This is a genomic window from Nitrospirota bacterium, from assembly GCA_016195565.1.
In the GTDB taxonomy this organism is placed as follows: domain Bacteria; phylum Nitrospirota; class Thermodesulfovibrionia; order Thermodesulfovibrionales; family UBA1546; genus UBA1546.
Window position 1 is genome coordinate 1 of the sequence record JACPZK010000016.1, and the last position, 41,739, is coordinate 41,739.

Consider the following 41,739-nt stretch of genomic DNA (forward strand, 5'->3'; position numbering starts at 1 on the left):
CATTCTATCAGTATGGCAAAGAAAATTTTAATTGTTGATGATGAAAAAGATATTGTTGAGCTTATAGCATATAATCTCAAAAAAGAAGGTTTTGTCACAGATTCAGCTCCGGATGGCGAAACAGCCCTCGCAAAGATAAAGAAAGGCAATTATGACCTTGTAATCCTTGACCTCATGCTTCCCGGACTTCAGGGCGTTGAACTATGCAGGATAATAAGAAATGATATTCAAATGGCGTCACTGCCTGTTATTATGCTTACAGCCAAAGGAGAAGAGGTGGATAGAGTCCTGGGGCTTGAGATGGGAGCGGATGATTATATTACAAAGCCGTTCAGTCCGAGAGAGCTTGTTGCAAGGGTTAATGCTGTCCTCAGGAGGGCAAAAGAAAGGCCTGCATCAGGTCGCATAATAAAGGAAGGAGGCCTTGTTATAGACAAAGATGCGTATGCTGTAACCCGCAAAGGCATCCCCATTAAGCTGAGCGCTACAGAATTCAGGCTTCTTCTTTATCTCGTTGAGAGAAAGGGAAGGGTTTTTAACCGCGAACAACTTCTAAATGCAGTATGGAGTGATGAGGCATTCGTTGAGCCGAGAACAGTAGATGTGCATATAAGAAGGCTGCGCGCTCAGATAGAGGAAAATCCTTCAAGTCCCAGCTACATCAAGACCATGCGCGGCGCTGGTTATTTTTTTGACGGCAAGTAATGAAACGTGTCCTTTTTAGAAGAATTCTTTTTTCATACATTATTATAGTCCCTCTGCTTTTTATCCCTCTTGAAATATACCTCTCGCAAGTTATTAAGGATAATCATATTTCAAAGCTGAAAGAAACTCTGGGAATTCAGGCAGGTTTAATTGCCGATGAGATACCACGGCATTCCAAGGGCAGTCTGGATGATTTCTGCAGGCGGTATAAGGAAAAAACAGGCGCAAGGATAACGGTTATTGAAAGCAGCGGCAGAGTAATCGGCGATTCTGATGAGTTGTCCGAAAAGATGGATAACCATCTTGAGAGGCCTGAGATTAAAGAGGCTTCAATTAATATTACCGGCAGTTCCATGCGGTTCAGCACGACAGTGCAGAAAGATTCTTTCTATTTTGCCGTTTTATTGGATGAAAAAATATTTTTAAGGCTTGCGGTTCCGCTGCATGACATGGAAAAAGCAATCTCTTCCCTGCGGATGCGCATAGCTATAGCATCTGTTATTGCGCTGCTTGCAGCTATTCTGACAGGTCTTTTGCAAACTAATAAAATTACCAAGTCAATTGAAGAGATTGCAGCTTTCTCAAGGGAAGTTACAGCAGGAAATTTCAAGACAAGATTGTTTCTTAAGGAAAAGGGAGGAATCGGAGAGCTTGCAAAAAATATAAATACCATGGCGCATGAGTTCAAGATGCGGCTTGAGCGGAGCAATGAGGACAGGCACAGGATGGAGGAACTTTTAAAGAATATGCATGACGGCTTTGTGCTTTTGGACGTCAAGGGCAAGGTCTTGATCTGCAATCCTGCTGCAAAAAAAGTTTTCGGGGTTGAGCGCGATATAGAGGGCAGGCCGCTGCTGGAGGTAATAAGAAATGTCGGGTTAACCGATATCATGAAAGAGGTTACGGATAAAGAAGAATCTGTTGTACAGGAGATTGAGATTGAATATCCAAAAGAACTTTATCTCATGGCAACAGCAGCGCCGTTTTATTATCCTCCCCAGAGCGAGAATGTGTCAGGGGTCATGCTGTCATTTCATGATATTACAAGGCTCAGGCAGCTTGAGGATATGAGAAAGGATTTTGTGGCAAATGTATCCCATGAAATAAAAACTCCCATTACGGCAATAAAGGGATTTGCCGAGACATTGCTTGGAGGCGCAATTGATGATAAGGAGAACGCCTTGAGGTTTTTACAGACAATTAAAAATCACAGCGAACGCCTGAATTCACTTGTTGAAGACCTGCTTACGCTTTCAAGGATAGAACTCGGTGATATAAAGATAGAAAAAACAGCAGTCAGTCTTGACGATGTTATTGATACAGTCTTTACTACATTGCGGAACAAGGCCCGGATAAATGGCATTTATCTGAGAAAGGAGATACCTGAAAATCTTGGCGAGATAAAAGCGGACAGAAATCGTCTGGTCCAGATACTCCTTAATCTTGTGGATAACGGGATAAAGTTTACGGAAACAGGGGGCATAACTGTGAAAATTAGGAGTTCAAAGTTGAAAGTTAAAAGTGGGGAAAAAGACGCTGAACTCTTAACTCGAAACTCAAAACTCGCTGATTTCTTAGAAATCAGCGTGGAGGATACCGGCATAGGCATTCCGCAGAAGCATCTGCCGCGTCTTGGTGAAAGGTTTTATAGAGTTGACAGCTCCCGCTCAAGAGAACTCGGCGGAACCGGATTGGGACTTGCGATCGTGAAGCATCTTGTAAAGGCGCACGGCTGGGAAATGAAAATAGAAAGCGCTCAGGGCAAGGGGACGATAGTGAGCATTTTATGCCGTAATTAACACTTCTTTTAACCTGTTCGCATACAAGTAAAATACTTTTCGCATTGACCTGCAAAAGAATCAAAAGAATCAGGGATGGTCTCTCGAAGGCGGCCATTTCTTGAAAATGTCATTCCTCTGTCATATCCATGTAACATCAATCCCTTAGAATTACTGTAAAACGTTCCGAAGGAGGGTAACATGATATGCAAACACCTGCAGCAGTTCAGCATGCCTGAGACAGTATGGCGCATTGAGTCATGCGCAGTAAACGACAGGCCTTATAATCCCAACATCACTGAGCTAAACAATTTCTGCAAAGGCGAACAGAATAAGGGATGCCCTGTACTATTAAGGAGAGAATCAGCATTTGAAGGCAGCGGCCTTTTATTAGCAAGCTGCACAGCGGTATAGCCTTACCGGCGGTATAGTATGACTGTAAGATCAAAATGGGAAATAACCATAGACGATGAAAACTGTGTCTCTGAAAAGAAAAACAGTCTGAACGAAATAGGCGGGGATGCAATACTCGAACTCCTTGACGGCAATTTGCTCACCACCCACTTCCAGCCTGTCTTCTCCGCAAAGGACGGAGCTGTTTACGGTTATGAAGCATTGACGCGGATAAAGGGCGATAAAGGCGCTATCAACATTGGAGATTTGTTCAAAAAAGCGATATTGACGAACACTATCTCCTCCCTCGATGTCTGGTGCAGGGAAAATGGAATAAGGCTGTCGTCCTCTCTCGGCATAAATCATAACAATGCATACCTGTTCATAAACGTATGTCCCGAGTCATTAATGGACCCTGCCCACAGCGTCGGGATAACCGACGAGCTCGCAGAGAAATGGGGTATATCAAAGGAGAAAATTATCCTTGAAATAACCGAAGAGAGCGCTATACACAACTACAATTTATTCAAGGAGGCCGTTGCATATTACAAGAAGAGGGGCTATAAAATAGCCATAGACGATTTTGGCGCAGGATACGGAGGACTGAAAATGCTCTCTATGATAGAGCCTGATTTTGTCAAGATAGACCGCTATTTTATATCAAACATAGACAAAGCCACTGTAAAGTTCAATCTTGTGGATTCCATGGCTTCAGCATGCCACAGGCTCGGCATAAAGGTCATAGCCGAAGGCATAGAACAGGAAGAAGAACTCAAGACCGTAATGAACATGGGGATTGCTCTGCTCCAGGGGTACTACCTTCACAAACCCTCCCCTGTTCTCAATGGTGATAGGGCGCAAATTTCCATGCTGCACAATAAAAGCGCAAGCTGCTGTATGCAAAACGACGAGTTGTGTTTCATCGGAGACATTGCACATAACATAACGCCCATCCATCCATCGGGAGATATCTGGTCTGCATTCAACAGGTTTGTTGAAGACCCTGCAATCAGGGTAATACCTGTTGTTGACGATTCGAGAATAGTCGGTATACTTCACAGAAACAGGTTTTTGGAGAACAGTATCCTCGGCAACTACGGTTTTGCCATGCATCTGAATGCCACAAAACGCATACACGACCTCATGGAACAGCCTTCCATGATAGTAGACGCGAATACTACACTGGAAGACGTGGCACAGAGAATACAATCAAGAAAGTCAGAATTCCTTTATGATGATATATGCATAACAAAAAACGGCAAATACCACGGCATGGTGGCAGTCCATATCCTCCTCAATGCAATAACAGAAAGAAGCCTTATCCTTGCAAGGAATGCAAACCCCCTCTCCGGCCTCCCCGGGAATGAATCGATACAGCGAGAAATAAACAAAAGGATTTCCCAGAATATGCACTTTGATGTCTGCTACATAGACATCAACAATTTCAAGCCGTATAACGACCACTACGGTTTTGAAAAGGGAGATACGGTCATAAAAACGCTATCATGTATAATTGAAGACTCGCTAAAACCCGAGGACTTCGACTCCAGCTTCGCAGGGCATATAGGAGGAGATGACTTTATAGTTATCATGCCTCCTCAGATATCCCTCCCTGTATGCGAAAAGATAATCTCCAGCTTTGAGTCCACGCTTCCTGTACTGCATGATACAGAGGATCACGGCAAAGGTTATTATATCTCAAAGAACAGAAGAGATGAGAAAGAGACATTCAACCTGCTTTCTATCTCCATAGGAATCGTCAGCGCAGAAGTCCATAAAATCAAATCTTTTGCCCAGCTTGCATCAATAGCAACAGAGGTAAAGAAGGCTGCAAAGGTGCAGTCTGCCTCAGGTAAGGGTTCATCCATCGTGAGGGACAGAAGGCTTATGGAATGAGTTTTCTATGGGGTGTTGCAACGTCGGCCTTCCAGCTTGAAGGCTCTCCGTACGCAGACTGGGCATCGTGGGATGAAATACTTAGTGAAAAGCCTGATGTCACAGACCATTACAACCTCTATAAAAAGGACCTGGCCTTATTAAAAGATATTGGCGTGAATGCCTATAGGTTTTCTGTTGAATGGAGCAGGATACAGCCGAAGGAAAATATCTGGGATGATGAGGCTATTGCGCATTATCAGGAGGTCATCGACATACTCAGGAGCGATAATATCGAGCCGATGGTTACCCTTCACCACTTTACCCATCCGCTCTGGTTCATAAAAAAATATCCGTGGCATGAGGATGTATCCATTGAGAAGTTTCTGGCCTTCTCAGAAAAGATAGTCTCAAGGTTAAAGGGAGTGCGGTATTGGATAACCTTTAATGAACCATATGTGCTTATTCTCGCCGGTTACTTTGAGGGATGTACGCCGCCAGGGCTCAGGAATGTCCCGTTAGGGGTGAAGGCATTAAAAAATATTCTGGCCTGCCATGGGAAGGTATATGACCTTATTCATTCCAAAATACCTGATTCAATGGTAAGCATCGCACATAATATGGCTGCACTTGCGCCGTGGAACAGGTGGAATCCTCTGGACAAGCTTCTCTCCATGATTGCAAAGCACTTTTATAATCACTCCCTTTTAGATGCATTTATCACCGGCACTCTCAGTGTAAAACTTCCATTTAAGAAAGCAGTGGAAATTCCTGTTCCCATAAAGGGCAAGCTGGATTTCTTCGGTGTGAATTATTACACAAGGATTCACATGAGGTTCAATCCTTTCAAAAAGATGGGGGTCGAAATGAGGCACAGGGATATTGACGGCTATGGACTTACGGATATGGGATGGGAGGTACATCCCCGCGGTCTTGAAAAGGTTTTGAGGTATGCGTCAAAACTCAATGTTCCCTTAATAATAACAGAGAACGGCATTGCGACCAGGGACTGCCAGAGGAAGATAAAATTCATGAAACGCCATGTAGACGTGCTCGAAAAGTGCATTAAGGACGGTATCGACGTGAGGGGATACTTCTACTGGTCGCTTATAGACAATTACGAATGGCTTCAGGGCCTTGATGCACGTTTTGGACTTTACAAAGTTGATTTTAATACTCTGGAACGTAAACCGACCAATGCAGCTGCTTATTATTCATATCTGATAAAAAGCAGAAGTTTTTAACCTGATTTTAACCTTCCCTTAATACTCCTGTAACTACAAAAACCTATACTTAATAGTAATGTTACTGTGTGATTTCCATATCCACACAAAATACTCTGACGGATCGGTGGAGTTGGGAAGGGTTGTCGACCTCTATGGGCAGGCCGGGTTCGATGTCATCTCCATAACAGACCATGTGGTTAACGGGGACAATCCCATCGGAAAGCTCGCCCATCGTTTTAGATTATCTGTTACAGCAGAAAATTTTGACGAATACATAGCCAATGTAAAATACGAGGCAGAAAGGGCATGGAGCAAGTATGAAATGCTTGTAGTCCCTGGCGTGGAAATCAGCAAAAACTACATTACTCCTGAAAAATCAGCCCATATCCTTATCATCGACATAAAAGAGTTTATCCCTGCCTGCCTGAACTATGAAAAGATATTCCTTGAGGCAAAACAGCAGGACACACTGATAGTAGCCTGCCATCCACATTACCTTTCGGAATTCGGCAGGGACACCCTTTTTCTCTGGAACAACAGGGACAAATACGCCAAATACATAGATGCGTGGGAAATAGCCAACAGGGATGACGTGTTCAACGTCATAAGCCTCAAGAAATATCCCTATATTGCCAGCAGTGATTTTCATAGGACGCGACACCTGTATTCGTGGAAGACTCTCCTGAACTGCGAAAAAAATACGGGGTCGGTAAAACAATGCATAAGGCATAACAAAGGAGTAGCTATAACATTATTCAGGAATTAGAAAGATGAGAAATACCTTTATAAGTCATTCCTGCAAAAGCAGGAATCCAGAGAAAAACTACTGGATTCCCGTTTTCACGGGAATGACAGAAAGATTGCGTAAAAGGAGGAATTCGTAATGGAAATATTCTATGTTTTTGCCGGCATAACAATTTTTGGACTTATATGTTATGGATTGCAAATATGGGCAGTGCGCTCAACGCTAAAAGAAGATAAGAAGGTAAGAGGTTCAGAAGATGGGAATGCTTCAACCTCTCAACTTTTTAACTTCTCATCTTCTCAATTTCAGTTTCCTCCTGTCTCGATCCTCAAGCCCCTAAAGGGCCTTGATGACAATCTGTTCGATAATCTTGCAAGCTTCTGCGCACAGGATTATCCAGAATACGAAATTATATTTTCGCTTCAAGACCACAATGACCCTGCTTTTAAAGTAGTAAGAAAAATAAGGGATAAATATCCTGAAAAAGATATTTCCGTCATAGTAGAAAGATGCGATCTGGGATTAAACCCGAAGGTCAATAATCTCATCCCGGCATATAAGGCATCAAAATACGAATTAATCCTCATAAGCGACAGCAATGTGATGGTTGGTAATAATTACCTGAAGGCTATCACTAAACACATGCAAGACCCGGATGTAGGCCTTGTAAGCAACATGATAAGAGGAATAGGAGGCCGCACCATCGGATCAATACTGGAAAATCTGCATCTAAACTCCTTCATAGCAGGAAGCGTATGCTTCCTCGACAAATTTCTGAAGATGCCGTGCGTAATTGGAAAATCCATGCTTATGAGGAAAAGAGACCTTGAAGTCATCAGTGGATTTAAGGCTGTAAAAGATGTCCTTGCAGAGGATTATGTCATAGGCAAAAGGATGCATGGAATCGGGAAGAAAGTTGTGCTTTCGAATTATGCAGTTAATAATGTCAATGAATACTGGGGGATCAGAAGATTCATTAACAGGCATACAAGATGGGGGAAACTCAGATGGAGGCTTGGAGGAATAAAATATCTCTCCGAACTCATCGGAAATCCGGTATTCATGGCCTCTTTACCGGTATTGCTGTGGGAGCCATCAAAAATAACCATATCATTTGCTCTCCTTGTGAGTTTCCTCAAAGTCCTTGGTGATTCTTATCTTGGCACCCTGATATATGACACAGAAAATCGGAGAAGCGGAGAATCACCCATTCACCCATTCACCCACTCACCCATTCACTACTTACTATCGCCCATTAAAGACATTATAATCGGGTTTATATGGTTTGTCCCGATTCTGAGCAATACAGTTGTCTGGAGGGGAAGCAGATACATAATCGGCAGGAATTCCGTCCTATCTCCCATGCCTGAAAGCAATATATGGGCTTGGAGATACAGGGTTGCAGACGCTATTAAGGCAAGGCTCGCATGATTTGGGGAAACCCGAGCCTGATTTTTTTATAAACCTGCGGCATTTCATTAAGCATAAGGGGGGAATATGAAATGTATAGCCTGCGGAAGAGAGATGTTAAACAAAGGGACCCATCTTGAGTGCCCTAACATCCTTTGTGATTACGAAGAAGAAATCGCAATTAAGGAAGTGGAGATATTGGCAAGGCCTCAAAAGCAGGCCTCGTATGACACAACTTTATATACATCTTCATCAGTAACCTGATCACGACACTGATGGAGCATTGTAAAATTGTGCATGACGGACCTTACAGAGGCGGGATATGGAGTCGCAAACTGAGGAATCTCTTCCAAAAATGGTTACGACGCCCGGCAATAAATCTTCTCAGCAGCGCCGCTTTACCCGAGTATCCCTCTTTTTATCTTGAATTCCTGCGTGGTTGTGATTCCGGAAATACACAATGCAGGGGATGGGATGAAATATACAGAAAATGCGGGAAAGAGAAACCTCAAACAGTAGTGCGAAAGTAAACTGAAAATTTCATGCAATTGAAATAATGCTGTAACCTTCATTCATTATCATAATCATAACATCAGCATAACGCCGGGGGAGTTGCTTATGAATAAGATTCAAAAAGAGAAACGAGTTATTTTAACTTCTGTTTAATAAACCAATAACATCCGGAGCTTATAATCACACATGCGATTGTTCAAAAAGATTGTGGACATAATCATCAAGCTGATGATACCCCTTGTAATACTTGCCCTTATGATTGGTATTGCAAGGATATTTCTCGATTTGAGAGTGGTTTTTAAAAGCCCGACAATAGCGGCAGGGTTCGACATCATGATAACGAATATACTGTCCATGTTTATCGTTGTAGAGCTTCTAAGGAGCATCATCGAATATTTCGAGATACATAGACTGCGGATAACATTTATCACAGATGCCGCTTTGGTCTTCATTTTGAGGGAGGTCATGGTCGGTATTTATCAGCACAAAATGAATGCTGTTGAAATAGGTTCCCTTGCCATACTGCTTCTTGTAATCGGTGTCGTAAGAACACTGGCTATCGTGTATTCACCAAGTAAAACAAAGGAGGTAACAAACCATGAATAAAGAAGTTTCAGAAAAGATTGAGGACATTATGCTTACCATTGCCCTGCTAATCGGGATTTTGGTAATCGGTATGTACTGGAAATGACATTTTTCACTTAGATTTAACAATTCGGTCATACTGCTGTAACATCTCTGCGGTACGCTATAACAAACAACAGAATTGAAGAAGATAAACGAAGAACTTTAACCTGAAAGGAGGGGATAAGCATGGAGACTTCCGAAGTAGAATACAGAACTGTGGGAGCCCTGATCGCATCAAATGAATCTATTCAGCCGCAAATCCCTGTAAGCCGCGTTGCAGAAAAATTCTTCAGCATAACTTCTCTCGATGCGATAGCTATAGTTGATGGCAGGGAGACTATCGGGCTTGTTACGAGGCCGAAACTCCTTTTTACTCTCTTCAAGAGATTCGGTTTCGAACTTTATGGAAGAAAACCAATCATAACGATAGCCGATACAAGACCGCTCATAATGCATAAAGATGAGAGACTTGATGTTGCATTAGATAAAGCTCTGGACAGGCCTGTTGAGGATATATACGATGAGATCATTGTGATAGACGACACAGATTGTTATAAAGGGCTTTTATCCGTTAAACAGATGGTAATACAGCAAAGTAATGCACTTGCGAACAGTATTGTACAGAGAGAGATTGCGGGTGCCAAGGTGAAAGAGATTGAGAAGATCGAACGTATAAAATCACAGTTCATCGCAAATGTAACGCATGAGCTTCGCTCTCCGGTAAACGCCATAATAGGGCTTGCAGAACTCATGAAGATATCCTCAGAAAAGGGCTATGTTGACCAGCTTAAGGACAGGCTTTCCCTGCTTATGTCAAGTGCGACAAACCTCAGAGCAATTATCACAAACATCCTCGATCTTTCGAAAATCAAGGCCGGAAAGATGGAGGTCATCAAGGAGCGCTGTGACATACCGGCTATCCTGAGGGAATCCGCGGAAACAACCCGCATCTTGCTCGCCAACAAACCTGTTGATGTGGATGTGATCACTCACGTGGACCCTTTGTATATCGTATCCGATCCGCTCAAGATCAGACAGATATTGACCAACCTTCTGAGCAATGCATCGAAATTTACGGAGAAAGGGAGGATAGCTCTCACACTGCAGATGGAGGCTGACGGAATAAAGATAACTGTGAGTGATACAGGAATCGGTATAAAGGAAGAGGATATGGACAAGCTCTTTTCGGCATTCAGTCAATTGGAGGATGCGAAGACCAAGAGGCATGAGGGGACAGGACTTGGATTGACCATAACTAAGAACCTATTGAATATGTTAGGGGGCGGTATCTCGGTTGCAAGCGTATATGGAAAGGGGACTACATTTGAGGTTTATTTACCTTTAAACAATCTTGAGAAGGAGGAATCATAAATGAAAAAGAAGATATTGATTATCGATGATGACGTAAAACATCTCATTACAACAAGGGAAATTCTTGAGGAAGAAGGATACGAGGTGATAACCCACCAAAATGCCTTTGGAGCTACTAATCTCATTGGATCTATCCAGCCAGACATGGTCTTACTTGATATCAATATGCCTGCCCTCTCTGGCGACAGGCTTTCTGGATTGCTCCTTTCGAAGCACAAGACCAAGGATGTGCCCATTGTTTTTTATTCATCCAATGATGAGGACAGCATTAGGAAGGCTGTATCAGAGCATGGAGTTAAAGGTTATATCTGTAAGGGTGATATCTTTGAGCTGAAGAAAAAGGTTGCGTATTACCTGAGCCAAAACGGACAAAAAGAAAAATTAACGGCGGTTTAATAACCCTGTAACATTTTTCTACTATGCTATAAATATAAATTTGATAAACCTTAAAAGAAAGAGAGGTGAGAATCATGTGTCCTAAATTTAAAAACGGCGAGTGCGAGGTAGTAAATCTCGAGCCCGACCATGTTATTAAATGTGGTGCAGACAGAAACTCCTGCTATAAGAGCGATGAGTATGAGATATGCAAGCTCTACATGGTTGAACGAATACTGGACTTAGAGAATTCATTGAAGGCCGCAGCATGAAAGAAGATAAAAGAAGAACTTAACTTGAAAGGAGGCTTTATGAATGCATTTGCCGACATATCCGGAATCCACGAGGAAAAAGAGATGACCTGCCCGCATTGCAACAGCGAAAGGGCTGTATGCATGGCATCCATCTCATCAATGAGATTAGGGATTGTGGAGAGGCTCGTTTACTGCAACAATGAGAATCATGATAACTGTCCAATCTTTCTGGCGAAGGTTTTAAGGGGGAGGTAATACATGTGCCCCAAGATAAGAAACTGTATATGTGAGATTGTTGGGTTAAACCCCGAGCATATCGAGTGTGCGGAGAAAGGTAAGTGTTTTGGGAGAACTTACGAATACTGCAAGCTTTATATTGCAGAGTACTTCGCAAACTATCAGGGTCCGACAATAGAGTATAGAAAAATTGCATGGACATAATGGAAGGCTAAATGATGCAACCCAAAAGCAAACTAATTTGTCCACATTTACAGAAATGGGTTATCCCGACATGCAGGGCATTAGATAAACCATATGTCCCGAGTCTGTTTGAGCTTGAAGAATACTGCAATACCAAAGGCCATAGGAAGTGCCCATTCTGTTTACCGGGGGATAATCAAAATAAAGAGTACAACAGCCTGTTTCAGCTTAGGCAATAACCTTCTTGAAAAAGTAACATCCCCGTAATATTGCTGTAACATTGAATTGTTAGACTTTATTAATGTTGATTGTTTTATTAAGTCTAATACTTGCTGTAGGAGTTGTAATTTTGCTTATGGAGAGTAGACCTAACCTTTTTGTATTTCAACTTATAGAGAAGATCTTTGGCAGCAAAGGGAAGGCAGGTGATAAACCGGATAATAAGAGGTAAAATCAGTGAAAGAGTGAGCTAAGGATTTGCAAGAAGAAAGTATTCTGAAAATAAAAGGAGGATGAAAGATGTTTAAAAAGTTTGTTCTGAGTATGATTGCCATAATAATTATGGCAACGGTTAATGTAGTTGTCGCAGGCGCAGATGACAAAATTATCAAGATCGACGGTTCAAGCACGGTCTATCCGATAACAGAGGCGGTTGCAGAAGAGTTCCAGAAAGCAAAGAAAGGCGCTGTTAAGGTTACAGTCGGCATTTCAGGAACAGGAGGCGGTTTTAAGAAGTTCTGCAGGGGAGAAACAGATATATCAGACGCATCAAGGCCGATACTCAAGAAGGAAATAGATGTATGCAAGCAGCAGGGAATCGAATATGTTGAGCTTCCTGTTGCCTATGATGGGCTTGCAGTGATAGTTAATCCTAAAAACACATGGGTAAAATCTTTCACAGTTGCGGACCTCAAGAAGATGTGGGAACCTGCTGCACAGAGTAAAATCAAAAAATGGAATCAGGTAAGCGCTGAATGGCCTGATGCACAGTTAAATTTATTTGGCCCAGGCGCTGACTCAGGCACATTCGATTATTTCACAGAGGCGATTGTCGGGAAATCCAAGTCATCCCGCGGGGACTTCACGGCGAGCGAAGACGATAACGTGCTCGTGCAGGGAATAGCTGGCGACAAGAATGCCCTCGGATATTTTGGTCTTGCCTACTACGAGGAAAACAAGAACAAGCTTAAGGTCGTGCCGATTATCAACCCCGCGACCAGCAAGGCAGTCCTTCCATCGCTTCAGACCGTCATGGACGGCACCTACGCGCCCCTCTCGAGGCCTCTCTTCATCTATGTAAACAAAAAATCGGTCGATAAACCGGAGGTGAAGGAGTTCGTCGATTACTACATCAAGAACGCACCGAAGCTCACGAAGCAGGTAGGGTACGTGCCTCTTCCGGCCAATGCCTACAAGCTTGCCACAGAGCGCTTTACCAAACTGAAGACAGGGAGCATGTTCGGCGGCGAGGAGAAGGTAGGGATGAAGATCGAGGAATTACTTAAGCTGGAAGAGACAAAGAAATAGAATACTTTAAGAGGAAAAGGCGTGGCAAACAAACCACGCCTTTTTTATGCCATAAATTAGGCTTTTTAACATTTCTGTAACATTTCTGTAACACAGTTGTAACATTAAATATGGAAAATATCTATGTATTGCTTTTAACTGCTCGAATTGATATATAGGTAATAGGGACTATGAAGAAAGCTTTAGGGAAAAGAATAAAAGAAGGAATAATAGAAACAACTCTGTTTCTAAGCGCCCTCTCGTCTGTATTCATCACTATCAGCATTGTAGCTGTTCTGTCTTACGAGTCATTCGGATTTTTTAAAGAAGTTCCATTGATAGAATTTCTTACCGGAAAAGAGTGGACTCCATTGTTTGCAGAGCCGAAGTTCGGCATCCTTCCGTTGATTTCAGGAACGCTTTTAACTACATCCATAGCGCTCATAGTTGCGCTGCCATTAGGATTGACTGTTGCTGTCTATTTGAGCGAATATGCGCCGCACAGGTTAAAAGAGGTCATAAAACCGATTCTTGAGCTTCTGGCCGCAGTGCCTACAGTAGTGTACGGCTATTTTGCCTTGCTGTTTTTAACCCCGATACTTCAGAAATTTATCCCTGACCTTTCAGGATTCAATGCGTTGAGTCCAGGAATAATCATGGGGATAATGATAATCCCGTACGTAAGTTCTGTCAGCGAAGACGCAATGAGGGCAGTCCCGATGCACATCAGAGAAGGTTCTTATGCGATGGGCGCAACGAAACTTCAGACCGCATTTAAGGTTGTAATACCGTCAGCATTCTCAGGTATAGCTGCTGCATTTATCATCGGAATCTCAAGGGCTATCGGTGAAACAATGGTTGTTGCAATAGCAGCCGGAGGTATGCCTAACCTCACAGCAAACCCTCTGGAGCCTGTCCAGACCCTGACTGCTTACATTGTTGCGGTAAGCCTTGGGGATGTTCCGCATGGCACTATCGAATATAAAACCATATTCGCTGTCGGCATAACGCTTTTTTTGATAACACTTGTCTTTAACATAATAGGCTTCTGGTTCAGGAAAAGGATACGGGAAGTTTACTAAAAATGAAAAATTCAAATTTTATTTATAAATTTACTTATGGAAGATATTAAAAAACGGATAGCATTTATAAAATTCTGGAATGGGATGTTTATGATAGTGGGGCTTCTGTCCACCTTTGTAGGACTCGTCCTTCTTTTTACGCTCATGGCAGACTTGATGATAGACGGATTCCCCCGTCTGAGCTATAGATTTTTCACCTCATTTCCTTCAAGGTTCCCAGCTGAGGCAGGGATACTCTCTGCATGGGTGGGAAGCTTTCTGCTGCTGCTTGTTACAGCATCCGCTGCAATCCCCCTTGGGGTAGCTGCAGGAATTTATCTCGAGGAGTATGCAGGGAAAAACTGGCTTACGGATATTATCGAAATCAATATCGCAAATCTCGCAGGGGTGCCTTCAATAGTTTATGGACTTCTCGCGCTGGGGTTGTTTGTTTATTTCTTTAAATTCGGCGAAAGCACTCTTACAGGAGGGCTTGCGCTTGCTCTTTTGATTCTTCCAATGGTAATAATGGCGACAAGGGAAGCCATAAGGGCAATCCCTAACTCAATAAGAGAGGCATCTTACGCACTCGGCGCCACTAAATGGCAGACCGTTCAGTCCCATATAATTCCATATTCAACAGGCGGAATCCTGACCGGTATTATAATTGGGCTTTCCAGGGCGATAGGCGAAACTGCTCCGATAATAACAGTAGGCGCTCTCACATTCATTGCCTTTCTTCCTACGTCGCCGTTTTCTTCGGAATTTCCTTTCATATCATTCAAATGGCTGTTGGACCCCTTCACCGTCATGCCGATACAGATGTTTAACTGGGTATCAAGGCCGCAGCATGATTTCCAGTTAAATGCAGCGGCTGCAGGAATAGTATTGATGATAATGACATTGCTCATGAACGGGCTTGCAATTTATATAAGATACAGGTTCAGAAGGAAGATAAAATGGTAAAAGAACTAAAAGCAGAGGTCAAAAAACTTAATTTCTACTACGGCAGTGTCCAAGCCCTGAAGGATATTAACCTGCCGATAGAGCGCAGAAAAGTAAGCGCACTTATCGGGCCTTCAGGCTGCGGAAAGACCACGTTCCTCAGATGTTTTAACCGCATGCACGACCTCTATCCGCATAACAGGTATGAGGGCGAGATTACGCTCTATCCTGACAATATCAATATCATTTCTCCTGAGATAGACCCTATTGAGATAAGGATGCAGATAAGCATGGTCTTTCAGAAACCTAACCCGTTCCCCAAATCAATATATGAAAATGTCGCCTATGGGCTGAGAGTAAGAGGAGCCAGCAAGAGAGCGGTGCTGGATGAGAAAGTGGAAAAGTCACTGAGAGGCGCTGCGCTCTGGGACGAGGTAAAGGACAGGCTCAATAACCTTGCGTTTGACCTTTCGGGCGGGCAGCAGCAGAGGCTCTGCATAGCAAGGGCGCTTGCAACTGATCCGAGGATTCTTCTTTTTGACGAGCCTACATCCGCGCTTGACCCCACTGCCACTTCAAAGATAGAAGAGCTTATAATACAGCTTAAGGATGAGGTGACCATAATAATAGTAACTCATAATATGCAGCAGGCGGCAAGGGTCTCAGATTATACGGCGTTCATGTATCTTGGAGAGATAATAGAGTTTGACAGGACAGACAAGATATTTACTGCTCCTTCAAATAAGCTTACAGAGGAATATATTACAGGAAGGTTCGGATAATGAACTGTTCCTGGCAGTTTGTCATTGCGAGGAACGATAGTGACGAAGCAATCTCAATCGAGATTCCGTCGCTACGCTCGGAATGACAAAAGTGTAATTTATTAGTCCTGTAAGGAGGTTTCATGGCAACTGTATTTGAAAAAGAACTGACGGATTTAAAGGGAAGAGTATTAAAACTCGGCTCTCTTGTAGAAAAGGCGATAAGCGACTCAATAAAATCGCTTGTCGAGAGGGATTCAAAACTTGCGGCTGATGTCATAGACAAAGACCTGCAGGTAAATGCGCTTGATGTTGAAATAGATGAGGAATGCATAAGGTTGATTGCTCTCAGGCAGCCCCGCGCAGGCGACCTGCGGCTTATAACTACTGCGATGAAGATTACGACCGACCTTGAGAGAATCGGAGACCTCGCTGTTGATACCTCGGAACGCGCATTGGAGTTAAATGAAGAGCCTCAGTTAAAACCCTATATTGATATCCCGCGCATGGCTGAGATAGCTCAGGGCATGGTAAGAGATGCCCTTGATGCATTCGTAAAAAGGGATTCTGCGCTGGCAAGGGATGTGCTGACAAGAGATGATATGGTTGATAATCTCAACTGGCAGGTATTTAATGAACTTTTATTTTTTATGATACAGGATCCCAAGACCGTTTCCAGGGCCGTGAAGATAACGTATGTATCAAAGTACATAGAAAGGATTGCTGATCACGCAACAAACATAGCGGAGATGGTTGTTTATCTTGTTGAGGGTAAGATTATAAGACACATGACAGTATTTGACGATAAAAAGAAGGACTAACGCCGCCTCAATTTAATCTGTTATCATAGGGCTATGAAAATTCCCGGTGAAAACAGACATCTCGAAGAATCAGACAAGAAATATCTCTGGCATCCCTTTACGCAGATGAAGGACTGGCTTGATGAAAAACCTGTCATTATTTCTGAGGGAAGGGATTGTTTTATAAAAGACATCTACGGCAGGTGGTATCTAGACGCTGTATCATCAATGTGGGTAAATATCCACGGACACAGGAAAAAAGAAATTGATGATGCAATCAAAGAGCAAATAGATAAAATCTCTCACTCAACTCTTCTCGGCTCAAGCAATGTGCCGGCGATTAAATTAGCAGAAAAGCTTGTGCAACTTGTGAACTCGTCCCTTGTCCCTTGTCCCTCGTCCCTAACCAAGGTTTTCTATTCTGACAACGGCTCAACTTCTGTTGAGGTTGCGCTCAAGATGGCATTTCAGTATTGGCTGCACAAAGGACTGGCTGGAAAGCATGGTTTTCTCTCACTGAAAAATGCATATCACGGGGATACGCTCGGAGCTGTTAGCGTTGGAGGCATTGATATTTTTCATAAAACATTTAAGCCGCTTTTATTCAAAACGTATAATGCGCCTTCGCCATATTGTTACAGGTGCGGATCAGGACTCACGTATCCTGACTGCAAAACAGCCTGTCTTGAAAAAATGGAGGAGATTCTCAAAGCGCATTCTCCCGAGATTGCGGCAGTTATCATCGAGCCCTCGGTTCAGGCGGCAGGGGGGATGATTGTGTCTCCGCAGGGTTATCTTAAAGGCGTACGCGATTTATGCACGAGATATAATGTGCTGATGATTGCTGATGAGGTTGCAACTGGATTTGGAAGAACAGGCAGAATGTTTGCATGTGAGCACGAAGATGTGATGCCGGATATAATGTGCCTGTCAAAAGGAATTACAGGAGGTTATCTGCCGTTGGCAGTGACAATCGCAACTGATGAGATCTACAATGCATTTCTTGGTGAATTCAAAGAATTGAAAACCTTCTTTCACGGGCATTCGTACACAGGCAATCCATTGGCGTGCGCAGCAGCTCTTGCCTGCCTTGATATATTTGAAAAGGAAGAAACACTTAAGAATCTCAAGCCAAAGATAGAAATACTTGAAAGATGGCTTAAGGAAATATCGGAACTCTCCCAGGTAGGAGACGCAAGGAACAAAGGGCTTATGGCAGGAGTTGAACTCGTAAGAGATAAAAATACAAAAGAGCCTTACGCATGGGGAGAGAAGATGGGATGGAAGGCTGCATATCATGCAAGGGACAACGGCGTTTTCCTAAGGCCTCTCGGGAATGTTGTTGTGATAATGCCGCCTTTGAGCATCAGCATGGAAAATCTGAAGCAGATGCTTAAAGTAATCAGGGATGCAATAATCGCTGTGACATAAAATTTATGGAGGAATAGATGGGAGAGGAAAAAGAGGCGATAGACCTATCAGGATATAAGGAGAAGATACCGCCTGTAAACAAGGGCGCTTTAACATGGGAAAAGGAATTAATCTTTCATGGCAGAACACAGCGGGGTGAAGAAGTTGATTACGATGCTGAATTCCAGTGGGGATGCTCACCCACAGAAACCCTGTTAATGAGCGTTGCAGGATGTCTTGCAATAGATGTAGTTTCGTTCCTCAGAAAGATGAAGGCAGAGATAACAAAGTTCAGGATAGATTATTCCGGCGAGAGAAATCTTACGCCTCCCCAGTATTATAAGACAATGGAGATGAACATAAATATTTCCGGTAAAAACATTACGCCTAAGAAAATAGAGAGGGCAATTGCCCTCTCGCAGGAGAAATACTGCTCTGTTTATCATTCGCTGAGGAAAGATATTAAAGTGGATGTGAAATATAATATAACCAATGAGGGTTAGTATGAAATTCCTTATGGACTTGCTGCAGGGCTATCTTTTTTCTGTCATTCCGCACTTGATGCGGAATCCAGTCTTTTTTCTGGATTCCCCGATTAAATCGGGGAATGACAAACAGGGAAAACCATGAGCAAAAAGTCTGTCTTAGTCCTTTTTATCCTAATCATTTCTCCGGCGCTTATCTATTTCCTCTGGCCGTCTGACGAAAGCCGGATTAAGAAACTCATCAAAGAAGGCGCAGCAGCAGTTGAGAAAGAAGAGATTGACAATGTCATGGCAAAGGTCTCGTTCAATTATCAGGACAATCACGGTTTCACATATATTCTTTTAAAGAGGGTGTTTGATGAGCAGTTCAAGAGAATGTCAGGGATAAAGGTTGAATATGAAAATCTCAAGATAGAGGTGAAGGATAAGTCAGCATCAGCTTTTTTTGACCTGCGGGTGATTGCAACAATCGGAAATGATACGGGTTATTATATTGGTGACATCAAAAATCCGGTGCGAATGAAACTCTACCTTGAAAAAGAACGGCTCAACTGGCTCGTGACAAAGACAGAAGGGTTAAATCTCTGAGCCTAATTCTCAATCTCATGCCCTCTGCCCACAGATAATGTCCCGGCTCCTTTTTGTCCTTTCTTTTTGGCAAAGGTTTGTTCATTGAGTTCCCAGAAGCCGCTGCTGTAAAAGGTCTTCGCCGTTGCGCCGCCCGTCAAGAACAGACTGAATTAAAACGGTCTTATCTCTGATTCCATATATGGTGCGGTAGGGCTTAAAAAATACTTCTCTGAAATCAGATATTCCCCAAAAAATCGAAGCTATTACTATAAAGAAAATTATAAGCAGGGCGAATTGTGTTAATGTGCAAAGTAAACCGCGTCAACAATCCTAAAATGGAATATCCCAAATCAGGATATAGAATTTAAGGTATATTTAGCTATAATAATGACATGTAAGGGGGAAGATACCCTTTTGGTAAATCATTTTGCCCTTATCCTCTCTTTTCCCTGAGAACCCTAATAAGGCTGTCATAACCCAGCGTATTCAGAACATCTTTTTTCTCAAGCCACCCCCTTCGTGCTATTGATACGCCGTAGTGCATGTAGTCAAACTGGCTTGTGAGGTGTGCGTCTGTGTTTATGACAAGTTTAATCCCGAGTTCCTTTGCCTTTTTTGCATAGATATCATTGAGGTCAAGCCTTAAGGGATACGCATTTATCTCAAGAGCGGTTCCTGTCTCTTTTGCAATTTTAAGAATATAGTCCATATCTACCTCATAGGGGTCTCTTTCTCCAATAAGCCTTCCTGTCGGATGCGCAATCACAGATACATAGGGGTTCTTCATTGCTGAGACAAGCCTTTTTGTAAGCTGTTCCTTGCTCTGCCTGAATCCCGAATGTATTGATGCAATGACGATATCCATTTTTGCAAGGACTTCATCAGAAAAATCCATCCTGCCGTCGCTTCTTATATCAAACTCAATCCCTATCAGGAGTTTAAAACCGCTGAGTTTTTTATTCAAAGCGTCTATTGTTTTTTTCTCTTCCATCAGCCTTTCCTCATTCAGCCCCCTTGCAATGCCGAGCCCTTTTGAATGGTCTGTAATCGCTATATACTCATATCCCCTTTCTTTTGCCGCACCGGCAAGTTCTTCAAATGTGTGACTTCCGTCACTCCATTCGCTGTGCACATGAAGATCCCCTCTTATGTCTTTCAGTTCAATTAGTCTTGGAAGGGCATTGTTCATGGCAGCCTCAATCTCTCCCCTGTCTTCCCTCAGTTCAGGCGGGACGTATTGAAGCCCGAGCATGTTGTAGATGTCTTCTTCGTTTTTGCCTCCGAGTTTTTTGTTGTCCTTTTCCCTGAATATGCCGTATTCATTTATCTTAAGCCCTTTCTTTACAGCCATCTCCCTTAAACGTATGTTATGCTCTTTGCTGCCGGTAAAATAGGCGAGCGCTGCTCCGAAAGATTCGTCTTCAACCACTCTCAGGTCAACCTGAATTCCCTCTCCCGTCATAATGCTTGACTTTGTCGGGCCATGCATCAGCACTTCTTTTACGTCAGGAAGGTGTAGAAATGTTTTCATGACATCATGCGGATTGGATGAGGTTATCAAAATATCAATATCCCTTACAGTGTCTTTCATTCTCCGCAGGCTTCCTGCAACGCTTATTTTTTTAACGGGCGCATTTTTTTTAAGGTATTCCACAATAACAGAGGCAATTGGTAGCACCCTGCCCAGCGGCTGTCTTTCTTTGCTTCTCCTGAGCATCTCAATTCCTCTGATTATATTTTCCTCTGTCTTTTCTTTTATTCCCGGAAGACCGGCAAGTTTATGCTCTCCGGCGAGTTTCTCAAGCTCGTCAATGTTTTTTATTTTCAGTTTTTCGTGAAGGAGCTTTGCTGTTTTTGGGCCGAGGCTTGGCACAGAAAGGAGCTCAGAAAGGCCTTCAGGAACCTCTTTTTTCAGGTCTTCGTAACTTGCGACTTTTCCTGTTTTTAAGTATTCCTCAATCTTGTCAGCGAGGTCTTTTCCTATGCCCGGTATTTCAAGGAGTTCTTCCCTGCTCAGGCCTGCGATGTTTTTTGCATGGCCTTCAATGTTCAGCGCAGCCCTCTGGTATGCCCTGATGCGGAACGGGTTTTCGCCTTTTATCTCAAGCAGGCCGGCAATCTCATTGAAGATATCGGCTATTTCCTGATTCTTCATGAATAAAGTATAGCAGAAGGAAAATCCTGTGTATTCAAGCAAAGCAGGATATAATATCTTCGCTCATTCTCGGGCTATCGCCCTCCGAGGTATTTTGCCTCATGATTATTCAGCAATTTACTGTAGGAATATCGGCAAAATAAAACCGCTCAAATACTATATCCTGTTTTGCTTGTGAGAAGTGTAGAATGAATGGTGCCGAAGGCGGGATTTGAACCCGCACAGCCTTTCGACCACTAGACCCTGAACCTAGCGCGTCTGCCAGTTCCGCCACTTCGGCTGTTAATATTATATAATATTCCGTAGAAGTGATGCAGTAGATGTCAGTTATTGAATTATGGCAATAAAGACAAGAAGAATGATTTACACAATTTTCATCGGGCTGGCTCTTGGCTATCTGCTCCTTGCCGGGTTTGTTTATCTGCGACAGGACAGTATGGTCTATTACCCCACAAAAGATATAGAGGGAACGCCTGCGGACATAGGTTTGAAATATGAAGAGATTACTCTGAGGACAAAAGACAGCGTTAATCTCTCGGCATGGTATGTGCCTGCAAGGGATGAGCGCGGGGTTGTGCTTTTCTGCCACGGGAATGCGGGCAATATCTCTCACCGCCTGGATTCTATCCGCATATTCCATGATTTAGGACTCAGCGTTCTTATATTTGATTACAGGGGCTACGGAAGAAGTGAAGGCTCACCGACAGAAGAGGGGACATATCTTGACGCAGAATCAGCATGGGAATATCTTGTTAATGTGAAAGGTGAGCGCTCTGAAAAGGTTATATTGTTCGGACGCTCTTTGGGAAGCGCTGTTGCAGCAGAGCTTGCGCTCAGGCACCCAGCAGCAGGCATTATCATTGAATCAGGATTTAAGTCTATTCCTGAACTCGGAGCAAAATTTTTTCCGTATCTTCCCATAAGATTAATCAGCCGCTTCCAATATTCAACCATTGATAAAGTGAGCATGATTAACATGCCTAAACTTTTTGTCCACAGCCCGCAGGATGAGATGATTCCTTATGAGCACGGCGCTGCGCTTTTCAAAAAGGCAGCAGAGTCCAAAGAGTTTCTTCAGATAACAGGCGGGCACAATGAAGGCTTTCTGACATCCGGGAAAGTTTACACTGACGGGCTGGACAGGTTTATCTCAAAATATCTTTAGACGGGTCATAGTATTTCCATTCATTAATTACCTATTTGTCATTCTGGCTTGTCCGGAATCATTCTGAAAGATTCCCGACGTGGCGGGAATGACAGAAGTAACAAATCAAGCATTGGCGAAGTTTAATGGCGGGAGCGTGTGGGAATCGAACCCACCCTTCCGGTTTGTGGCCGGAAACACCGGCTTTGAAGGCCGGGAGGGACACCAGAACCCTATGCGCTCCCAGTGTTGATTATTTTATCAGAACGGCAGGTTAATTTGTAGTTAAGACATTTACAGGGATGTTTAATTGAAAGTATAGTTTAGTTCTTTGCGGCCTGATATGAATTTTGAGGTTTAATCGCGTAAAGTTTTTTTACTGGCCGGTATGGGGCCTAAAAAAACTTTTGAACCAAAGACCAAAATAAACATTGACTTTATTCTATTCATAACTTATTATTTTTTACAATTCCACTAAAAGGAACATAAGCCTATGGATGACATTAGGAAAAAAGAAGTCCCCTACTATGAAAGACCAGAATTTAAATTAGTAGTGGACAAATTATTTGAAGACCTGTGGATATACTACAAAATCGATAAGGATATATTAAAAGAGTTATTTTACGATAGGGACATTGAATACAAGCTTTTTTTGCAATTTTTAAGTAGCGAAATTCATCTCGGAAATAACTCAATTATAAGTGGGAATGCAGGTGTAGGAAAATCAAACTTTCTCTACAAACTTTTAACTGAGGAATACCTACAAAAAGAATATAAGTTTTATCCGATTTTTATCGATCTACATTTGCAGACATTAAAGTTTGAAGAACTATTAATTCCTTTTATAGACAACATAGTGAACTACTTTAATACAATTATAAAAAATCCCTTGCACGGTATAGTAAACAATATTGCAAATGTAAATACAAATCTAACAAAAGTTAAACAGCATTTAGAGAAAATTAATTTCCACGAATTGAAAATAAAATTAATAATATTTATAGATGATATGGATTATTATGAAAAAAATTGGTATGAATTATTGAATACCTTATTAGATTTTATAGTTACCCCTAAAGCATCTGTTGTAATCGCTGTAAGACCTTTTCTTAAGAATCAAATTCTATCATCGTTCGATACCAGAATTAAAAAAATCTTTAAAAGAGCCTTTTTTATTGAATTGGGCACATTGAATATTGAGAATATAATTACTGTAAGACTCGCGTGCTTGATGAAGGAAGACAAAGAAAAATCTTTGTTTAAAAAATTATTTACACCTAAAAATCCAATCTTGAAATTAATAAATACTTATGATTTATCTGCCTTTGAAAAATTTGATTATATGCTCTCGTATCGACTAGAAAATTTCATGAGACAAATTTCAAACGGGAATATAAGGGAAATCTATGATATTTCCGCTGAAGTTTTGCCATTTATTTTAAAAAATCAAGGGACTCCCGATCTGCTCAGAACAGAAAGAGATGGCAAAAAAAAGGTCATCGTTGACCACAAAAAAATTATGGAAATTTTTACTGGGCCGACCTCCAAATATAAATTGATAAACCTTCATGAATACAAATCTGCAGGTCCGACCAAAAGTGAAAAAGATAATTCACTACTGCAAAATATTTTAGAAACTATTGATACATTTGCAATTACGAATGACATCTTTTATAAAATTCTCAATGATTTGGGGTATTCCAAGGATAATATACGTAATGGGATAGAACAGTTATTAAATTATCATTTAATAGATGAAGAATTTGGTGACATAGGTGATATTCTAAATAATAGTTTGATAAAAAAATATTATTTAACAGAAAAAGGAAGATTATATCTATACCATATCAGCTTATGGGATGAATATATCAAAAAATTTGGTAAAAGTAATTTGTCAGTTTTTTCAAAGTTCATAAACATAAAAAATGATCCAATAATCTTTGACATCATTGAATTTTTACAACATTTACTATATGTTATGCCTACAGAATATCATAACAAGTTTTCTATCAGGACAAGTAGATTCTATACCTTTTTTATTGATAAATATGGCCTAAAATATAACAAATGTGCAGAGACAGATAATTGCTATATCATGGATAGCGATAAGCTAACTAATTATATTACTAGGTATGCGCTTGTTCACAATAAAGATTCGATTGTAAGCTCTTGGAAAGTTAATAGAAAAAACTACTCTAGATTTGCTTTTTTGGGGAGCAAAATCGAAGAATTAATTAAAGAATTAAAATTGGATAATGTTAATCTTGAGCATATCGTTGATAAAGAATTCTTTCTCAAAATCTTTAACGAGGAAATAAAAGGTGAAGACAAAGATATTCGATAGAGACTGTTACTTCTATAGAAATGAGGAATGTTTATACACTAATAAATATAGCTGTTGGTTCTGTGATGATAAAATGCTAGAAATTAGAGGGTTGGACGAGTATCAACACATATCGATAAATGAAATAAGGAAAAATAGATTTCAAAAATTTGCATTAACATTGCTCAGCTTTATTTTTTCAATTATTGCAGTGGTTCTTTCTTCGATTAAACATTGCTAATAAATGGTATATTCACTATATGCTTCTTATTTTCTAAACAGCATACCATGCCCCCCAGCTCATTTTTAATTTCAACGACTATAATCGATTATTTTTTAGTTCTTTTGCTTCCTGTCATGAATTTTGATATTTAAGTCCATATTATCGCCCACGCGGCGTACTAAGATGGGCTGTTTCTTTTCAAGAGAATCTGCTTGCTCCAAAGATGCTTTTATTCTCTGCTTAGCTAATCTCACATACTCCCGCTCATTATCATATCCGATATAATGCCTACCGTCCTTCAATGCAGCAAGACAGGTTGTGCCACTGCCACAAAACGGGTCTAAAATAACATCACCCGCAAATGTATATAACTGAATCAATCTATGTGGTAATTCTTCTGGAAATGGTGCAGGATGTCCAACACTTCGAGCTGAAACAGCCGGAAAAGTCCAAACACTCTTTGTCCATTCAAGAAAATTTTCCTTTGCAATAGTGTCTTTTTTATGCCCTTTTTTTCGTGAAAATGATTCTTTTGAAAAAATTAGAATATACTCGTGAATATCTCTCAATACCGGATTGCCTGCCGACAACCAACTACCCCATGCAGTTGAAGGGCTCGCACTTGATGCCTTGTTCCAAATTATTTCACCCCTCATTAGAAAACCAATATCAGCCATATCTTCAATAATATAGCTGTGCAAGGGGATATATGGTTTTCTTCCGAGATTGGCAACATTAATACATGCCCTACCACCTGTTATCAGTTTTTTGTATGTTTCCTTGAATGTTTTTTTTAATAATGCTCTGTATTCCTCAAGAGATAGGTCTTCGTCATATTCTTTTTTCACATTATATGGCGGTGAGGTAACCATCAAATGGACACTGCAATCAGGGATTTCATCCATTACCTCGCTGGATTTGCAATATATTTTGTCGAGATTATCTGGTGAAATTGGATTTTCAATAAATTTAACGTATTCAGGAACTTTTTTATCCCCATATAATTTACTGTTGTAAAATTCTGAAGAATCATGATTTATCCTGCCCGGAGTTCCAAAGGAACTCGTTTTAGTACCATTACGCTTGTATTTTTTGAAAGTTTCGCTTTGATTACTCATTGATTAATTTTAAAAAGACCTCTGCTTTCTTCTCATAAGTTTGTTCTTTATTTGCTTTCTCGATGATTTGCCCTAATTCTTTTTTGCTTTTCATACTCGAAAAGTAATTTCTTTCTTCAGACAATAGATCTGCAAAAGCATTTTTTAACTCGATGAAACTGTCAAACCTGTAGAAACCTTGCTTGTCAGTTTTTTTGATATTCTCTCCATCATTATCTAACGGTTTGGGATTAACAGACCAAAAGCCTTGTATAATTCCAGCACTTTTTAGATGATCAACCTTGGAGTAATAGCTATTTGTGATTGGGGTATTCCCCATGATGATAATTGGAACTTTTGAAGCCTTGAAACTTGAAACCCTTATGTTGATGCTTTTGCCAATTGCTTTGAGCATTGAATCAGAGCGTAAAAGGCCGGGATTGCCTTGATGAGTTTTATAGTCGCCGATACAGACTAATGATTTGTTTTTTTGAAGTTCCCAATTCCAAACGACGGACATCTTGACTTCTATTATTGCAAGAATGTCCTCTGGAGCCTGATTAATATTCTTGCTTCTTGAAATAACTACATCGGCAGGAGACATATTTGATAAGGCAATCTCGTTACAGATAGCACCTTGAACTGCAAATAATCCCTTATCTTTAACAATCCCCTGAATTAAGTCAGTTGTCCATTTTTCTGTGAAATTTCCAATAAGTGCATTTCTGCTCTGTAGGGTGCTTTTCTTGCCATCGTAACTTTTTGGCCAATAAGCTAAATATTTACCAGCATCGGAAACATAAAATAACTGTTCAGGCGTTGCAAATTTCTGTGCTTCATTGAAAAACCTCTGTTCTACTTCTTTGTTCCATAGTTTTTCCATATGGCTATTTTACCTTATTAGGCAGGGGTATTGCATATAATTCTATTCTTTTTATTTATATGTATCAATCAATATGCCCGATGGGTATTTACTGGTTTCATAGAGGGAATATAGCACATTTTAGCGTAAAGAATAAAGAGAAAAAATCATTTAAATCAATAGGAATAAATATGCGCTGCATGGTATTTTGTGGTAATAAAGACTAAAAACCAAGTCGGTATTTTATGGGAAGATTATCCTTGCTGTTTTAGGAGCACACTTCACAGGACATTGGATTGAGTTACAGGAAGCGCATGGGATGTGAGGAATGCAGCAAAATTGCAGCAGAAGGCATCCGATTTTAATCAGCGATTGAGATTATTGAAGGCAATCAGGTAAACTTTAGCTATGGAAATTCTTTTTGAAGTCAAAACATCCACAAGCAAAGTTATCAGGACTACTCAAAGCCACTGGGAGCTTATTGCAAAGTTAAAGCATCCGGAGATGGAGGGAAAAGAGGCAGAAGTTAAGAACTGTCTGTCCAATCCAGTCGAGATAAGAAAAAGTTCTGAAGCCCCTGATGTCTATTTATATTATTCGCCATATATGCAATACTATATCTGTGTAGTTGCAAAGCATTTAAACGGAGACGGCTTTATAATAACAGCATACATAACCGATAAGATAAAGGAAGGTGGAACTGTATGGAAAAGATAACAATAACCTTTGACAAGGTCGGCAATACACTTGATGTCTGGTTTGAAAAACCAAGGCCATGCATTAATGAAGAATTGGGTAACGGAGTTATCATCAAGAAAGACGAGAGCGGAGAGATTATAGGCTTTGAGAAAATAAATTATCTCAAACGGGAAAGGCCTGATAAAGTGCAATCAATTCCTTTAGAAGTAGCTGTTGTCTGAAAAACCACTGTAGCAAAAATGTAGCAAATTTGCAGCCGAAAATATCGCCTTTTAAAAGCACGATATTAATATTTTTTGTATCTATCCACTACCCTGTGGCTTCCAACTGTCAGGAGTGTGAGCTTTCCGCCTTCTCTCAGGAAGAAACACCTGTAATGAATGTCAACATAAAATTCCCATTCGCCGTTTAGTTTGTGTATTTTTAGGGATGGATGGGCTGGATTATGACTCAGGAACTTTAATTGTTTCTTGACCTTATTTTTGATCTCTTCCGGAAGTTTTTTATAAGCTTTTTCGAACTCTTCAGTGAGAACTATTTCTACTTGTCCAGCCATTTAACAGCATCTTTAACATCACTGAAGGTTTTTACTCTGCCATGTTTTATATCTTCTTTGGCCCTTTTAATGCTCTCCTGTGTTTCCCTGCGGTTGAATATCTCCATACTTCTTTCGAGTTCAAGAAACTGTCTGTAGATGTTATAAGGCAGTATCACCTCTAAAGGTTTCCCGTCCTTCCCAGTTATGAGCTTTGTTTTTTTCTCTATCTCTGCAATAGTCATCTTGGTATTTAGTATATCATTTTCTTTCAGAATTATCTCATCTTTTTCAGTAACCTTTCGTATAGCAAAAATGCAGCATAACTGCATCAGAAAATATCAGCAAACGCTGATAACACATTCATTTCATCAGACTCAGCAAAATATCAGCGAGTATTGCGAGGATTGAAAGTATGAAGATTATCGCATAGTTCAGGTCTTCGGGTGAGGATTTTATTGATGAGAGAAGATACAGAACTATCTCCCTGTCCTCTTCAGTGAGGCAGGCGTTGGCTTTCACCTTGTCAATAAGCTCAAAATCATCTATAGCCTTTTTCCTCTTCTTTGTTATTCTGTATCTGTAGAGAAAGAAAAAGCTGTATCCGATGATGCCTGTATACCACACAGGCCTTACCCATGAAGGCTCAAGATGCTGGAAAACTATAATTGCCCTGAATGCTATCGCAGAGATAAGGCCGATAACAAAGAAGCCATAGGTTATGTATTTTGGCAGGATATGCGGTCTTTTGTTCATGGATGGTTAATTATATCACAGGATGGTTTCATACACTGATGAGGCAGCCAGCGATGTTTCTGCAACTTAATCCTTTATTCCGATCTCAATCATCTTTGTTTTTATCTCCTTAATCCTGTCCCTTATTGCCGCTGCTCGTTCAAAATCAAGTTTCTTGGCAGCCTCTTTCATCTCCCCCTCAAGCCTTTTAAGCGTTTCATCGTCATATCCGTATCCTGCCTTTTCCTCTGCCGCAACAGGCACTGTCCAGTAATCCGATTCATAGATGGAGCTTAATATATCTTTTATATTGCTTTTAACAGTCTCAGGCGTAATATTCATGTCCCTATTGTACCTTTCCTGTATATTCCTCCGTCTGGTTGTCTCATCCAGAGTCCTTTTTATAGAGCTCGTTATTTTGTCAGCATACAGAATTGCTTCTCCATTTATATTCCGTGCTGCTCGTCCTACTGTCTGTATCAAAGAGCGCTCTGAACGGAGAAAGCCTTCTTTGTCGGCATCCAGTATCGCAACCAGCGACACCTCGGGAAGGTCCAGCCCTTCCCTGAGGAGGTTTACGCCTATCAGCACGTCAAATTCCCCGAGCCGCAGGTCCCTTATTATCTCAACACGCTCAAGCGTAGCTATGTCGGAATGCAGGTATCTTACCCTTATGCCGAGATTGGCATAGTAGTCGGTTAAGTCCTCTGCCATCTTTTTTGTAAGTGTTGTGACAAGTATGCGCTCGTTCTTTTCTGCTCTCTTCCGTATTTCCTCTAACAAGTCGTCTACCTGAGATGATACGGGTTTGACTGTCAGTTTCGGGTCCACAAGCCCTGTCGGCCTTATAATCTGTTCTGTGACTCTCCCTCCTGATTTTTCTATTTCATATTGAGACGGCGTGGCAGAGACATAGATTGCCTGCTTTACCCTGTGTTCAAATTCCATAAATGCCAGAGGCCTGTTGTCAAGCGCTGAAGGCAGCCTGAATCCGTAATCAACGAGCGTCTGTTTCCTTGAACGGTCGCCTGCATACATGCCTCCTATCTGGGGCACTGTTGCGTGGGATTCGTCTATCACAATCAAAAAGTCTTCAGGGAAGTAATCAATAAGAGTATATGGCGGCTCTCCTGCTGCCCTTCCGCTCAACTGCCTTGAATAGTTTTCGATGCCGTGGCAGTAGCCGAATTCCCTGAGCATCTCAAGGTCAAACCTTGTCCTCTGCTCAATCCTGCGCGCCTCAAATATCTTTTTTTCTTTCAGAAAAGACTCAATCTTTTCATTCATCTCAGTCTCTATCCTCTTTAACGCCGGCTCAAGCTTTTCCCTCGGCGTTATCCAGTGGCTGTTCGGAAACAGTGAAGCTTTCTCAATCCTGCGTGTCCTGTCGCCTGTCAGGTTGTCGAATTCATTGATTGCATCAATATCACTTCCAAAGAACTCAATCCTTATCCCCCTGTCAAGAGAGAAGGATGGATAGACTTCCACAATGTCTCCCCTTACCCTGAAGGTCCCTCTCCTGAAGTCCGTATCAGCGCGCGCATACTGCATCTCAACAAGCCTTTTCAATATCTCATCCCTATCTGTATGCATGCCCTCCTCTATCAGAAGATGCATATTCCTGTAATCCTCCGGCGAGCCGATGCCGTATATGCAGGAGACCGATGCAACAACGATTGTGTCTCTTCTTTCAAGCACGGCCCTTGTAGCTGAGTGCCGCAGCCTGTCTATGTCATCGTTTATTGAAGAATCCTTTTCTATATATGTGTTGGTGGTAGGGATATAAGCCTCGGGCTGGTAGTAGTCATAGTAGCTCACAAAAAACTCTACTGCATTTTCCGGAAATAACTCCTTAAACTCGCCGTATAGCTGCGCTGCGAGTGTCTTGTTGTGCGCGATGACAAGAGCGGGCTTGTTCACGTTTGCAATGACGTTAGCTATTGTAAATGTCTTGCCCGAGCCTGTTACTCCGAGGAGAACCTGATGTCTCAGTTTTTTTTCTATTCCATCGGTAAGTTCTTTTATTGCCCCTGGCTGGTCGCCCTTTGGCGTGAAGACTGTGGAGATTCTGAAATTGCCCATAGGGGATTTTAAGCCTTAAGCACGCCACAATTCAACATTATTCCATGATGTGTATCATAAGGTTATGTCTTTGTCTCCTCGGTTTTTCTTATTGACCCCGTTAGAAAGAAAGCTCCGCTAAAAGGCACTGCTTTGCATGTCCAGGACGTTCTAACGGGGTTGACAAACCAGCGTGTAACTTGGTATAAAATCTAACCCTGTGAGGATTCTTCTTCAGAAAAAAATCTAACGATGGGAGGGAATGGCATGAAATTAGCTGTATTTGTCAGTGATTTTAAATTGGCAAGTGATACGCTGGACAGATTAAAGGCCGATAAGCTTGGCATTATATTTGTGGCAAACGGTGTTTATCACGCGACTACAAAAGAAAACGGGAAATCGTCCGTTCTGCTGGATAAGGCGCCGAATTTGTATGCACTGTCCGAAGATATCCAGACAAGGGGAATGAATGATGCAGATGTTGACAAGCGCGTAAAGGTTGTAAATTACGGTGACGTGGTGGATATTATCTTTAATGAATACGATAAATTAGCGTGGCTTTAGGAGGTATAACATGGCAACTTTAACCATAGGATGTTTTCCCGGAGTTGTGGGCAATATGAGTTATGACTTTGTCGTAAAACTTGCAGATGCAGCAGTTAATAAAGGACATAAAGTGAATATCTGGTTTTCAGGCAATGCTACCGGGTCTGTCAAGTCTCACCAGAAACACTTAAAAGACTATCCAACAGGTGAGAAGCATTTAAAGGCGCTTATTGAAAAGGGTGTTGAGATATGCACATGCGAAGCATGCACAGTGGCAAGGGGCATTCAGAAAACTGAAAGCATAGAAAAGGTGCAGTGGAATGCCATGCACTGGTATCTTGCAAAAATACACGCCTCGGACAGAGTGCTTCAGATAGGAGGGGAATAAGATGGGTGATGTAAAACTTGCCTTTGTGGTTCAAAAACCTCATTATAAAGGTGAAACATCAAGGCTTGCGATAACACATGCAATATCTTATCAGACTGTTGAAATACTGCTTGAGGATGGCGATATAGTAACGCCGACGTTATGTTTTGTGGGTGAAGGCGTGCTTGGGCTTCAAAAGGGGCAGAAGGCAATGGACATGTACGGAGTAACGAGCACGGAGACCCATCTTAAAAATTGTCTCCTTGTTGACCTTGATGTGCTTGTCTGCAAGGAAGACCTTGCTAAGTATGGCATTCCCGAGGATATGATGCCTGATGCTGAAGAGATGGGCGCTGACAAGAAGATAAAGGTTGCTCCGTTTTCTGAGATACAGAAAGCGATGGAAGACGCAAAACACGTATTGTTCTTTTAATAAAAAAGGAGGGTTACAATGGGAGAATTAAGCAGTAAAACACCGGAACAGGTACTTGACGTAATGGGCAGGGTATGCCCTTATCCATTGGTGCTGGCAAAGAAGGCTGTGGAGAAGATGTCAAGCGGACAGATATTGAAAATACTCTGTGACGCGCCTGCGTCAGCGGAAGATTCCCTTCCAAAATGGTGCGAAAAGCAGGGGCATAAGTTTGAAGCAGTAAAGGACGATGCAAAAGGTACCTGGGATATTTATATCCAGAAGGGTTAGGATTTTAGACGCAGAAAGGATGAGACAGATAAGTGTCTCATCCTTTTTTTTGAGATCCGGCCGTTGTGCCGCATAGCCTTTATTCGTTGAATTTTTTCACACCGCCGGCATTCCCCAAAATACAATAAAATAAAATATTTGGAAGTCTAATCCAACAGCAGTATAATCTTTGTATGTACAAGAAAATTCTCACCGCAGTGAATGAACACCTTAACTCGGAGGTTACTGCAAGGTATGCGATGAATCTTGCAAGGGTAAGCGGCGCAAGGCTTTATCTCTGCTTTGTCGCTGAGAAAGAAATGACGGCCCCTACAATTAACAGGGCAAAGGAGGCGGTGGAGCGGATATTTCTCGAGGCAGAAAAAATCGGCATAGAGATAGAGGCTATAACAGAGACAGGAGACCCTGTAAGGAAGATAGGCGAACTTGTAAGGGGCGAGGGCATAGATATTGTCTTTGCCTCAACAAGGAAGGAAGATATTGAACGGAGGTTTTTTACAGGCACTGTCGCAAGACGCCTTTCTCTGAGTCTTTCCTGTTCAATGGCTATCGTCAGGGTGGTGCACACAGGCAGGATACGTCCGGGAGAAATACTCGTACCTCTCAAGGCACGGATTGACCGTGTTGAAGAAAGGGCATATTTTACGGCAAAGATCGCGCAGGCATTCGGCTCAAAAGTTTTTATATTTCACTCTCCGGAAGCAGTATCAAAATTTTTTCATGGAGAAATTCATCTGACGCCGATTGAATGGGAAGAGAAACTTCCCAAAGACATATCAGATTTCATGGAGCATATGAGGAGATACAGGATTGCCCATGCGGGGAAGTCTGTTCCCGGAAGCATAGGCAGGATGATTACGATAGAGGCATTCTCTAAGAGGCATGACCTTATAATAATGGGCGCCAGCCAGAGGAGCATGCTGAGTTCTATATTAAGAGGAAATCCTGTTGAGGAAGTGCTGAGAAATACTCCCTGTGACCTTATAATTTTAAAGCCAAGACGTGAATAGAAGTATATTTTACGAGGGCGTTGCAAACTCTGTCATGCTGGCTTGTCCAGCATCTTTCTTTACGATTCCAAACAAGTCGGAAAGATTCCCGACAAGCGGGAATGACAGTGAATGCGCGATTATTTTTTTGACGCTGAGTATAAAAGACAAGATTGCCACGCCTTTGGCTCGCAATGACAGAACTAAAATAGTTTATGAAAATACATAATCTCACAAGAGAAGAAGTCTTACTCACACTTGTTACGTCAGAGAACGGGCTTTCAGAAGAGGAGGCAAAAAGGCGGCTTTCCGAGTTCGGCTTTAACGAGATAAAAGAGGCAAAGAAAAAACCTCTCTATATCAAATTCTTTAAACAGTTCACTCATTTTTTAGCGATACTCCTCTGGGCCGCAGCCTTTATGTCATTTTTGTCTGAATACTTCCATCCGGGCGAGGGCATGCTCACCCTCGGCATAGCAATAATAGCCGTCATATTCATTAATGCAGTGTTCACCTTTATTCAGGAATACCGCGCTGAAAAGGCGCTTGAAGAATTAAAAAAACTACTTCCATTTTATGTGAAGGTTTTAAGAGACGGGAAAGAAAAAGAAATCTATGCGCGTGATGTTGTCCACGGCGACGTCCTCCTGCTTTCAGAGGGCGATAAAGTCCCTGCGGACGCAAGGCTCATAGAGACTTCAGGGTTGAGAGTGAATAACGCTCCTCTTACGGGTGAGTCAGAGCCGATGCTGAGAAGGCATGAGGCATATGAGGGAGAGTTTATCGAGAGCCATAATATTGTCTTTGCAGGCACGGCAGTTGTGAGCGGTTCAGGAAGGGCGGTCTCATTTGCAACGGGAATGCAGACAGAGTTCGGGCGCATAGCGCATCTGACAGGCGCTGTAGAGGCAGGTCTCAGCCCTCTTCAAAAAGAAATTGTTAAGGCTACAAGAGTCATTGCCGTAATAGCTGCTGTGGTTGGAGTGTTCTTTTTTTTACTTGGGTTTTTAATGGGCAGGACTTTTTGGCACAACTTCATTTTCGCCATAGGAGTAATCGTAGCTCTTGTGCCGGAAGGAATGCTTCCTACTGTAACGCTCGCCCTTGCAATGGGAAGCCAGAGGATGGCGAAGAGAAAGGCATTAATCAGAACCCTGACTTCTGTTGAAACGCTCGGCTCTGTAACCGTGATATGCACAGATAAGACAGGCACGCTCACTCAGAATAAGATGGCTGCAACAAAGGTATGGACTATAGACGGGGAAGAAAAGACACGGGAGAGCTTGCTGAGAACAGCGTATCTCTGCAACAACGCACGTTTTATTGAAGGACAATACAGCGGCGATCCGACAGAAGCAGCATTGCTTAAGGCTGCAAGAGAGACAATAGGAGATTTTAAAGGCGAACGCATAGCGGAGATACCTTTTGACTCCGAGAGGAAGATGATGACTACTCTAAATATAGTTGAAGGCAGGATGTTTGCTTTTTCAAAGGGCGCGATGGAAAGTGTCCTTCCCTTATGCAGCCATCTGCTGATTGATGGAAAAGAGGCCCTGATGGATGAAACGATAAGGAGAAGAATCAACGATGAATATCATTCCATGATGGATAGGGGGCTGAGGGTGCTTGCCTTTGCATACAAAGAGATTAAGGAAAATTCAAAATTTAAAATTCAAAATTTAAAACTGGAAAGTGAAAAGTTAGAGAACCCCGAACTCGAAAGTGATATGGTCTTTGCCGGATTAGCAGGGCTTGAAGACCCTCCAAGGCCGGAGGTGCCGGAGGCAATCAGAAAATGTCATGAAGCAGGGATAAAGGTAATAATGATTACAGGAGACGCAAGCAGGACTGCGGTTGCAATCGCAAAAGAGATAGAACTTGTTAGAGGGAATCCCGTTGTTATTGAAGGGCCTGAGTTTATCCTGATGAGTGATAAGGAATTGAGGGAGAAACTTTCAGGAAAAGAGGTTATATTTGCACGGATGACGCCCAAGCACAAGATGAGGGTTGTATCAGTATTACAGGAAGAAGGCGAGGTTGTAGCTGTGACAGGTGACGGCGTTAATGATGCGCCGGCGCTTAAAAAAGCTGATATTGGAATAGCGATGGGAATCTCCGGCACTGACGTTGCAAAGGAGGCGTCTGATATGGTTCTGCTTGATGACAATTTTGCAACCATCGTGAATGCTGTTGAAGAGGGGAGAACAGTTTATGGGAATGTAAGGAAATTCATCACATACTTCTTTACATCAAATGTAGCAGAACTCGTTCCTTATATAGTTTATATGCTTTTCAGGGTTCCCCTGCCGCTTACAATAATGCAGATACTTGCCGTTGATCTCGGGACAGATTTGCTTCCCGGCCTTGCCCTCGGCGCTGAAAAACCGACAAAAGAAATTATGAAACAAAAACCGAGAAGTCCAAAGGATAGTCTCCTCAATGCAAGAGTTTTGCGCCTCGCATTTTTATTCCTCGGACCAATCGAAGCAGTTGCGGGTTTGTTTGGCTTTTTTTATGTGCTGAAATTAAGTGGATGGCAAGGGGAAATGCTGCCTGCAAACAATATGCTGTACATGCAGGCAACGACTGCCTGCCTTACAGGAATCGTTGTTGCACAGATAGCCAACGTATTTGCCTGCCGTTCATCCAGCGAGTCCGTGTTCAGCATCGGATTTTTCTCGAACAAACTGATATTCGCAGGAATAGCGTTTGAAATCGCCTTGCAAATATTTATCGTCTATCATCCGTTGGGGAATAAGATATTTGCGACCTCTCCAGTTGCAGCGCAAATGTGGCTTATTCTAATACCATTCGCGGTATTACTCTTTGCAGCGGAGGAGCTGAGGAAGTTTATGGCGCGATATCGGTTGAGGTAATTCTGACTATTGACAATTCACAGTGGAAGGAGTAGATTAAAATCAAATAGCAGCCGAAGTCCATTCAAAGAATGGACGCGGGGGACCCAATTAATGGGGCGTATTTCCCGGTAACATCGGGAATAGGGAACTTCCAGTCCCGAGCCCGTCAGCTAACCTCGCAGGCGTTTGGAAGGGCAAAGGTTAGAAAAGAAGACCGCCGCCCGGCGGTTTTTTATTTCCCTCCTTAGCGCCCATCAGAGGAGGAGATATGTCTATCAAGAGTTTTCTCATAGGCAACCCTATTGAAACTATGAAGGAGAAATACGAGCGCCTTTCAAAAACAATGGGGCTTGCTGTTTTTTCATCGGACGCCCTTTCATCAGTTGCATACGGAACAGAGGAAATACTTTTTGCACTAATCCTTGGCGGGACTGCGCTGCTCTATCTGTCCGTGCCTATTGCCATTGGTATAGTTATATTGATTGCAATTGTGGCCACATCTTATTTCCAGACTATTCATGCATATCCATCAGGCGGAGGCGCATATATAGTTGCGAAAGAGAACCTCGGCACATATCCGGGGCTTGTGGCAGGCGCAGCGCTGCTTATTGATTATGTTCTAACAGTTGCCGTTAGTGTTTCAGCCGGCATAGCAGCCATTACATCGGCATTTCCGGATACACGGAGTTATACAATTACAATGTGCCTTCTTGCCATAATCTTCATTATGGTAATCAACTTAAGAGGCGTCAGAGAGTCAGGAAGGATATTTTCGTTTCCGGTATATCTTTTTATTGGAAGCCTGCTTCTTTTGATCGCAGCCAGTTTTACAAAATCGTTCTCAGAGTCTCACCAGGTTTTAACAGGACACCTTGCAGCAACCTCAAATGTTCTGCCGATATTTATCATATTGAGGGCATTTGCTTCAGGTTGTGCAACGCTTACAGGGATTGAGGCTGTATCAAACGGCGTCAGAGCCTTCAAGGCCCCTGAAGCAAGAAATGCAGGCCTCACACTCACATGGATGGCAATAATACTCGGCGTGCTCACAATAGGGATAGCTTTTTTTGCAAACCATTACGGGATACTTCCTAATGAAAATGAGACCGTTCTTTCCCAGCTTGCAAGGACAGTGTTTTCAAAGGGGATTATCTACTACACGATCCAGTTTGCAACTGCCTTGATACTTATACTCGCAGCAAATACCTCATTTGCAGATTTTCCGAGACTGTCCTCTATCATGGCAAATGACCGTTACCTGCCGAGGCAGTTAAGCAACCGTGGTGACAGGCTTGTGTTTTCAAACGGCATACTTCTGCTCGGCTTTTTCTCAATTCTGCTTATAGTGCTTTTCAAGGGCGATACGCATTCTCTTATTCCACTTTACGCCGTAGGTGTCTTCACGGCATTCACACTTTCACAGGCAGGAATGGTCAGGCACTGGCTCAGTTACAAAGGAGCCGGTTGGCGCAAGGGAATCTTCATAAACGGGATAGGCACTATTACAACAGCAGTCGTTCTCATTATCATCGCAACCGAAAAGTTTACTCATGGCGCATGGATTGTGCTCATAGCAATACCCGGCCTTGTGTTTCTGACACAGAAGATACATCAACATTACCTCTCGGTCGCAGACCAGCTCTCTGTCGAGCAATGCCTGCCGGATTTGAAGGAATTCAAACACCATTCTGTAATCATCCCTGTTTCAGGGGTTCAGCAGGCGGTGCTCAGCGCAATACGATATGGAAAAGCATTGTCTGATGATGTAGTTGCATTATATGTATGCCTTGATGAGATGGAAACAGCAAGGATAAAACAAAGATGGGACAGGCATTGCATGGGCGTTCCTCTTCTAATATTTGATTCTCAGTATCGCTCCATAACGCAGCCGCTCATAGAATATATAGACGAGGTGCAGAATGCATATAAGGATGGCGTAATTACAGTCGTTCTCCCGGAGTTTGTTCCGTCAAAATGGTGGCATCATCTCCTGCATAACCAGACGGCTCTATTCATAAAAGGAATTCTGCTGTTTAAGAAGGGAGTAGTATCCACAAGCGTTCCGTTCCATCTGAAGACATGAGCGCTTCTCTCTCCTTGACTTGCCTGAGAGGCAATCATTATACTTTTAACTTAAACATAAAATTTTATAGGGGAAATGATGGAAGAGATAAACGAACTTATAGAGCAACGGATTAAAAAGCTTGATGAACTCAAGGCTTTGGGCGTAGAGCCTTTTGGCGGCAGTTTTGATATAAAGGACTACGCTGAGGATTTAATTAATAAGCACAGTTCTACAACCAAAGAGGAACTGGAGGCGTCCCCTGTCCAGTGCGTAATAGCCGGAAGAATAATCATGATGCGTGATTTTGGGAAGGCTGCATTTGCGCATGTGCAGGATTCAACTGCAAGGATTCAGGTCTATTTTAGAAAGGACATTCTGAATGAAAAATACGGCGTCGTTAAAAAACTGGATATCGGAGACATCGTCGGGATAAGCGGGAAACTTTTCAGGACAAAGACGAATGAACTCACAATAGAGGTTGATGATTTTAAATTTCTCACAAAATCACTGCGGCCTTTACCTGAGAAGTGGCACGGCCTTAAAGACATAGAGACGCGGTACAGGCAGAGGTATGTTGATCTCATTGTCAATCCGGAAGTTAAAGAAACATTCAAGAAAAGAAGCTCAATCGTAAAGGCTGTGAGGGATTTCCTTGAGACAAAGGGTTTTATTGAAGTAGAGACTCCTATGATGCACCAGATACCGGGAGGTGCGGCTGCGAGGCCTTTCAAAACACATCACAATGCGCTTGATATGGAACTATATCTCAGGATTGCTCCGGAGCTTTATCTCAAGAGACTGCTTGTCGGAGGATATGAAAAAGTTTATGAACTTAACAAAAATTTCAGGAATGAAGGTATCTCAACAAAACATAACCCTGAATTTTCAATGCTTGAATTTTATATCGCATACAAAGACTACAATTATCTCATGTCTCTGACAGAAGAGCTTATATCTTATGTGACAGAGAAGACACTGGGGACTTTGAAGGTTCCATTTGGAGATGAAGAGATAGATTTTACCCCTCCATGGCCCATGATACCTTTTCTTGATTCGCTGACTCAAAAAGGCGTACCCGCAGACAGTCTGAATGATATTGACAAGGCAGCAGCATGGGCCAAGGCAAATAAAATTGAGATAGGCAAAGGCGCCTCGATTGGAAAGGTTCTCGATGAGATTTTCAAAGAAAAAGTTGAGCCGTATCTTACGCAGCCGACATTCATAATTGATTATCCAGTTGAGCTCTCACCTCTGGCTAAGAGGAAAAAAGACAGCCCTGAACTTGTAGAGAGGTTTGAACTCTTTGTTGCGGCGAGGGAGATTGCCAATGCATTCTCAGAACTCAACGACCCTATGGACCAAAGGGAGAGATTCCAGAGGCAGGTGGAGGCAAAGGAAAAGGGAGACGAGGAGACCATGTGGATGGACGAGGATTTTATCCGAGCCCTTGAACACGGAATGCCTCCGGCAGCAGGCGAGGGCATAGGAATTGACAGGCTTGTTATGCTGCTTACAAATGCACAGTCAATAAGGGATGTAATCCTTTTCCCGCAGTTAAAGCCAGAGGCGTAAAGAGCCTGCCTTGGGTAATGTTATAATAAAGCAGCAAAATCCTTTAAGACGTATGCGCTTTCCTGACGAAGAGTCAAGGTTCCCGTGGCTGTCAATGCTGCTTGATTCCTATGCAATAATTGATGAAGGAATTTCCGCTGCAATAGTCAAAGAAGAAGCCGGGAGAAATATTAAACTTGCATGCAAAGAAGGCTGCGACAACTGCTGCAGGGTGAATAAAGACATCCCTGTTTATCCAATAGAACTTGTGGGGATTTACTGGTTCTCTACTGAAAAGGCAGCGCAGCCTATCCGTGAGACACTTAAAAGACAACTCTCAAGCCATACAAAAAGCGATCCCTGTCCTTTTCTCATTAACAACTCTTGCTCTATCTATATTGTCCGCCCTGCTTCGTGCAGGCAGTTTGGCGTCTTCAGCAAGCCGTGCGATAAAGGCGAAGACCCGTACTATACGCGAAGGGATGACGTCCTGACGCCGATAGAGGATTACACCAAGAAGGCTTTTCTGGCGACACTGCCGTTTTACGGCATAACCGATGAGAATGACAAAATCCATTTCATAGAAAACAATCTCATCCATGCACAGGCTGTCAATTTGCAGGCATACGACTGGAAAAAACTTACTAAGATAATGGATGATTTTGATTCTAAGAAGTCTTAAAGCACTTGGGTAATTTTCACCTCCCTTCTTAAAAACCTTGTGGTATAATGGGGCAAGTTAAGCGGTATTTTTCAATCCCCCTTTTTTAAAGAGGGGCAAAGAGGAGATTACTAAATGAAACAATTTATTAAGTTCCTTTCGCTTATGGTTGTTGCCTTCCTATTTTTAACAACCGGCACAGCCTTGAGCATGTCCCTTTAGTTGTTGAAGTAGGAAGCGACCTCGATTAAACTATTTCATCCAAAAACTCATTTAAAGGAGGTCGCTTCTATGAGTAAAAGATACCGCAAGATGGCAAAAAAGGCAAATGGAAAGATTAGGGAAATAAGGGACGGGCAGGTCATACTGGAAATACCGCTACCAGTAGCCGATGTCCTGGCAGGCATCCCTGAAGCAGTGGAGGGCTTATCACAAGAAGTAGGGCTGATGCTTATATGGGCGGGAATTAAGTCGGAATGCGAAAAGATAGCTGGTAGGAAAGACACAAAGAACCCTTTAAGGACAGCCAACTGGTGGGCGGTGGCAGCCCTACTAAGTGCCGAGAGGAAGTTCAAGCGTGTGAAAGGTTACAGGGAAATCCCAAAACTCATAGCTGCTTTGCAGCAAAAAAATCTTTACAGAAAGGAGGTTTGCAGCTTAATATATGGGCAAGAGCGTCCTTCCTACTTCAACTAAAGGAAGGGACAATATCTATAATTTTGTTAGAGATAAAAATGAAACGGCAGGAAAGGGGGAAGATAAAATGGAAACAAAGGGAATATTAAGGATGGTTTTAGTGTAGGGTTTGACGAAATTAGGAACAACTGGTAAGTTAGTCCTCCGGAAGGAGGAAGCAGATGGCAAGAAAGAAATGGAGCGCAGAAGAGAAGCAGAAAATGGTATTGGCAGGCTTGAGGAATGAGGCGTCAGTAGCA

Annotated in this window: 42 protein-coding genes and 2 tRNA genes; 35 read left to right on the forward strand and 9 right to left on the reverse strand. The window is 42.2% G+C overall.

Features of this window, described 5'->3' with window-relative positions; genetic code table 11:
• Nucleotides 1–12: 12 nt before the first annotated feature.
• The 21 genes from HY035_05370 to HY035_05470 all read left to right on the forward strand — a co-directional run bounded on the left by HY035_05370 (nt 13) and on the right by HY035_05470 (nt 19,248).
• Nucleotides 13–705 carry a response regulator gene (locus tag HY035_05370; protein MBI3377818.1) on the forward strand — a complete coding sequence of 231 codons (693 nt, stop codon included), beginning with the start codon at nt 13–15 and terminating at the stop codon, nt 703–705.
• Nucleotides 705–2,504, forward strand: coding sequence for a PAS domain-containing protein (locus tag HY035_05375; protein ID MBI3377819.1), 1,800 nt, complete (start codon nt 705–707; stop codon nt 2,502–2,504). Before HY035_05370 ends, HY035_05375 begins: the two co-directional genes overlap by 1 nt.
• Before the next feature lie 180 nt (nt 2,505–2,684).
• Complete coding sequence (locus HY035_05380) at nt 2,685–2,897, forward strand: hypothetical protein (GenBank protein MBI3377820.1); 213 nt, start codon at nt 2,685–2,687, stop codon at nt 2,895–2,897.
• An 18-nt stretch (nt 2,898–2,915) separates the two neighbouring features.
• Nucleotides 2,916–4,772: an EAL and GGDEF domain-containing protein gene (locus HY035_05385; protein ID MBI3377821.1), complete on the forward strand. Its 1,857-nt coding sequence runs from the start codon at nt 2,916–2,918 to the stop codon at nt 4,770–4,772.
• The gene (locus HY035_05390) at nt 4,769–5,995 is read left to right on the forward strand and encodes a glycoside hydrolase family 1 protein (GenBank protein MBI3377822.1); all 1,227 of its coding nucleotides are present in this window, start codon (nt 4,769–4,771) and stop codon (nt 5,993–5,995) included. Before HY035_05385 ends, HY035_05390 begins: the two co-directional genes overlap by 4 nt.
• 52 nt (nt 5,996–6,047) lie before the next feature.
• On the forward strand, nt 6,048–6,743 hold the full coding sequence (locus tag HY035_05395) for a phosphotransferase (protein ID MBI3377823.1): 696 nt from the start codon (nt 6,048–6,050) through the stop codon (nt 6,741–6,743).
• A 117-nt stretch (nt 6,744–6,860) separates the two neighbouring features.
• The gene (locus HY035_05400) at nt 6,861–8,153 is read left to right on the forward strand and encodes a glycosyltransferase (GenBank protein MBI3377824.1); all 1,293 of its coding nucleotides are present in this window, start codon (nt 6,861–6,863) and stop codon (nt 8,151–8,153) included.
• 66 nt (nt 8,154–8,219) lie between these two features.
• The gene (locus HY035_05405) at nt 8,220–8,396 is read left to right on the forward strand and encodes a hypothetical protein (GenBank protein ID MBI3377825.1); all 177 of its coding nucleotides are present in this window, start codon (nt 8,220–8,222) and stop codon (nt 8,394–8,396) included.
• A 435-nt stretch (nt 8,397–8,831) separates the two neighbouring features.
• Complete coding sequence (locus tag HY035_05410; protein MBI3377826.1) at nt 8,832–9,251, forward strand: phosphate-starvation-inducible PsiE family protein; 420 nt, start codon at nt 8,832–8,834, stop codon at nt 9,249–9,251.
• A gap of 207 nt (nt 9,252–9,458) precedes the next feature.
• Nucleotides 9,459–10,643 carry a sensor histidine kinase gene (locus tag HY035_05415; protein ID MBI3377827.1) on the forward strand — a complete coding sequence of 395 codons (1,185 nt, stop codon included), beginning with the start codon at nt 9,459–9,461 and terminating at the stop codon, nt 10,641–10,643.
• Nucleotides 10,644–11,039, forward strand: a complete 396-nt coding sequence (locus HY035_05420; GenBank protein ID MBI3377828.1) for a response regulator — start codon at nt 10,644–10,646, stop codon at nt 11,037–11,039.
• 74 nt (nt 11,040–11,113) lie between these two features.
• The gene (locus tag HY035_05425) at nt 11,114–11,290 is read left to right on the forward strand and encodes a hypothetical protein (GenBank protein ID MBI3377829.1); all 177 of its coding nucleotides are present in this window, start codon (nt 11,114–11,116) and stop codon (nt 11,288–11,290) included.
• Between the two features lie 39 nt (nt 11,291–11,329).
• Complete coding sequence (locus HY035_05430) at nt 11,330–11,527, forward strand: hypothetical protein (GenBank protein ID MBI3377830.1); 198 nt, start codon at nt 11,330–11,332, stop codon at nt 11,525–11,527.
• Nucleotides 11,528–12,211: 684 nt separating this feature from the next.
• Complete coding sequence (locus tag HY035_05435) at nt 12,212–13,219, forward strand: PstS family phosphate ABC transporter substrate-binding protein (protein ID MBI3377831.1); 1,008 nt, start codon at nt 12,212–12,214, stop codon at nt 13,217–13,219.
• Between the two features lie 170 nt (nt 13,220–13,389).
• Nucleotides 13,390–14,280, forward strand: coding sequence for a phosphate ABC transporter permease subunit PstC (pstC, locus tag HY035_05440; GenBank protein ID MBI3377832.1), 891 nt, complete (start codon nt 13,390–13,392; stop codon nt 14,278–14,280).
• Nucleotides 14,281–14,316: 36 nt separating this feature from the next.
• A complete protein-coding gene (gene pstA / locus HY035_05445) occupies nt 14,317–15,225 on the forward strand; it encodes a phosphate ABC transporter permease PstA (protein MBI3377833.1) in 909 nt (302 codons plus the stop codon).
• Nucleotides 15,219–15,986 carry a phosphate ABC transporter ATP-binding protein gene (pstB, locus tag HY035_05450; protein MBI3377834.1) on the forward strand — a complete coding sequence of 256 codons (768 nt, stop codon included), beginning with the start codon at nt 15,219–15,221 and terminating at the stop codon, nt 15,984–15,986. Before pstA ends, pstB begins: the two co-directional genes overlap by 7 nt.
• Nucleotides 15,987–16,108: 122 nt before the next feature.
• The gene (phoU, locus tag HY035_05455) at nt 16,109–16,786 is read left to right on the forward strand and encodes a phosphate signaling complex protein PhoU (protein ID MBI3377835.1); all 678 of its coding nucleotides are present in this window, start codon (nt 16,109–16,111) and stop codon (nt 16,784–16,786) included.
• Nucleotides 16,787–16,825: 39 nt separating this feature from the next.
• Entirely contained in the window at nt 16,826–18,196 is a 1,371-nt protein-coding gene (gene bioA, locus HY035_05460; protein MBI3377836.1) for an adenosylmethionine--8-amino-7-oxononanoate transaminase, read from the forward strand.
• 17 nt (nt 18,197–18,213) lie between these two features.
• Nucleotides 18,214–18,678, forward strand: a complete 465-nt coding sequence (locus HY035_05465; GenBank protein ID MBI3377837.1) for an OsmC family protein — start codon at nt 18,214–18,216, stop codon at nt 18,676–18,678.
• Between the two features lie 123 nt (nt 18,679–18,801).
• Nucleotides 18,802–19,248, forward strand: coding sequence for a hypothetical protein (locus tag HY035_05470; GenBank protein MBI3377838.1), 447 nt, complete (start codon nt 18,802–18,804; stop codon nt 19,246–19,248).
• Nucleotides 19,249–19,663: 415 nt separating this feature from the next.
• Here HY035_05470 and polX read toward each other — a convergent pair whose 3' ends face one another.
• Both polX and HY035_05480 read right to left on the reverse strand, forming a co-directional pair.
• Nucleotides 19,664–21,385: a DNA polymerase/3'-5' exonuclease PolX gene (gene polX, locus HY035_05475; GenBank protein MBI3377839.1), complete on the reverse strand. Its 1,722-nt coding sequence runs from the start codon at nt 21,383–21,385 to the stop codon at nt 19,664–19,666.
• A 193-nt stretch (nt 21,386–21,578) separates the two neighbouring features.
• Nucleotides 21,579–21,665: transfer RNA gene (locus HY035_05480), tRNA-Leu, on the reverse strand.
• A 78-nt stretch (nt 21,666–21,743) separates the two neighbouring features.
• Here HY035_05480 and HY035_05485 point away from each other — a divergent pair.
• Entirely contained in the window at nt 21,744–22,550 is an 807-nt protein-coding gene (locus tag HY035_05485; GenBank protein MBI3377840.1) for an alpha/beta hydrolase, read from the forward strand.
• Between the two features lie 126 nt (nt 22,551–22,676).
• Here HY035_05485 and HY035_05490 read toward each other — a convergent pair.
• Nucleotides 22,677–22,774, reverse strand: a tRNA-Sec gene (locus HY035_05490).
• A 248-nt stretch (nt 22,775–23,022) separates the two neighbouring features.
• Here HY035_05490 and HY035_05495 point away from each other — a divergent pair.
• Complete coding sequence (locus tag HY035_05495) at nt 23,023–24,873, forward strand: hypothetical protein (GenBank protein ID MBI3377841.1); 1,851 nt, start codon at nt 23,023–23,025, stop codon at nt 24,871–24,873.
• A 315-nt stretch (nt 24,874–25,188) separates the two neighbouring features.
• Here the strand turns inward: HY035_05495 and HY035_05500 are convergent, their stop codons facing one another.
• Nucleotides 25,189–26,193 carry a site-specific DNA-methyltransferase gene (locus tag HY035_05500; protein MBI3377842.1) on the reverse strand — a complete coding sequence of 335 codons (1,005 nt, stop codon included), beginning with the start codon at nt 26,191–26,193 and terminating at the stop codon, nt 25,189–25,191.
• The gene (locus HY035_05505; GenBank protein ID MBI3377843.1) at nt 26,186–27,055 is read right to left on the reverse strand and encodes a hypothetical protein; all 870 of its coding nucleotides are present in this window, start codon (nt 27,053–27,055) and stop codon (nt 26,186–26,188) included. Before HY035_05505 ends, HY035_05500 begins: the two co-directional genes overlap by 8 nt.
• A 387-nt stretch (nt 27,056–27,442) precedes the next feature.
• Here HY035_05505 and HY035_05510 point away from each other — a divergent pair, with 387 nt between their 5' ends.
• Together HY035_05510 and HY035_05515 are read left to right on the forward strand one after the other, a co-directional pair.
• The gene (locus HY035_05510; protein ID MBI3377844.1) at nt 27,443–27,751 is read left to right on the forward strand and encodes a DUF4258 domain-containing protein; all 309 of its coding nucleotides are present in this window, start codon (nt 27,443–27,445) and stop codon (nt 27,749–27,751) included.
• Complete coding sequence (locus HY035_05515) at nt 27,739–27,954, forward strand: DUF2283 domain-containing protein (GenBank protein MBI3377845.1); 216 nt, start codon at nt 27,739–27,741, stop codon at nt 27,952–27,954. Before HY035_05510 ends, HY035_05515 begins: the two co-directional genes overlap by 13 nt.
• A 65-nt stretch (nt 27,955–28,019) precedes the next feature.
• On the opposite strand, the gene HY035_05520 is transcribed toward HY035_05515, so the two are convergent.
• The 4 genes from HY035_05520 to uvrB form a co-directional block, all read right to left on the reverse strand.
• Nucleotides 28,020–28,289 (reverse strand): cytotoxin, encoded by a 270-nt coding sequence (locus tag HY035_05520; GenBank protein MBI3377846.1) that lies wholly within the window; start codon nt 28,287–28,289, stop codon nt 28,020–28,022.
• Nucleotides 28,274–28,600, reverse strand: a complete 327-nt coding sequence (locus HY035_05525) for a hypothetical protein (protein MBI3377847.1) — start codon at nt 28,598–28,600, stop codon at nt 28,274–28,276. Before HY035_05525 ends, HY035_05520 begins: the two co-directional genes overlap by 16 nt.
• 31 nt (nt 28,601–28,631) lie before the next feature.
• The gene (locus tag HY035_05530) at nt 28,632–29,024 is read right to left on the reverse strand and encodes a hypothetical protein (protein MBI3377848.1); all 393 of its coding nucleotides are present in this window, start codon (nt 29,022–29,024) and stop codon (nt 28,632–28,634) included.
• 66 nt (nt 29,025–29,090) lie between these two features.
• Nucleotides 29,091–31,085 (reverse strand): excinuclease ABC subunit UvrB, encoded by a 1,995-nt coding sequence (gene uvrB, locus HY035_05535; GenBank protein ID MBI3377849.1) that lies wholly within the window; start codon nt 31,083–31,085, stop codon nt 29,091–29,093.
• A gap of 246 nt (nt 31,086–31,331) precedes the next feature.
• On the opposite strand from uvrB, the gene dsrH reads away from it, so the two are divergent.
• The 10 genes from dsrH (at nt 31,332) to HY035_05585 (ending at nt 41,500) form a co-directional block, all read left to right on the forward strand.
• Nucleotides 31,332–31,628 carry a sulfurtransferase complex subunit TusB gene (gene dsrH, locus HY035_05540; protein ID MBI3377850.1) on the forward strand — a complete coding sequence of 99 codons (297 nt, stop codon included), beginning with the start codon at nt 31,332–31,334 and terminating at the stop codon, nt 31,626–31,628.
• A gap of 10 nt (nt 31,629–31,638) precedes the next feature.
• A complete protein-coding gene (locus tag HY035_05545) occupies nt 31,639–31,998 on the forward strand; it encodes a DsrE family protein (GenBank protein ID MBI3377851.1) in 360 nt (119 codons plus the stop codon).
• 1 nt (nt 31,999) lies between these two features.
• Nucleotides 32,000–32,410 carry a DsrE family protein gene (locus HY035_05550; GenBank protein MBI3377852.1) on the forward strand — a complete coding sequence of 137 codons (411 nt, stop codon included), beginning with the start codon at nt 32,000–32,002 and terminating at the stop codon, nt 32,408–32,410.
• 18 nt (nt 32,411–32,428) lie between these two features.
• Complete coding sequence (locus HY035_05555; GenBank protein ID MBI3377853.1) at nt 32,429–32,680, forward strand: sulfurtransferase TusA family protein; 252 nt, start codon at nt 32,429–32,431, stop codon at nt 32,678–32,680.
• 173 nt (nt 32,681–32,853) lie between these two features.
• Entirely contained in the window at nt 32,854–33,690 is an 837-nt protein-coding gene (locus HY035_05560; protein MBI3377854.1) for a universal stress protein, read from the forward strand.
• Between the two features lie 194 nt (nt 33,691–33,884).
• Nucleotides 33,885–36,545, forward strand: coding sequence for a cation-transporting P-type ATPase (locus tag HY035_05565; protein ID MBI3377855.1), 2,661 nt, complete (start codon nt 33,885–33,887; stop codon nt 36,543–36,545).
• Between the two features lie 250 nt (nt 36,546–36,795).
• A complete protein-coding gene (locus tag HY035_05570; GenBank protein MBI3377856.1) occupies nt 36,796–38,610 on the forward strand; it encodes an APC family permease in 1,815 nt (604 codons plus the stop codon).
• A 78-nt stretch (nt 38,611–38,688) separates the two neighbouring features.
• Nucleotides 38,689–40,164: a lysine--tRNA ligase gene (lysS, locus tag HY035_05575; GenBank protein ID MBI3377857.1), complete on the forward strand. Its 1,476-nt coding sequence runs from the start codon at nt 38,689–38,691 to the stop codon at nt 40,162–40,164.
• Between the two features lie 10 nt (nt 40,165–40,174).
• A complete protein-coding gene (locus HY035_05580) occupies nt 40,175–40,825 on the forward strand; it encodes a YkgJ family cysteine cluster protein (GenBank protein MBI3377858.1) in 651 nt (216 codons plus the stop codon).
• 270 nt (nt 40,826–41,095) lie between these two features.
• Entirely contained in the window at nt 41,096–41,500 is a 405-nt protein-coding gene (locus HY035_05585; GenBank protein MBI3377859.1) for a hypothetical protein, read from the forward strand.
• Nucleotides 41,501–41,739: the final 239 nt, after the last annotated feature.

Bases quoted from the DNA above. Each gene is read 5' to 3' on its own strand.
- lysS (MBI3377857.1), top strand. From the start codon at position 38,689: ATGGAAGAGATAAACGAACTTATAGAGCAACGGATTAAAAAGCTTGAT.
- uvrB (MBI3377849.1), bottom strand. From the start codon at position 31,085: ATGGGCAATTTCAGAATCTCCACAGTCTTCACGCCAAAGGGCGACCAG.
- HY035_05545 (MBI3377851.1), top strand. From the start codon at position 31,639: ATGGCAACTTTAACCATAGGATGTTTTCCCGGAGTTGTGGGCAATATG.
- HY035_05550 (MBI3377852.1), top strand. From the start codon at position 32,000: ATGGGTGATGTAAAACTTGCCTTTGTGGTTCAAAAACCTCATTATAAA.
- HY035_05435 (MBI3377831.1), top strand. From the start codon at position 12,212: ATGTTTAAAAAGTTTGTTCTGAGTATGATTGCCATAATAATTATGGCA.
- HY035_05370 (MBI3377818.1), top strand. From the start codon at position 13: ATGGCAAAGAAAATTTTAATTGTTGATGATGAAAAAGATATTGTTGAG.
- HY035_05500 (MBI3377842.1), bottom strand. From the start codon at position 26,193: ATGAGTAATCAAAGCGAAACTTTCAAAAAATACAAGCGTAATGGTACT.
- HY035_05425 (MBI3377829.1), top strand. From the start codon at position 11,114: ATGTGTCCTAAATTTAAAAACGGCGAGTGCGAGGTAGTAAATCTCGAG.
- HY035_05400 (MBI3377824.1), top strand. From the start codon at position 6,861: ATGGAAATATTCTATGTTTTTGCCGGCATAACAATTTTTGGACTTATA.
- HY035_05525 (MBI3377847.1), bottom strand. From the start codon at position 28,600: ATGCAGTTATGCTGCATTTTTGCTATACGAAAGGTTACTGAAAAAGAT.
- pstA (MBI3377833.1), top strand. From the start codon at position 14,317: ATGGAAGATATTAAAAAACGGATAGCATTTATAAAATTCTGGAATGGG.
- HY035_05560 (MBI3377854.1), top strand. From the start codon at position 32,854: ATGTACAAGAAAATTCTCACCGCAGTGAATGAACACCTTAACTCGGAG.
- HY035_05415 (MBI3377827.1), top strand. From the start codon at position 9,459: ATGGAGACTTCCGAAGTAGAATACAGAACTGTGGGAGCCCTGATCGCA.
- HY035_05485 (MBI3377840.1), top strand. From the start codon at position 21,744: ATGATTTACACAATTTTCATCGGGCTGGCTCTTGGCTATCTGCTCCTT.
- HY035_05510 (MBI3377844.1), top strand. From the start codon at position 27,443: ATGGAAATTCTTTTTGAAGTCAAAACATCCACAAGCAAAGTTATCAGG.
- HY035_05410 (MBI3377826.1), top strand. From the start codon at position 8,832: ATGCGATTGTTCAAAAAGATTGTGGACATAATCATCAAGCTGATGATA.
- HY035_05385 (MBI3377821.1), top strand. From the start codon at position 2,916: ATGACTGTAAGATCAAAATGGGAAATAACCATAGACGATGAAAACTGT.
- phoU (MBI3377835.1), top strand. From the start codon at position 16,109: ATGGCAACTGTATTTGAAAAAGAACTGACGGATTTAAAGGGAAGAGTA.
- HY035_05420 (MBI3377828.1), top strand. From the start codon at position 10,644: ATGAAAAAGAAGATATTGATTATCGATGATGACGTAAAACATCTCATT.
- HY035_05390 (MBI3377822.1), top strand. From the start codon at position 4,769: ATGAGTTTTCTATGGGGTGTTGCAACGTCGGCCTTCCAGCTTGAAGGC.
- HY035_05530 (MBI3377848.1), bottom strand. From the start codon at position 29,024: ATGAACAAAAGACCGCATATCCTGCCAAAATACATAACCTATGGCTTC.
- polX (MBI3377839.1), bottom strand. From the start codon at position 21,385: ATGAAGAATCAGGAAATAGCCGATATCTTCAATGAGATTGCCGGCCTG.
- dsrH (MBI3377850.1), top strand. From the start codon at position 31,332: ATGAAATTAGCTGTATTTGTCAGTGATTTTAAATTGGCAAGTGATACG.
- pstC (MBI3377832.1), top strand. From the start codon at position 13,390: ATGAAGAAAGCTTTAGGGAAAAGAATAAAAGAAGGAATAATAGAAACA.
- HY035_05380 (MBI3377820.1), top strand. From the start codon at position 2,685: ATGATATGCAAACACCTGCAGCAGTTCAGCATGCCTGAGACAGTATGG.
- HY035_05570 (MBI3377856.1), top strand. From the start codon at position 36,796: ATGTCTATCAAGAGTTTTCTCATAGGCAACCCTATTGAAACTATGAAG.
- HY035_05555 (MBI3377853.1), top strand. From the start codon at position 32,429: ATGGGAGAATTAAGCAGTAAAACACCGGAACAGGTACTTGACGTAATG.
- HY035_05430 (MBI3377830.1), top strand. From the start codon at position 11,330: ATGAATGCATTTGCCGACATATCCGGAATCCACGAGGAAAAAGAGATG.
- HY035_05505 (MBI3377843.1), bottom strand. From the start codon at position 27,055: ATGGAAAAACTATGGAACAAAGAAGTAGAACAGAGGTTTTTCAATGAA.
- HY035_05520 (MBI3377846.1), bottom strand. From the start codon at position 28,289: ATGGCTGGACAAGTAGAAATAGTTCTCACTGAAGAGTTCGAAAAAGCT.
- HY035_05465 (MBI3377837.1), top strand. From the start codon at position 18,214: ATGGGAGAGGAAAAAGAGGCGATAGACCTATCAGGATATAAGGAGAAG.
- HY035_05585 (MBI3377859.1), top strand. From the start codon at position 41,096: ATGAGTAAAAGATACCGCAAGATGGCAAAAAAGGCAAATGGAAAGATT.
- HY035_05375 (MBI3377819.1), top strand. From the start codon at position 705: ATGAAACGTGTCCTTTTTAGAAGAATTCTTTTTTCATACATTATTATA.
- HY035_05495 (MBI3377841.1), top strand. From the start codon at position 23,023: ATGGATGACATTAGGAAAAAAGAAGTCCCCTACTATGAAAGACCAGAA.
- pstB (MBI3377834.1), top strand. From the start codon at position 15,219: ATGGTAAAAGAACTAAAAGCAGAGGTCAAAAAACTTAATTTCTACTAC.
- HY035_05515 (MBI3377845.1), top strand. From the start codon at position 27,739: ATGGAAAAGATAACAATAACCTTTGACAAGGTCGGCAATACACTTGAT.
- HY035_05565 (MBI3377855.1), top strand. From the start codon at position 33,885: ATGAAAATACATAATCTCACAAGAGAAGAAGTCTTACTCACACTTGTT.
- HY035_05470 (MBI3377838.1), top strand. From the start codon at position 18,802: ATGAGCAAAAAGTCTGTCTTAGTCCTTTTTATCCTAATCATTTCTCCG.
- HY035_05405 (MBI3377825.1), top strand. From the start codon at position 8,220: ATGAAATGTATAGCCTGCGGAAGAGAGATGTTAAACAAAGGGACCCAT.